The organism is Marinicella meishanensis, from assembly GCF_019931145.1.
Classification (GTDB): domain Bacteria; phylum Pseudomonadota; class Gammaproteobacteria; order Xanthomonadales; family Marinicellaceae; genus Marinicella; species Marinicella meishanensis.
The window spans coordinates 1-57,671 of sequence record NZ_JAIOUV010000007.1; the positions used below are offsets into that span (position 1 = coordinate 1).

Below are 57,671 nucleotides of genomic sequence, written 5' to 3' on the forward strand. Positions count from 1 at the left end.
CAATGTAAACCCCTTTGTGACAAATTAATGAAATTAATTCCTAACCACAGCCAAACAACTCAGCGCAAAACCAGTACTGACGCGGGGTTGTGTGCTGGATCACTTGGTGGCGGTGATGATCACCCGCTGTGGGGGTGGATGACCTTCGGTGGTTTGTTGTTGGTCTTCACTGAGGAAGTCAGGCAAGGAATGGAACTGCATCCAGTCGGTGGACCTTTGTTCAGCCGTGGTGGTTCGCGAGACATCGACCACCGTCACTTGTTTGAAACCCACTTTTCTCAGCCACAGGCACAGCATGTCAACACTGGGTAAGAACCAGACGTTGCGCATTTGGGCATAACGGCCCGGCGGCACCAGACAGGTGGTGGCATCGCCATCGACCACCAGGGTCTCCAACACCAACTGCCCCCCTTGGCTCAATAAGTTCTTGAGTTGCTCCAAATGGTCAATCGGTGATTTGCGGTGGTACAAGATGCCCATGGAAAACACCACGTCAAAACAACGCATGTCTGCGGGCATCGCCTCCACCCTCAGGGGCAACACCGCGGCCCCGGTTTGGGCGTATTTTTCAACCGCCCAAAACTGCACGTTTTGCAACAATCCAGGTTCAATGCCCAGCAACACCCGTGGCCGGTGTTCGGCCATTTTCAACAGGTAATAGCCATTGCCACAACCCACGTCCAACACCGTGCGGTGCTGTAATGGCGGCAAGGCACTGAGCACCCGTTGCCATTTGAAATCAGAACGCCATTCGGCATCAACCAAACAGTCACCCACTTGAAAGGGTCCTTTGCGCCATGGGTGCAAGCCACGCAATGATTGTTCCAACCGCTGTTCATCGACCTGCCCGGCTGGCCATCGGATGGTGACTGGGGCTTGGCCAGGGATCAGTGCAGCCTCGGGCACCTCGGGCAGCTTATCAAAAGCCGCCAACCAACGGTGTAAATCGCCTTGATTGATTTGCTCAATGGCGTGGTCGGTGATGGCTCGCAAGCGGTCTGCATGTGGTTGCAAAGCAGAGTCGGCGAGGCTTGCCCAAAAGGGTTTCAGTTGGGTTTTGAACATGGCTTATTTGATGGCCACCATGGAGACAAAGTTGAACGCTTTGAACCACACTTCGGTGTGCTGAAAACCGGCTTGTCGGAGTCGTTGCTGCCAAGTTTCCAAACTGTCGGGCTTGAGGGAGTCTTCCAGGGCCTGTCTTTTTTGGGCGATCTCCATGTCCGAATAGCCATTGACCTTTTTGTAACCATGGTAATAATCGATCATGGTTTGGCTGGATAGGATTTTTTCCGACAACACAAATACCCCACCCGGATTCAACGCTTGGTAAATGGCCTCACACACCCCTGCCCGACTGGCCACAGGCATGAACTGTAAAGTGAAATTACTCACCACCATGCTGGCATTATTCATGGAAAAGTCGGCGACGTCGGCGCAATGGGCGTCGATGCGGTTGTGCAGTTTCAAGGCAGACAACTGTTCGGTCAGCGATGCGATCATCGGTGGTGAATTGTCCACCGCGTGGATGTGGATTGATTTTGGACCAATGGCTTGATCGATGGTTAAGGACACCGCCCCCAAAGAAGCCCCCAGGTCATACACTTGGGTTTCGGCTTGCACGTGGTTCATGGCCAGCATGGCCGTACCTTTTAAAATGGTGTCATAGCCTGGCACCGAGCGTTTGATCATGTCCGGAAACACCGCCACGACTTTTTCATCAAAGGCAAAGGCTTTGATGTGGCTGTAAGGTTGAGAAAATAACTGGTCTTTGTCGCCCATGATGGTTGCTTGGATTGGCCGCAGCTGGGTCAGCCTGGCGGCCATAGCATTTGGCGACCGGCCAAGAAATGCAAGTGAATGTGATACACCGTTTGACCACCGTGACCATTGCAGTTCATGACCACTCGATAGCCCTCATCAGCCACCCCCACTTCCGCGGCATACTCCTTGGCTGCCAAGTGCATGCGACTGAGGTAATCGATGTTGTCGGCATCCAAGTCATTGTGGGTGGCAATCCGCACTTTGGGAATGAACAGCACATGGATCGGCGCTTGGGGGTTGACGTCTTTGAATCCCAAGACATGCGCGTCTTCATAAACGATGTCAGCGGGAATTTCTTTTTGCAGAATCAGATCAAAAATGGTCGGTTCCATAAGGACTCCTATAAATTGGTGCGACTGGCAAAGGCATGGGCCAAGGTGGAATTGTCGATGTACTCCAGATCACCCCCCAACGGCACACCGTGGGCCAAGCGCGTGGCTTTGATGCCGCCTTGTTCAGCCAGGTGGGCCAAATACTGGGCGGTGGTCTCACCTTCCAACGTGGAACCGGTGGCGATGATCATCTCATGACATTCAGGTGAAGACAGCAGGTCAACCAGTTTTTCCAGCTTCAAAGCCTCTGGCCCCACCCCATCCAGCGGCGACAATTTGCCATGCAAGACGAAATATCGGCCATTGAAATCGGTGGCACTTTCCAAATGGATGATGTCCGCTGGTGATTCCACCACACACACCTGGCGGTCGCTGCGGTGGGGGTTGGCACAGAGTTTACAAATGTTGTTCTCAGTGAGGGTGCGGCAAACGTCGCACTCCCCCACCTGGTCTATGGCCAGGGCCAGGGTTTCGGCCAATTTTTGGCCGCCTTCCGGGTCTTTTTGGAGCAGGTGAAAGGTCAATCGTTGGGCGGTCTTGGGCCCCACCCCAGGCAAGATTTGTAGCGACGCAATCAGTTCACTGATCAGTGACATCAGAAGGGCATTTTGAAGCCTGGTGGCAAATTCAAACCTTCGGCCAAACCGCCCAGGTTGTCTTTTTGCATGTCGGCAATTTTGTTCATCGCATCATTGAATGCGGCCACCAACAAATCTTCCAGCATTTCGTGGTCGCCATCCACCATGCCATGATCGATTTTGATGCCTTTGACTTGGTGTTGGCCATTCATGGTGATTTGCACGGTGTCGCCACCGGCTGAGCCCACCACTTCTTTGTTGGCCATTTCTTGTTGTGCTTGCTGCATTTGTTCTTGCATTTTTTGCACTTGCTGCATCATGTTACCTAATGTGCCTTTCATGTCAGTCACCTAATTTATTTTGAATGATGGTGGCGCCAAATTGTTGTTGCAAATCGGTCACCACGTGATCCAAGTTTTGGGGTTGTTCAGCTTGCTGCTTTTGTTGTAAAGATTCTTTGGCCAGGGAGTCGGCATGGTCTTTATAAACATACTGCAAACGGTATTTATCGGACCCCGCCAACAAGGCTTGTTCGATGGCCTGCTTGGCCCGATCGGTCATGAAGTTGTTGGCCGCTTGGTCCACAGCAAATGTAATGACTTTTTGGTCATTTTCAAGCAGCTCCATGTTCCTGGCCAATTCGCGGGCGGTGCCTTTGAGTTTCAAAGCTTGAAACACATCCGGCCAAGTGTTGCGCTGCAGCTGACTCAAATCAACCGCTTCGTTGACCGCTGGTGCCGCTTCTTTGACCGCTTGCAGTGGTGGCGGCTGAGGCGCAGCAGGGCTCGAATCGACGACCTGGGCTACTGGTTGTTCGGTGACTTGTTGGGCTGTGGGCTGCGGCTGGGTGTTGGCTGTGTTGTTGGTTGTGGCGTTGGCCTTTGGTGACTGACCCGCGTTGGTTTGGTTGGCCTGTCGTTGGCGCCCACCGGGTTGGCCGGTTTGCGGCTCAAAAGCCAGCATGCGCATCACCGCCATTTCAAAACTGATTTTCTTGTTGGGTGTGATGTTGATTTGTTGCAGGGCCAAGACCACCAACTGGTAATACCACTGCACCGTTTCGGGGTGAATTTCAGCCGCCAAACTTTTCAACACGGCCGCTTCAAAATTGGCCCCACCGGTGACCGCACCCAGGCTTTGTATTAAGGACACTTCATGCAACAACAGACACAGGTCTTCCAACAAGTGGCTGTAATCCACTGACATGTCATGCAACCAGCCCAGTTTGTCCATTACCCCAGCCTCTTCTTGCTGTTGTATCAACTGCAACAACTCGGTGACATGGGTTTGTTCAATGGTTCCCAGCATGCCGCGGATCTCATCGTAGGTGATCTGACCGGCACCAAACGCCAGTGATTGATCCAACAAACTCAAGGCATCTCGCATGCTGCCATCGGCCACCCGGGCGATCAATTCCACGGCCCGTTCATCATAATGCACCGATTCTTGCTTCAGCAAGTGTAGCAAATGATCACCGATTTGTTTTTGGGTCAGGCGTTTGAGGTTGAATTGCAAGCAACGCGACAGCACCGTCACCGGCAGCTTGTCTGGTTCGGTGGTGGCGAGCAAAAACTTGACGTGTTCTGGTGGTTCTTCGAGGGTTTTCAACAAAGCATTGAATGAGCTTTTCGAAAACATGTGAACCTCGTCAATCAGGTAAATCTTGTAGCTGCCTTTGTTGGGCGCATATTGCACATTGTCCAACAGGCTGCGGGTGTCATCGACACCGGTGCGCGAGGCAGCGTCCACTTCGATCAAATCGATGAAATCGCCTTGTTTGATTTCTTCACAATGTTGACATTCACCACATGGATGGCCAGACACCCCTTGCTGACAATTCAGCGCTTTGGCCAACACCCTGGCCAGGGTCGTTTTGCCCACTCCACGGGTGCCGGTGAATAAAAACGCGTGGTGTAAGCGGTCACTTTCTAAGCCATTAACCAGGGCCTGAACCACGTGTTCCTGGCCGACGATTTCTTGGAAATTCTGGGGTCTATATTTTCTGGCGAGTACTTGGTAGGTCATGATGAAAATCAGGTAATGGGACTCCCGTCAGCCGGTCCTCACACATAAAATCACAGCTGCGGCTGCTCCCTTCCGGGCCTGACCGGGTTCACTGCTATTTATTGCAAGGTGACAAACGGAAGTCACCGAGGCGGTATTATCTCTGAACAGCCGTCTTTTGTCTAGGGCCTGTTAACAACAATTGCATCATCACAATGCAGTCCAGCCAGGTCAGTGTCAAAGCGCAAATTGCTTGGTTTGATCATTCTTATCCAGCTTTGACAACGCCAGATTCGGCTGTTGCTGATTGAGCCATGTGGCTGGGTCAGATTACCACCCAACAGCGTGATGCAGTCAATCACTCGGTGTGACCATCAAGTTGGCGAATTTGGGGCGTTATATTCTTGCATCACCTGCTTTACCAAAGGCACCGTGACTTTGCGCTTGAGGGCCAATGAAGCGGTGGCCAAACGGCTGAACAACTGATACAACTCAGGGTATGATCTGCGGTGGTGGGCTTGTACATATTGCATCACCGCCGGATCCAACTTGATGCCGTTCAGGTGAAATTGCTGTTGCATGCACTGCAAGGCCTGTTTGCCTTGCAAAGGCGCCAAAGTGAAACCCAGTCCCGACTGCAGGCGCGAGCGCAAATCGGGCAGTTGCCACTGTGGGTCTCTGGCTTGGATGTGCGACGACAAAACCAATTTAATGTGGGCTGACCGGCAATGGTTGAAACCATTGAACAAAGCGATTTCATGGTCTAGATGGCCGGCCAATTCACCGACATCATCCAACAACAAAAAAGCCATCGACTCAGGCAACACCGCAGCCCAATCCATGGTCCCGATTTGCCTGCCATCCAACAGCAAGTGAGGACAATTGTGCGCTTCCAACAGCGCAGCCAGAGACAACAATAAATGGGTTTTGCCGGTGTGTTGAGGCCCCCAAATGTGGGTGAAGGCTGGCAACTGGCTCGGTTGACTCAAGGCATCAACCACCGTAGGGTGACCGATGAAGTCGGCCATGGTGGGCTGCACCATCGAGGTGAATGGCAAGGTGGCTTGCAGTGGCTTCATTCGAATCGCGGCAAGGTTCAGACAGAGCCCTCGTCTGGCGGTTGGGCTGATTTGGCAGAATCATCGTTGGTCAGGTTGATGTCGCTTTCTTTGCCGTAAAGCTTGCTCCCCATATAACGTTCATGCCCATGGCGCAACAACACCATGATCACCGCTGCCAAGGGCAAACCCAACAACACACCAACAAAGCCAAAGAGTTGACCGCCGGCCAACACTGCAAAAATCACCGCCACCGGGTGCAAACCGATGCGATCCCCCACCAACCAGGGCGTCAACACAAAGCCCTCCAATAATTGACCCACGCCAAACACAATCAACACATAAAATACGTGGTTCATGTCGCCAAACTGCACCACTGCGGCGATGACCCCGGCCACCAAGCCGACAAACGTGCCCAAATAAGGGACGAATGAAATCAAGCCAGCGCCCATGCCGATCAACAAAGACAACTCGATACCGATGAACCACAAACCAGTGGTGTAAATGGCACCCAGAGCCAGCATCACACTCAACTGCCCCCGCAGGAATGAACTCAAGACAGAATTGGCGTCATGGCTGATTTGACTGACGGTGCGATAATAAGGTCGGGGAATCAACTCACTGACCCGATTGGTGATGATGTCCCAATCTCTCAGCAAATAAAAAGTCACCACTGGTATCAACAAAAAGTTCATCAACCAATTGACGATCACCAAACCACTTTTGGTCACCGAGCTGATGATTGTTTGGGCAATGCCTCCGGCACTTTCCCAATGGGTCTTTAACAGCTGGGTCAGCTCGGTGACATCGAACAAATTGGTTTCGATGCCAAAGGTGCTGCGCAGCCAAGGTGTGAGGTTGTCACTGAGCCACTGGTAATAGACCGGCAAATTCCGAATCAGACTGGCGATTTGTTTTTCCAAACTTGGGATCAACACCAACAAGATGGCAAACACCAAAATGCTGATCACCAAAAACACCACAGTGACCGCCAAGGTTCGACTCAGTTTCCAGCGTTCCAGTTGATCGGCCAAAGGGTCAAACAAATAGGCCAACAAGGCCCCCACGGCAAACGGCGTCAAGATCGGTGACAATAGATATATGAGGTAACCGACAAAAACGATCAATGCCAGGCCGTACCATTGTTTGTTGATTTTATTTTCAGACATGGGGTTATGGATTCATGGATTGTTGTGCGCGGGCTTGGCGTTTCATGGCAAAACCCATCCACACATAATGAACACCGCTCATCACGGTGAATAAGCCCACCAACCAGATCAATGGCTGGTGCATCACAGACAGGTCCAACCAGCCACTCATGGACACCAGCAGCACCAAAATCAAGAGGATTTGTAATGCGGTGTTGAATTTACTGATCAGGGTGGGCGTGGCTTTGGCCAACTTGCCCACACAAAAATGGTAGTAGGTGGCGCCGGCGATGATGACCAAATCACGCCCCACAACCAACACAAACAGCCACCATGGAATCAATGACTGCAAGGCAAACACAGTGTAACAACACAGCATCATCAATTTGTCAGCCAGTGGATCCAATACCCCACCCAGCCAACCTTGCCAATTGTATTTTTTGGCCAAGAAACCATCCAGCCCATCGGAAGCCCCGGCCAACAAGGCCACCAACAATGCCCCTTTGTATTCCTTGTGCCACATCAACCACATCAGCGGCAACATCGCCGCCATGCGCAAAATGGTGATGAAATTGGGTAGGTATTTCAGATAAGCGGTCATGGCAGCCACTTGAACAATATGGTTTGGCCCAAATCCAAGGGCACATGGGCCAACAAACCTTCTTTGTTGACGTAGTCAATGAAGGTATCCGGCAGCACTTTGATGCGCATCACGGCTTGCAGCTGCTGGTCTTGAAATTGGTTGATTTGATAGGCATCCACCAACGCGTGGTTGTCCAAATAGCTGATCAAACGCAACATGTGGTCGGCATCCACCAAGTCATTGATCGACACGCCAATGGTATTGGTATTGAATTCATCGGCATACAACCGTTGTCCCTCAGCCATCACAGCTTGTACCGCTGTGACCAGGGCTTGCATGCCACCAGCCAAATCGACGAACTGGCGGTTTTTGATCAGCATGGGTTGTTCTGGCTGGGCCAAGCCAAAGCGGTATGAATACCCCGACCGGGTGTGTTGTACAAAGACCAACAGCACCGCGGCATGTATTTCATCGATGAGAATGAAGTCAACCAGGTCTGGGTTCAAGAAGCGCACGTCCTCGGGTTGAAACACCAACAAATCAGCGGCGTTGGGGTCGTAGAACTGGACCGGTATACCGGTCACATCAAACCACTTCTTCAGCCAATAAACCACCGGCGATTCAGGCACCGATGACACCAAAGTTTGGTCTGCCAACTCTTCCACCACCCAGACAAACAATTGACCCCGTCGATCGGGCCACACGGGGATGTCGTTGTCCAGCATGTACTGATGGGTTTTTTCATCATCCACTATCAAATGAAACCATTGGGCGGAGGCATCCACGGCCGGCGGCACACTCTCCACATAACTGCGCAGTACGGCCTGTTGATGCTGTTCGGTCAAGGGGAATTGGGCTTGCAGAGCCTGGCCACCCAAGCCACTTTTCTTGCTCAACACCGAATAAAATGCCGCCTCATTTTGCGTCAGGTTGCTGGTCGTATCGGCACGCACCAAAGTGGCAGACTGGTTGGTGTCTACCGTGGCAGCAAACAACTCAAATGTGAGCAACAATAAGGTCAGGGTGCAGATTTTCATGGCGACAATTATAAAGGAATAAAGTCAAGGCCAAGCAACTAAATTAGTGCTAATTTTCCACCCTTTGCGATGGCCAATCGCATAAAATTTGGATCTCTTAAAATATTTCACTTGGTTCACCCCATGGCAAACAACAAATCATTCACTTACAAGGACGCTGGCGTTGACATTGATGCTGGCAATCAACTGGTTGAGCAGATCAAACCATGGGTCAAAGCCACCCATCGACCTGGGGTCATGGGCTCACTTGGCGGCTTTGGCGGTTTGTTCGATCTGACCCAAACCGGGGTGGAAAATCCGGTGTTGGTCTCAGGCACAGATGGCGTGGGCACCAAGCTCAAACTGGCCCACATGTTGAATGATCACAGCACCATTGGCATCGATTTGGTGGCCATGTGCGTGAATGACATCATCGTGCTGGGTGCCGAGCCGTTGTTTTTTCTCGATTATTACGCTTGCGGTAAGTTGGACACCCACCAAGCCAGCCAAGTGATCGCTGGCATTGCCAATGGTTGCCAACAGTCTGGCTGCGCTCTGATTGGTGGCGAAACGGCAGAAATGCCCGGCATGTACGAAGGAGACGATTATGATTTGGCTGGATTTGTGGTGGGGGTGGTCGACAAGCACCAGGTCATTGATGGCAGTGGCGTACAAGCGGGTCAAACCTTGATTGGGGTGGCCTCAAGCGGCCCGCATTCCAACGGCTATTCCCTGATCAGGAAAATCATTGAAGCCACCCAGACAGATTTGAACCAACCTTTTGATGGCGCCACTTTGGGTCAAAAGTTGCTGGCGCCCACACAGTTGTATGCCAAACCGGTGTTGGATTTGTTGCGAGCCAACTTACCGATTCATGCCATTGCCCACATCACCGGCGGGGGCATCATGGAAAACATCAGTCGGGTGATGCCGGCCGGCGTGGCCATCGAAGTGGACCCCAACAGTTGGCAGAGACCAGCGGTGTTTGATTGGCTGCAACAGCAAGGCAACATCGAAGCAGTGGAAATGCTGCGCACCTTCAACTGTGGCATTGGTTTGTGTCTGGTGACCGACACCGAACACAGCGAAGCGGTCATTGCCCAATTGAAAAAACATGACCTGGCCGCTTGGAACGTGGGACAGACCATTGCACATGCGGGCCAAGATGTCGTGATTCTTTGATGAGAGTTGCAGTCCTCATTTCTGGTCGTGGCAGCAACTTGGCGGCCCTGATCAATCACCAACACGGCTATGCCATTGAACATGTGATCAGCAACAACCCCTACGCCGCTGGTTTGCAATTGGCACGGGATCACGGCATCACCAACACCTACCTCAATTGGTCCAATCGCGAACGGGCAGAACACATGTTGGGTGAATTGTTGCAACAACTGGCGGTGGATTTGGTGGTGTTGGCGGGCTTCATGCGGATCCTGTCGGCTGAATTGGTGCACCGGTTCGCCGGAAAAATCATCAACATCCACCCTTCCTTGCTGCCCAAATACCCTGGGCTGAACACCCATCAAAAGGTTTTGGATCACCAGGATCCCTGGCATGGGGCCACTGTGCACCTGGTGGATGAGCACCTTGACCAAGGTCCCAGCCTGGCCCAAACCACCATCGCGGTCCAAGCCGGAGATGACGCCAATGCCTTGGCTGACCGATTAATTTTGCAAGAACATAAACTTTTGACCACTGTGGTGGGTCTGATAGCCCAAGGCGACCTGATTTGGACCGACGATGAGGTTCGCTATCATGGCCAAACGATGACCCAACCGCTGATGATTGAATGATGCATGCCCGACCAAAGAAACCAAACCGCCATTGGCTGCTGGTCACTGCCCTGCTCCTGCTGGCCGGACCCTTGTGGGCCCAGCACAACAAACCAGCAGGCTATCAGGCCAAATACCAAATCCTGCGTGGCGGCAAACCCACCGCACAACAAGTCACCGAACTGACAATCAGCAACAATCGATACACCCTCAAAGACCACACCGAAGGCACCCACGGGCTGGCTTCAATGACTGGATTTGAGCGCACCGAATCAACCCAGTTCACCTTGCAAGGCTTGGCCATTTTGACCATTGAGCACCGCATGAAACAAACCGTGGCCTTCAGCAAAAAAGCCTACCAATTCAGGGCCGAACCTGGCAGCACCACGATCCGCGGCCAACACAAAAAGAAGCCATTTCAAGTGACCGCGGAAGTACGCCCTGTCAGCGCTCACATGATGCCTTGGTGGTTGGGCCACCAGGTGTGTAATGGCTTGCTACCGAAAGCCGTGACCGTGTTGAAATCCAAACAGCTGCGGACGTATCACTTCCAAATCGTGGAAGAAGCCGATGGCTTGGTCAGAATGGATCGCATCTACCCGGCTGGGACCGATAAAAGCACCAGCACCTGGCTGGACACCAAACAACATTGTTTGCCGGTGAAAACCCGCCATCGTGAAGGCGATGATCCGGTGATCGAAACGGTGTTGCAATCTCACCAGTTTCACTGACGGATAATTATTGGTCCTGAGGCGGACAGAACACTTGTATCCCCAAGGGCGATTCAGGTATGATATACGAGGAACTTCGTTAAACCAAATCACTATACCATGACAAATTTACCAAAACCAACCAAAACAGAGCTGGCCATACTGAATATCATGTGGGTCATATCACCGGCAACGGTGCGACAAATCCACGAAGAAATCATCAAAACCGGTAAAACCAGTTACACCACCACCTTGAAAATGTTGCAGGTCATGCATCAAAAAGGTCTGGTGACCAGAAACAGCGAGCACAAGGCACATATATATGAACCCACGCTCAGTAAAAAAGAAACCCAAAAGCAAATGCTGGAAGACTTGAAGAACCGATTGTTTGGAGGATCGATCAGTTCTTTGGTGATGCAAGCTTTGGGTACTTCTGACGAAACCAAACAGTCAGAACTTGACGAAATCAGGGCATTGATTGAGAAAGTAGAAAACAGTTAAACTGAAAAACATATGCTGGCAGCTGACACACAATGGCTCATTTCTTCCATTGGATGGGCACTCATACACTTTTTGTGGCAAGGCACACTGATCACGGGTGCCTATTGGCTCATCACGAGAAACCTGCAATCCATCCACGCCAAGTATTGGACCGGCATGGCCTTGGTGGTGGTCAGTTTGGTGGTTCCCATCATCCACATCACGTCCGGCGTTCCTGCAGCAGAACAAGCCACCCAAGTCATAACCCTGACGGCCACTGTGGTGTCTTATCAACAACTGAGTTACGACGGGTTGTTGCAGTATATGATCAATGCCAGCCTGCCCTATTTGGTGCTGGTATGGGCGGCCACCGTGATGTTTTTAAGCTTTCGCCTGGTCAGGTCCTGGATTCAGCTGGCTGCCATTGAACACGAATGCGAACCGTCGATTTCCAGAAAATTCAAGCAATACATCAAAGACACCGCCATCCGCTTGGATTTGCCCACCATTCCGGTGTTGAAAATTTCCAGAAAAGTCATGGTGCCAGCGGCCTATGGTTTTTTCAAACCCACCGTATTGTTGCCCCTGAGTCTCATCAACCACATCCCACAAGACCAATTGGATGCCATCATCAAGCATGAGTTGTGCCACCTGAAACGCAATGATTTCATTCACAACATCGTGCAATTGTTTGCCGACATTCTGTTGTTCTTCCATCCCGGCATCCGCTGGATGAACAACGACATCCGTCACATCCGTGAACAATGTTGTGACCAACTGGTGCTGTCACATGACACCGAAACTTTGACCTATGCCAAAGCCTTGACCAACATCGCGGAATTTTCCAATGGCATCAAGCTGAGCCCCAGTGTGCATTTGGGCATCAATGATGGCATGTTGCTTAACCGGGTTAAGTTTTTGTTGCAAAACAAGTCCAGCCAATCATCTTTGATGGTGTTTGTTCCCTTCTTGTTGCTGTTCTTGTTGATGCTGGTCATGTTGCAACCCGCCAATCAAGGCGACAATGGCTTTTCACTGTCTGCAGCGGAAACCCAAATCACCTTGGCCGATGAGGCGACAATCACCGCGCCTTTCGGCAGAAAAAATTTCGGTCAGCAAGACTTTTATCCCAAGTTTGCCAGCACTGAGTACAACAGCGAGGCTGAGCCAACAGCCACACAAGCACCGGTCCGCACGGAACCGGCAATGGCTGTCAACAGCTCGTCAAACGCCAACACCCCTGCACCGGCAGTGGTCAATAACCTGTTGACTGAATCGCTCATTGACCGGCAAGCCATGATGGCCTCAATGAAACAAGACATCGAACTGCCAGTGACTGATGATCTGGTCACGACCTATGACCTGTTTGACCCCAAAGAACAAGCCTTGTCAGGACAGCCGCCGATGGCCGAATTGGCCACCAGCACGACAGAGGTGGTGGCAGACAGCCTGAATGAAACCGTCCCCAGAACGTCAGATCACAGCAACAACCTGGCCTCCTTCACGGCGGACAACAGCATCAAGCCGCTGTATAAAAAGTATGTGGCACCCAATTACCCGCAACATTTTTGGTACAACCAAATTGAACAAGAAGTGATTGCCACGTTCAAAATCAATCCCAATGGCAAAGTCTATGACATCAAGCTGAATTCCCAGATCAATAATTTTGTGGCGTTTGAACAAGAGGTGGAAAAAGCCATGAAACGTTGGAAGTTTGATCCCAAGTCCTTGAACAGCAGCACATTACAACGGACTTATCAGCAGATATTCAGTTTTGCCATCAGTGACGATATAGAAAGAAACTGCGAACTGAAAACCACCGGAACCCGGCTCAGTAAGCCCATGCCATGTAACAAATAACCATGTCAGAAATCAACATTTCCTATCCCCTGGATTGTCACATTGATCATTCCAAAGAAACCCTGCTGTCACTGTTACAGGCATTGGAGGACAAATACGCCATCCAACATGAGTTCATCAGTGAGCATGAATGTAATTTATCGGGTTCTGGCGTATCCGGTTTGTTGACTTTGGCCGATGATGGCATTGAAATCCATGCCAGGCTGGGGTTTTTCATGATACCTTTTAAAACCGTGATTGAGACCGAAATCAAAAACAAACTCGACGAATCATTTGGCGGCAGTTAGCCGGCAGCAAATCAAGCACAAAAAAAACCGGCTCATTGGCCGGTTTTTTCATGCGATTGATTCAATCGTCACAGCTTGCGCTTGATGATGTCGGTCAATTCATCCACCGAACGTCGGTAAATGGACACCGACTCCACATGCTTGTACTTGATCTCAAAGTTTTTATCCACCAAGAAGACCGATCGTTTGACCCCAAACCAACCAAAAGAATCATACAACTTGGACACCTCACCTTCGGCATCACTCAGTAAAGTGAATGGCAGTCCATGCTCTTTCTTGAATGATTTGATGAACCCAGATTCATCACCACTGATGGCAATCACATCCACATTCAGCGCACTGAATTTATCGTAATGATCTCGGTAATCCCGCATCTGTTGCTGACAAACCGGCAAGTTGTCGCCTGGATAAAACACCAGCAATGCATTGCCCTTCAGCTTAGATGATAGTTTGAACGGTTTGCCATTGTCTGCGATCAATGAAAAATCAGGTGCTTTATCACCAGTCTCTAGTGCCATATTTCTCTCAAAACCAACTAAAACGGCGTATTTTATCTGTTTTACCCAGAAATAAAAAGGTGTGACATTCACCACAGGCCAAAAAATGAATTTTTGCTGAAAAAAAATCTGGATTTGACCCGACATTTGAGCTAAAGTACGCAACCTCATTGAGCGATGAGCCAATGGTGCGGAGAGATGGCAGAGCGGTTGAATGCACCGGTCTTGAAAACCGGCATACGTTAATAGCGTATCCAGGGTTCGAATCCCTGTCTCTCCGCCATTTTTATCAGCATCCTTGCTGAAAAAAATGGCGCATAGTCAGTATGAAGAATCCTCTTCTGGGTTCGAAAAATTTTTCCGGAAAAAATTTTGACGCCGCAGGCGCCCGAAGGGGCAAATACAGGATGTATTTGATCAATCCCTGTCTCGCCATCCACTACCAACAACCCACCATCTGAAGTACCTCTTTGGTCGAAAATCCCACATAAGAACCTCTCTTTTGGGTTCGAAAAAATTGTCAGGAACAATTTTTGACGCCGCAAGCGCCCGCAGGGTGAAATGCAGGACGCAATTCATCAAAAATTCGTATGGAGCGAATTTTCACACCAGCCCGAAGGGGCAAATACAGGATGTATTTGATCAATCCCTGTCTCGCTATCCACTACCAACAACACCATCTGAAGCACCACCTTGGTCGAAGAGCCAACATACAAACCACTCTTCTGGATTCGAAAAAATTGTCAGGAACAATTTTTCACGCCAGCCCCGAAGGGGTGAATCGCTGGGATGCGATGAATAAATATTCATCTGGAATGAATTTTACCATTCACATCCCTGTGAATGACCCTACGGGTTACATGAAAAAGTTTTCCAGAAACTTTTTTGACGCCGCAGGCGCCTGCTGAAGCAGTGGCCATGGCTTTCAAGGGGTAAATAGGCGTCACTTATATGGGCAGTCAATCCTCCGGTTACACCACTGGCATCAGTCGGGTTGAATTGCCTGACGGTTCTTTGGTGCGTTTGTCGGTTGCACACTTTGCTGATCGCAACCAACAGCTGCACCAGCAAGGCCTGGCTCCCGATGTGGTCGCAGATGCCAAACAGCCACTGCCGGATCAAGCCCGTCAATTCCTGGCGTCGCAGGAATTTTGCAAACTCTCGGACGTTGTAATCAAGACAATGCTGTTTTTGAGGGTCGTTTTTTAAGCCATGCTCAAGTTCAAGGTACTGGCACACAGTCCAGTGCAACATTGAAGACAACGACGATTTCAAACCTGTGTATATTCTGCTCAGTTCCATAAAAATGCACAACCCATGGTCTTGTCCTGCCCAATCACCGGGCGCTCAGACTTGACAGTTGATATCATGCAATGTCAAACGACATCACTTAAAATGACACTTTATGAAAATGACCCACAACCTTCAGTTCTTTCTGGCTTTGCTTACCATTTCAGTCACTTGGTCATTGGCTATTTTTCTCAAAGAAACAACTGTCCAAGCACAAGTTAATTTCTTTCACGTGCTGGTTTGGCAAGCCCTGATATGGTTTTTCTGGGTTTTGCTGTATCTTATACACCGCAAAATATCACGCTTGCTCAATAAACAAAAGTCTTCTAAAAAATGGCTTTTATTATGGGCAATCTTGGCCGTATCGATTCACTACATTTGGTTTTTTACTGTCTGCCAACTGATCAGCCCATACCTGGGATTTCCGCACACGAAATATGGCGTATATCCTTACTTTTTTATCTTTTGGACCTTGTTGGACATTGCCTTGATGGCTGCCCTGATAATGAAACCCAAAGATGATGAGGTAAAGAGTCCAACAACAGAACCACAGTGGCTTAGCTTAAAACGCGGCAAGCAAAATTACGTATTAAAACCTGATGAAATAAATTGGCTTTCTGCAGAAAATTACTACACCAAACTATACACAACAAAAGGGGAGTTTTTGGAGCGCAAACCAATGAAGTATTTTCAAAAGTTATTACCACCAGATATGTTCGTCAGAATTCATCGCTCAACGATGGTAAACATTGATCAAATATGCAGCTTGGAAAAAGACCGTTCAGGTGGAAAAACAATCAAACTCGCAGATGGCAACGTCAGAAAAATCAGTCGAACTCAGCTCAAACGTGTTCAAAAAGCCATTGCAGAGCGATGCATCGACACCATTGACTGACCATTTAGCAACCAATGACTGCATAACAAGCAACAACCTACCAAACACCCGCTATACTCCGTCATTTCTGAGGAGTCACCATGAAATTGTATAAATTCGCTGAAATTGCAGCATTTTTATGTGGTTTTGCAACGGTTTCAGTTGCAGAAATTTCCATTAAAAAATTAACCAATATTGAAACATCCTACCCCCATTGGTCGCCTGATGATCAAAAAATTGTGTTTCAATCCAATCGAATGGATGACGACTCAGAAATTTATGTCATGAACAGTGACGGTACTGGCATTCAAAGACTGACAAATTCGCCTGGACATGATGGCTCGCCCATTTGGTCACCAGATGGCCAGAAAATCTTGTTCAGCTCCACTAGAGATGGAAATTACGAAGTTTACATCATGAATGCAGATGGGACAGATCCAGTGAATCTGACCAATCACCCAGCCAATGATGGCCATCCAAACTTTTCTCCCGATGGCAAGAACATCATTTTTAACAGCAACAGAAGCATGGATCTGGAGGATTACCCAACAACTGCGTACACCGCTGATGCCAACATTGATCTTTATGAAATGGACATAGATGGCAACGACGTTCGCAGGGTCACTGATTATGAAAGCTGGGACTCATACCCTGACATTTCTCCTGATGGTCAAAAAATTGCTTTCCGGAGGCGTCTGTTGACTGATATGGGATCAACCACAGGTAACTCAGAAGTATTCATTGCAAACAGAGATGGCTCCCAAGCTTTCAACTTATCCAATTATCCGGAACACGATGGTTGGCCAGCTTGGTCACCAGATGGTCACCTCGTCGCTTATGCGTCAGAACGCGAGCGGGAAGGCAACTGGCAAATATACACCATAAAACCAGATGGTTCAGACAGGCGAAGAATCACTGAATTTGACTCACAAGGGGCTTCTTTTACCAAGCCTCAATGGTCTTCAGATGGCAATCGGATCATTTGCACCAGAACCAAAGATGGCAATGTGGAAATTTTCATCATCGCGCTTGAACAGTGAAGAAAATTTTTTTATCCGTTTCGGACAAGGGCTCCTGGTTTAAGACAATGCCTTAAATGCGCCCATTAATCGACATAAGCCAAATCACAGTAAAATTCATGGTTCGATAATTTATTGTCTACAAACCAGCGGTTGCTTGATGCTAAAATAGCTGCTTTTTGCGGCCGGAACACTGCTTTGACCCCACCAGAAATTTTGACTGACCAACCTCACCAGTTCATTGAGCACGACGGTGTGCGTTTGTTGTTGTTGGGCACCGCACATGTTTCGCAAAAAAGCGCTGACGTGGTGCGCTCGCTGATTGAGACCGGTGACTATGACACCATTGCCATCGAACTGGATGAAATCAGGTATCAGGCAATCACCGATGAAAATCGCTACAAAAACATGGACCTGGTCAGCATCATTAAAAACAAACAAACTGGACTGATCGCCACCAATTTGGCCATGAGTGCTTACCAAAATCGCTTGGCCGAACAACTGGGCGTTGAACCCGGTGCGGAAATGCGACAAGCCATACAGTCCGCCAAAGAGCGCAACCTGGCTTTGTGGAAAATAGACCGCAGTGTGGGCATCACCATGAAACGGACTTGGCGATCTCTCAGGTTCATGGAAAAAATCAATTTGATTTTTGGTTTTGGCGGATTCTTTGAAAAAGAAGAAATCAGCGAAAAAGAAATTGAGAAACTGAAATCTGGTGACATGCTGGAAAGCACCTTCAATGAATTTTCAGAAAATTCCGAGTCACTGTACAAATCACTGATTGATGAACGCGATCAATTCATGGCTGCGCGGTTACAACAGTCCATTAGCAAACCACCCATTTCCAGCGCTCAACCGGTGAAAAACGTGTTGGTCATCATTGGTGCCGGGCACCTCAAAGGCCTGGCCAACTACATGCAAGCCCCGATGGACTGCAACCAAACCATCAACCAATTGAACACCCTGCCACCGAAAAAGACTTGGGTGAAATTGTTACCGTGGTTAATAACCCTGGTGATCCTGGCTGGCTTTGCTTGGGGATTTGCCAAAAACAGCGATTTGGGTTTTGACCTGGTCAAGACTTGGTTTTTATACAATGGCGTGCTCTCAGGCATCGGTGCCGCCATCGCCGGCGCCCACCCGGTAACCATTTTTGCCGCAGTGGTGGCTGCTCCATTCACCTCTTTGAATCCGACCATAGCTGCTGGCATGGTGGCGGCCCTGGTTGAAACCATGATCCGCAAACCCAAAGTGCACCATTTCGAGTCCTTGCAGCAAGACGCCATGCACCTCAAAGGCTGGTGGAAAAACCCCGTGACCCGTGTGTTGTTGGTGTTCGTGTTGACCAACATCGGCTCGGCGGTGGCCACTTGGGTCTCTGGCTTCAAAATATTCAATCAGTTGATTTGACATGAGCGCATTTGCCATTGGCCCCCACTTGATTGAACATCCCGTCATGCTGGCGCCCATGGCCGGTGTCACCGACCGTCCTTTTCGACAATTGTGCCGACGCTTGGGGGCTTCATATGCGGTGTCAGAAATGCTCAGTTGTGACCTGTCACTGTTGCGCACCGCCAAAACCCAATTTCGCATGAATCATGACGGCGAACCTGGGCCCATTGCCGTGCAAATTGCCGGTTCGGATCCCAAGGCATTGGCGGCAGCGGCACAGCACAATGTTGCCAATGGTGCCCAAATCATCGACATCAACATGGGCTGCCCCCAGAAAAAAGTGGCCAAGAAGATGTGTGGCTCAGCCCTGATGGCCAACCCAGACCTGGTGCAAGCCATCTGCCGGGAAGTGGTCGAGTCGGTGGCCGTGCCGGTCACACTGAAAACCCGCTTAGGCACCGATGAGCAGCACCAAAATGTGACCTTGATCGCCCAGCTGGCTGAAGCAGCTGGCATTGCCGCTTTGTTCATTCATGGCCGCACCAAAGCACAAAAATACCAAGGACACAGTGACTATGACTTGATCGCAGCGGTGAAACAAGCCGCGAACATTCCGGTGATCGCCAATGGCGACATTGACAGCCCAGCCAAAGCCGCAGCAGTTTTGCAACAGACCCAATGTGATGGCATCATGATTGGCCGGGCTGCCCAAGGCAACCCGTGGATCTTTCAACAAATCAAAAGCCACTTGGCAACCGGCCAAGCCGCACCCAAACCCCAGCCTACTGAAGTCATTCAAGTGATGTATGAACACGTCAAAAACCTGCATGACTTTTATGGTCCAGCGACCGGTTGTCGCATTGCCAGGAAACACATCAAATGGTTCCTCAAAGGCATGAACCTGGACCCCATCGCCCGCCAACTGATGACCATCGGTGATGCGGAGGAGCAATTGTTGTTCATCAACCAAAACCTGTTAGAAAAGGCAGCATAATGAGTATTTTACAGTGGTTTAACAAACCAAAATGGCAAAGCCCCAACGAACAAGTCAGAATCACCGCCATCAAATCAACCCAAGATCCGGTGCTGATTGATGCCTTGCTCGACATCGTCAACAACGACCCCAGTGACAAAGTGCAAAAAACGGCCTTGTCGCGCATCAAAGACCTCTCAGACTTGCTGTCAATCCTCAACAACCATCCCAACAAAGCCGTGCGCCAGCAAGCCGGCAAAAAGATCAACCACATTTTCAGCCACAACGACAGCCATGAGTTGGTCGAATGGTTGGAGCAGGTGAAAGAACCTGAAGTGATCCGCACTTTGGCCAAAACCGCCGCCAACACCCAAGTCAGAAAATCCGCCATCAGCCAAATCAGTCAACAAGGACTGCTCAGTGAATTGCTGTTGACAGAGCCAGACACCGACCTGCAGGACCTGATCCTGGAGCAAATTGAACAACCCACCACCCTCAAGCGTTTGGCCAACAATATGGCCAAAAGCCATACCGAATTGCATGCCAAGATTCAAGACAAGCTGGCGACCAAGCAGCGCTTGAAACCCGCTGATGAAGCCATTCAACTGTGTCAGCTGTTGGAGCATGTGGTACTGGACAAAACCCACCAGCCTGACTTGGAACACATTCAGCAGCAATGGCAAGGCCTTCAAGATCAGGTGGACAAAACCATCCAAACCCGGTTCAATGGGGCTTTTTCAGCGGCCAAGATGACCTTGGATCCCGAGCATCGCCGGGAGTTTTTGCGCAAACAGAAGGTCCAACGAGGCCGCACCATGATGGCAGAAATCACCAGCAAACTGAAACAGACTGAAAACTGGGGATTGCCAGACATCCAAGCGCTGATTGGTAAGCATCAATCGATTGAACAGGAAGCCTTGCCTGCCGATGAACAAGCCGAATCACAAGCCTTGAAAGTCCGCCTGGAAGAAATCCGTGCGGCGGTTCAGAAAAGCCAACAGATTCCCAAGCAAGTGACACAAATTCTGGATCAATTGCAACAGGCATTGTCGCAGCCGGTGGCCCGGCCCGATCAACTGAAGCAGTTCAAAAAACGCTGGTCCCAAGCCACCCAGTCGATCCCCACCAGTGAGGTTTTCAGCACGGTTACACAAGATTTCAATGACGCCTGCCTGAAACTGGCTGAGAAAATTGAGCATTCGGCGCAAAAACGTGACCAAGCCGCCAAAGACGCGGTGGCCATGATTGAGCCCACCCTACAGGAAATCAAAGATGGTCACCTCACCCAGGCCAAAGCCATGGCCAATGAGTTGGCTGAGCTGAAAAAATTGGCTGGTTTCAACCATCCCATCATCAAACAAAACAAATACCCACTGGACAGCGTCTGGCAACAACTGAAAGACTTGAGAAAGTGGCAAAAATGGAGCAACGACAAAGCCCGACAAGACATCATCGATGAATTGCAGACCATGGTGGGGCAAGGACAACACCCCGATGCCGTCATGAAAAAACTGAAAGAAGCGAATGAGCGTTGGTACGCCTTGGAGGACATGGAAAAATTACCCGGTGACCGATTTCCCAGTCGCAACCAAAAAATGTGGCAAGCCTTCCGCGCCGTTTCGAAATCCTTGTTCGAGCCCACGCAGCCCTTTTTTGAGAAAAGGAATGAACAACAAAACGCCCACTTGGGCGACATCCAAACCCACATCGAAGCCATGCAGACCATCGATTTGGCGGAAGCCAGCGAGCGTGATCTGTCCCGCATGAGCCGACAAGCGATCAATTACCTCAAGTCTTTGGATGAGTTGCCCCCCAAACAACGGGGAAAAGCTGCCAAGAATTTGCGGAAAGCCATCAACCGCATCGACCAAAAACTGTCGGAATTTTATGCCATTGCAGAGCGCAAAAAATTAAAGTTGATTGAACAAGCCCAAGCCTTGAGCGAAGTGGAAGACATGGCTGAGGCGACCCATGCAGCCAAGCAATTGCAGCAACAATGGAAATCAGCCGGCATGGTGAAACAGCACCAGGAACGCAAGCTGTGGAAAAAGTTTCGCCAGGCCAATGATGCGGTGTTCAATCGCCTAGACCAGGCCAAACAAGCACAAAATGAAGCGCACCAAGCCCAAAGAAAGGCCGCCAATGCCTTCATCAAAACCCAGCAAAGTGCCTTGAAAAAAGCCCCAAACAGTGAAGCCTTGTTGCAGCTGCGAGCAACCGCCTTGCAAGGCTGGGATGCTCTGGATAAACCGGCCAAAATGCTGGATCATGAATACAATCACCTGTTACACAACATCGACCAAGCCATCAAACAAGCGCAATTCAAAGCCACCCTGCAATGTTATGAAAACAAGCAGCGACTGGATGGTCTTTACACCCAGTTGGAACAAGGTCAAATCGATGCCGCCGAATTTGAGCAGAAATCCAGCAAGTTGCTGGATGCTGACATGCAGTCCTTGTTTCAGCAGCGCAAGGCCAGCGAAGGATCCAATGAACAGCTGGCAGCGTTGTTGATTCAAGGTGAATTCATCACTGGGCTGGAAACGCCTGAGGATGAGCTGGAAGCGCGCATGGCTTATCAAGTCAAAGTGTTGTCACAGCGCATGGCCGGCGACAAAACACCTGACAACCACAACCAGGCAATGGCCTGGTTGGATCACTGGTATACCGAACCCAAAGCCGATGCCAGCTACCTCAAACAAAACCAAAAACGCATCAAGGCACTGATCAAAGCCATGACCCAATTGATGATGGAATGACCCACCAACAGCCACCAATTTCCATTGGACTTGGTGGCTGTTTCACAGACTGCTGCATGCCTGTCACCCGTGACCACAGCGGCACTTCATGACCATCTGCACATCTTTTAAAGCCCAGAACTCTCTACAATGGATCGGTTTTATGATCATACGCGAGGACACATGAAAAAGACCCTGTTAATCACTGGCTTGTCGCTGGGATTGGTGGCTTGCCAACCCAATGCCGTCAAGCAAACATCGACGGCCGATACCAACAACACCGTGGCATCCGGTATTTCTCTGGAGAACATGGACAAAAGCGTCCGGCCACAAGACGATTTTTACCGCCACATCAACGGCAAATGGTTAAAGGAGTTTGAATTACCGGCCGATAAATCCAACTACGGTGCGTTCACCAAATTGGCCGAAGAGTCCCGCGAACGGGTCAAAGCCATCATCAATGATGTCTCGGCCATGGACAACGCCCAAGGCAGTGCCGAGCAAAAGATTGCCGACATCTACCGTGGTTACATGGATACCGATCAAATCAATGCCCTGGGCATGAAACCCATCGCCGCAGAAATGGCCAAAATTGACGCCATTTCCAACCGCGATGAGCTGAGTGAGTACATGGGGTATGCCGATGTATATAGCGCCGCCCCTCTGGGCATGTTTGTGTACATCGATCAGAAACAATCGGACCAACACATCGTTTACATGGGTCAAGGCGGTTTGGGTTTACCCAATCGGGATTACTATTTCAAAGACGATGAGAAATCCGAAAACATCCGCAACAAATACCAACAACACATTCAAAACATGTTCGACTTGGCGGGTGTGGTCAATCCAGCAGCGGCCAAAGATGTGGTGTATGCGATTGAAAAGGACCTGGCTGAAGGTCAATGGAACCCCATCCAAAACCGCGATCGGGACAAGACCTACAACAAGATGAGTTTTGCTGAGTTTTCTGCGCAACTGCCCAATGTCAACTGGGATGCGTGGTTAACCCACTCCATGATTGAACAACCCGAGCATTTGGTGGTCATGCAACCCCCTTATTTGAACACCGTCAATGAGGTGTTGGCCAAATACAGCATTGATGATTGGAAGAATTATTTCCGTTGGCACATGCTGAGCAACGCGGCTGATTACCTCAGTGAGCCGTTTGAAAAAGAAGATTTCGCTTTTTATGGCACGGTATTGACCGGTACCACCGAGCAAGAACCCCGATGGAAACGTGGGGTCGACTTGGTCAACGGCTTGACCGGCGAATTGGTCGGCAAAGTTTATGTCAAGAAACACTTTCCACCTGAAGCCAAAGAGCGCATGGTGGATTTGATTGAAAACTTGCGTGATGCCTATGGCCAAAGCATCAAAGATCTGGATTGGATGGGCGATGAAACCAAAGTGAAAGCCTTGGACAAACTGGCCAAGTTCGATCCCAAAATCGGCTACCCCGATGTGTGGCGTGATTACAGCAACTTGAACATTGCCGGTGATGACCTGGTGGCCAACTTGAAAGAAGCCACCCGCTTTTTCACCCACCGCAATCGCAGCAAATTGGGCCAACCCATTGACCGCAATGAGTGGGGCATGAACCCACAAACGGTGAACGCCTATTACAACCCCACCAAAAACGAAATCGTCTTCCCAGCGGCCATTTTGCAACCACCGTTCTTTAATTTGGTGGCCGATGAGGCCGTCAACTACGGCGGCATCGGCGCGGTGATCGGACATGAAATGGGCCACGGTTTTGATGACCAAGGTTCTAAATATGACGGTGACGGCAATTTGAAAAACTGGTGGACCGATGAAGACCGGGCCAATTTTGAACAGTTGACCAACAAACTGGTTAAACAATACGACGCCTTCACGGTGGTTGATGGCACCCACGTCAAAGGTGAATTCACCCAAGGTGAAAACATCGGCGACTTGAGTGGTCTGTCCATTGCTTACAAAGCCTTCAAGGCCAATTACAAAGATGACCGCGTGATCGATGGTTACACCCCAGAACAACGATTCTTCATGGGTTGGGCCCAAGTCTGGATGCGTAAATACCGCGACGAAGAATTGTTGCGACGCATCGATGTCGATCCCCATTCACCTTCTGAGTTCAGGGCCAATGGCATTTTGCGTAACCTGCCTGAATTCTATGAGGCTTTCAATGTACAACCGGGTGATGGCATGTACTTACCACCGGAAGAACGGGTGAAAATCTGGTAAGCAGACCCGCTTCAGCAACACCCAAAAGGTGGACTTCGGTCCACCTTTTTCTTGCCATGGAGATTTTTTTGCAACCTTTTGCTGTCTCCTCCGTATAGCCAAGTATCATCCACTCAGAGGTCCCCAAATGAAACGATATACTTTGCTCATCTTCACCGCCCTGCTCTCAGCCTGTGTCGCCCACAACCCTGACCAGCAAGAAGTCAAACCCAAGCCGCGGACAGTCGCTGAAGCAGAAGCCGACCAGTCATCAGGTGTGATCGCGGTCACCGGCAACCGCATCAAGCATGAAGAGTCCTTAGGTGCTGCCAAAGCCGAACCGCATCGCCGCCAAGCCCCCATGGCCGTCAGTGCGGACTTATTTCACCAACCGATCCAGCCGTTGGACCGCGAAAATTACCACCATTTTGATGACCAAGTGGTGCAATCGGTGTTCAAGCAGCCCATTTCCACCTTCAGTATTGATGTCGACACCGGTTCATACGCCAATGTCCGCAGGATGCTGAACCAAGGGCAAATACCCCGCAAAGATGCGGTGCGGGTGGAAGAATTGATCAATTATTTCGATTATGCCTATGCGACCCCAGAACGCCAGGATCAGCCGTTTTTGGCCACCACCGAGTTGGCCCCATCACCCTGGAATGAACAGGCCCACCTGTTGCACATTGGCATCAAGGGCTACCAACCACAGAGGGCACAAAGACCGGCGGCCAATTTGGTGTTCCTGATCGATGTTTCCGGGTCCATGAACAGTCCCGATAAAATTGGCTTGCTCAAATCATCACTGAAATTATTGACCCGCCAAATGACCGCTGAAGACACCGTCAGCATCGTGGTTTATGCCGGTGCGGCTGGGGTTGTGTTGGAACCCACACCCGGCAACAACCAAGCCAAAATTGCCATGGCCTTGGATCAATTGACCGCCGGAGGTTCGACCAACGGTGCCGCCGGCATCCACTTGGCCTACCAACTGGCAGAGCAGCACAAGAAAGACCACGGCATCAATCGCATCCTGATCGCCACTGATGGCGACTTCAATGTGGGCACCACCCACTTTGAAGCATTGAAAGAATTGGTCGAGCACAAGCGGCAACAAGGGGTGTCGCTGACCACCTTGGGCTTTGGCACCGGAAACTACAACGACCATCTGATGGAACAACTGGCCGATGTTGGCAACGGCAATTACGCCTACATCGACACCATCAAAGAAGCCAACAAGGTGTTGGTCAACCAAATCAATTCGACCCTGTTCACCATCGCCAAAGACGTCAAAATTCAAATTGAATTCAATCCCAATGCGGTCAGCGAGTACCGCTTGATTGGCTATGAAAACCGCCAGTTGAATGAAGAAGATTTTGCCAATGACAAGGTCGATGCCGGAGAAATCGGTGCGGGGCACACCGTCACCGCCATCTATGAAATTGTGTTGGCCGGGCAAACCGGTTGGCTCAGCGAATCGCGTTATCAGCAACAACCCGTGGTTGATGCCCACAGCGATGAATTGGCGTTCTTGAAAATTCGGTACAAAGCCCCCGATGCCGAACGCAGTCAATTGTTGCAATGGCCCATCATGCAGCAAAACATCCGCTCATTGGAGGACGCCTCGAATGAATTCAAATTCGCTGCCTCAGTGGCCGCCTTTGGTCAATTGTTGCGCGACGGCACCTACTTGAACGCCTTCACCTATGACGATGTGTTGGACCTGGCCCGCGGTGCCAAAGGACCCGACGCCTATGGTTATCGGGGAGAGTTCATCCAGTTGGTTTCCCTGGCCAAAGGCTTGGTCAACTGATCCCCAAGCAGTACAATGGACCCAGGTAAGTCCAGGGTCCGGGCCTACCAGGCCATGGGAATTGAACTTCTCATGGCCTTTTGGGTCTCAATGCCACATTGGGCCAATGACCTTGAACACCTTCACTGAATGGAGCTTGATCGATGAAAGACGCCCCCAAAAAAACCAATCAATGGCTGATCTGGCTGCCTTTGCTCAGCTTGTTCGCCGCCACGGCTTGGTGGCTGTGGCCAAAGCCATCGATCACCACACCCAGTGACACCCATAAAGCGGAGCAGCGTGTGGAGCCCACTGTCACCCCCACCGATCAAGCCCACACCCTCGATGCCCCTGCAGCCACCACCGCCCCTCCCGTGCCATTGGATCAATTGGAACAAGTGATCGAACAACAAGGACACATATCCATCACCGGCCGCCCCATTGATGAAGCGTCATTGCGGGCCAATCAGCAGCGCTTGTTGGATGAGTTAAAAGGTCAGAAAAGGCCCATCAACCCCAGCACCATGAGTCCCCTGATGGCCCTGGAATATGAACAGTTTGGGCGTTATTTGGAACGCGGTGATTTCGCCCTGGCCGACCAGTTACTGACTGATATGCAAGAAAATTGGCCGGAGTACGATTACGAAGAAATGATTTATCAACTGGCCCTGGCAGAGGTCAATGCCGACCAGTGAACCAGGCAAGCCCTCAGCCACTGAAGGCTTGCGCCACTTGGCTGTTGGTCGATCGACCCAAAACGCTGGAAATCTGTTGCCCCACCTGAATCAACTGAGCTAAATCAATCCCGGTTTCGATGCCCATGCCATGCAGCATATAGACCACGTTTTCGGTGCTGACGTTGCCACTGGCACCGCGGGCATAGGGACAGCCACCCAAACCCGCCACAGAAGCATCGATCACCGCAGCACCCAAGGGCAGACAGGCGTGGATGTTGGCCAAAGCCTGGCCATAGGTGTCATGGAAGTGTAAGGCCAATTGTGCGGTGGGTATCTGTTCGGCACAAAGGCTGAACATGTGGGCGGCTTTTTGCGGCGTACCGGTACCGATGGTGTCACCCAAAGACACCTCATAACAGCCCATTTGGTGTAAGCGATGGGCCACTTGTGCCACCACTTTGGGATCGATTTCACCTTCATAAGGGCAACCCAACACACAAGACACATAACCCCGCACCTGCATGTCATGGGCTTGCGCTTTTTCCAGCACCGGTGCAAATCGAGCAAAGGATTCATCAATCGAACAATTGATGTTTTTTTGGTTGAAGCTTTCTGATGCCGCGGTGAACACCGCCACTTCTTTGATTCCCGCCGCGATGGCTGCATCCAAGCCCTTCAGGTTTGGGGTCAAGGCCGAATAATGCACCCCAGCAGCTGGCTGGATACCGGCACAGACTGCACTGGCATCGGCCAATTGAGGCACCCATTTGGGCGACACAAAACCGGTGACTTCGATGTGCTTGACCCCAGCGGCTTGTAAACCATGGATCAAAGCCAATTTGTCTTTCACGGCAATGGTTTGCGCTTCGTTTTGCAAGCCGTCTCGAGGTGACACTTCCACCAGTTTTATCCTTTCAGGCAACATCACACCGGCTCCATATCAACCAACACCGTCTCCGCCTGAACCTGATCATTGGCCTGGTGATGCACGGCCTTGACGGTGGCATCGGCCTCGGCTTTGAGTTCCAGCTCCATCTTCATCGCTTCCATCACCACCAAGGTGGTACCGGCACGCACCTGATCACCGTCTTTGACTTTCAATTCAATGATTTTGCCCGGCATCGGCGCGATGATGGCGTTGGCATCAGCCACCGAAGCCTTGGCCTCGTAATCAGGCAAAGAGAATTCATGGCGCAAATGGTTGTGCACCACTTGCACTTGATGGCGGTGGACATGACAGCGGTCTTGGGGACCCGGTAAATAATGGTCTTGTCCATTGATCAAATAGGCGTCGTCTTCCCAAGTGACCGTGAAATGATGCTCAGTGCCTTGGTGGAACAGCTGCAGCTGCAAGGGCTGATTGCCCTGTAAGCGCCAGCCGTTGGCTCGGTCCCAGACCCGTGCGCTGCCTGGTGTCGACAACAGATGATCGGCATAAATGGCGACCACTTCAGGGCTCAAGCTTGGCAGGTAGGCCAACTCACCCTGATCCAATGAATTGGTGTAAATTTGGTGTTTGAGGAAGGCTTTGGTCGACAACAAATGCGACAAAAAGCCGATGTTGGTTTTCACCCCAAACACCGCACTTTCATCCAACACTTGTTGCATTCTTTTGATGCAGGTTTTGCGATTTTTGGCCCACACCACCAGTTTGGCGATCATCGGGTCATAATGGATGGTCACCGAATCGGCGGTACCGACGCCCGAATCAACCAGCACGTGATCAGCCACCGCCAATTGAACCCGTTCCAACAGACCCGTTGAAGGCAGGTAGTTGTTGGTCGGATCCTCGGCATACAAGCGCACTTGGATGGCATGGCCTGACTCGTGAATTTCTGTTTGTTTTTTCGGCAGCGGTTCGCCTTGGGCCACTTTGATTTGCCAGGCGACCAGATCCACCCCAGTGATCAACTCACTGACCCGGTGTTCCACTTGCAAACGGGTGTTCATCTCCATGAAATAAAACGAGTCATCACCATCCATGATGAACTCGATGGTGCCTGCCCCCACATAATCAATGGCCTGGGTGGCCTTGACCGCTGCATTCAACATGTCGGTGCGGGTGGCATCACTCAAACCCGCTGCCGGGGCTTCCTCAATGACTTTTTGATAACGCCGTTGGGTCGAACAATCCCGTTCGAACAAATGCACCACGTGGCCATGTTGATCGGCAAACACCTGCACCTCAATGTGCTTGGGTTGGGTGATGTATTTTTCCAAAATAACCTGATCGTCGCCAAAAGCGTTTTTGGCTTCGCGTTGGGCGGATTTCAACTGGTCATCAAAGTCACTGGCCTGGTGCACGATTTTCATGCCTTTACCACCACCACCGGCCACCGCTTTGATCAACACCGGATAACCGATTTCAGCAGCCGCCTGGCGCAAAGTGTCGGTGCTTTGATCGGCCTCTTGATAACCCGGCACACAGGGCACATCGGCCTGCAGCATGGTTTGTTTGGCGGCGGATTTCGAACCCATCAAGCGCAAGGCTTCTGCCGGCGCACCAATAAAGATGATGTTGTGTTTGGCCAAGGCTTCCGCAAATTCAGCCCGTTCCGACAAGAACCCATAACCGGGGTGCACCGCATCGACTTGATGGATTTTGGCGGCGGCAATCAACTTGTCAATGTTCAAATAGGAGTCGGCCAAATTTGCGCTGCCCAAATGGCACGCTTCATCGGCCATTTGCACGTGCTTGGCATGGCGGTCAGGGTCGGCAAAAACCGCCACGGTTTTGATGTTGAGTTGGCGGCATGTGGCGATGATTCTGACGGCGATCTCACCGCGATTGGCGATCAATATTTTTCCAATGGACATGGTTTGCAAGTGCTGAACAAAGGCAGCCATTATACATCAAGCAGGCCGGCCTGGCGGCCTGCCTTGCGCCGAATATTCACCCCCAATGACGGTCTTTGCTCAAACCCAATCGTGATCCATGACAAGCGAAAATAATGCGGGTTTTGGCTGCTCACCCGCGACAGATTTGGTATGATGAATTGACAATCTGTTCTGGAGGTCATCATGAAATTGCGTCTTTTGATTTCAATCCACTGCCTGCTGTGGTCACTGCAGGTCTCGGCCAACACGGCTCCCAAGACCGACCCGGTACAGCCTCTTCATTTGAACACCCATCAAATCAGTGTCCAAGCCAAGCAACGGAGTGTCGCTGTGGCCCAACGTTGGCAGCCCAGCAAACACACGGTCTCACAGTTGTTAACCACCCCCATGGATGCCACGGTCAACATCCAGTCATTTCCCGATGTGATACGGGATGTGGCCGATGCCGTGCACCTCAAGAGCCATCAGGCCGTTGGCTTGACGCGTTATGAGATCATGGCCCCCGGAGCAAAAATCACGGCCCTGACAGACCAGGGAACGGTGACCTTACCACCACCCAATTTATTGGTCTATGGCGACACCGCCCAGGGTGTCAGCCTGGTGGTGAACCCAAACAATGGGGATGTGTCGGGCTTGATCAATCAAGCCGGCGTGACCATGGCCATCACAGGTAATTTACATCAAGGCATCGATTTCCAGCCAACCGACAGCGGCGTACCCACCGATCAGGCCAGCCAACAATGCCAGACCGCCCTGGCAGATCAACCGGGTGATCCTTTGGCCGACTTGCAAGTTGACCTGATGTCACAAACCTTGTCACCCAGTCCTCGCGGGGCGCTTGATTATCAGGCAGTGGTGGCGGTGGACACCGACAACGAATGGATGGCTGGCAAAGGCAACAACACCACCACAGCCACCAATTACATTGTTGGTTTGTTCAGTGACATGAACGTGTTTTATGAACGTGATTTGTCCTTGCGCCTGTTGATTGGCAACGTCAATTTGCGCATCGCCGCCGACCCTTTCCCCACCCGCTCAGACATCTTTGACTCACTGAATGATTTTGGTGAATACTGGCGGGTCAACAACGACGCCATCAGTCGCGATTTTGTGGTTTTACTCAGTGGTCAAAATATTGCTAACTTCTCTTTCTCTGGCATCGCCTGGATCAATCAATACTGCGAAAACGGCTTCCTGCAAGCCGGTGGCACCGAGACGGTGGGTAGTTACAGCGTCAACCGCATCGGCTCCAGCTTATCAACCGGCTTCACCGCTCAGTTTGTGGGTCATGAATTGGGCCATAACATGGGTTCACCACACACCCATTGTTATGTGCCTGCTGTGGACCAATGCTTCAACGGCGAAGGCGGTTGTTACGGCGGCGCTGTGTCTTGCCCTGGTGGCAGTGCTGGCACCATCATGAGCTATTGTCACTTTGGCGCGCCCAATGGCGCGGATTGTGGTTTGAATGACGATGAGTTCCATCCGACGGTAATCACCCTGTTGGATACCCGCATCGTCAGTAATTTCCCTTCGTGCATTGAGCCGTTGAGCGCGGATTTGATTTTTGCCAACTCATTTGACTGAGGGCCGTTCAGCTGGCCGGGCTTTGAGCAATGCCCGGCTTTGAATGGTTTTGCCATGAACCAAGTGATTGATCACCCCCCGCATCAGGCGATTCAAGGGCTTGAGTTGCTCTGCGGACAAGTCAGCCCCTTGGGTAAACAGCCGGAACACCGCCACCGTGCATTGGTCTGACTGCGGTTTGATGCCCAAGCCGTTGATGGAATCAAAAGCCAAGTGATCCTGGTCTTTTGCACCTTGAGGCAGGGTCAGCTCGTAACCCATGGCACAGTACAATTGCCACTCAAAACGACGCAGCAGCAAGGCCACGCTGGTGGCACTTTTCAAACCATCAATGGTCTGAGCATAACAGTGATAAATGGCTTGATTGGCCTCGTCGTGGTAATTGGACAACAACAGCAGTTCGTTGCAATACAACATGGCCACGTGGTTGGTATAGCCGGTTTTGAACGGCGCCCCCGGCTGTTCAGCCGAGACCAAGGTCTGCAATGCGGATCGACCGGTGAAACTGACCTCACATTCGATGAATGGCTGCAATTGGCCTTTGAATTTGGATTTGGGGCCGCGGCTGCCTTTGCCCAACACATCAACCACACCGTGGTGTTGGCTGAAAATTTTGATCAATTCGCTGCTGTCCTTATAGGGTTTCTTGTGCAGCACGTAGGCCCGGTCATGCAGCATAATCCCGGGGCGATTCAGTCTTTGAACTCATCGGTGTAACCCAAGGCTTCAATGGCCTTGATGTCGTCGGTCCAAGATGATTTGACCTTGACCCACAATTTGAGATTGACCTTGGCTTCGATGAACTGTTCGATGGCTTGTCTGGCTTTGATGCCAATTTGCTTGATGGCATCACCTTGGGTGCCGATGATGATGCGTTTTTGGTTGTTGCGCTCGACCCAGATGTTGGCATGGATGTGATGCATCCGTCCTTTGATTTCATACGCTTCGATGTTGACCGTCACGCTGTATGGCAACTCTTGATGGAACCGCTCCATCAGTTGTTCACGGATCAACTCCGTGATGAAAAATCGGGTCGATCGATCAGAAATCTGGTCTTCATCAAAAATCGGTTCGCCAACCGGCAGGTAATCATATATCACCTTGAGCAAGGGCTCCAAGTGTTTGTTTTTTAAGGCGCTGATGTAATGAATTTGATCAAAATGGTGTTCCCCAACCAGGCGTTCAACAAATGGCATCAGCTGTTCTTTGTGTTTTACTTTATCGATCTTGTTGATCACCAGAATTTTTTTGGCCGACGACTGCTGCATGACTTTGGCGGCCCGGCGGTCTTCATCGGTCCACTTCAAAGCTTCCACCAAAAACAACACCACGTCCACCCCATGCGATGAAGACTGGGCGGTTTGGTTCAAGTGTTTGTTCAGGGCGGTGCCTTTTTGGTTGTGAATGCCTGGCGTGTCAATGAACACCATTTGCGCGGCTGCGGTGCTGTGTATGGCCAAGATTTGATGGCGGGTGGTTTGTGGCTTGTGCGAGACAATGGACAGTTTTTGTTGCAGCACTTGATTGATGAAGGTGGACTTGCCCACATTGGGGCGGCCAATCACCGCCACATAGCCGGATTTATAAGACTGCTTGGAGTCTGGGTGATCCATGGTATCGGCGTCGCTCATTGGGCTTCGAGCCATTCAATGGCTTTGTTGGCTGCCGACTGTTCGGCTTTTTTGATGGAACTGCCGGTCGACTCAATTTTTAAATCCAATTCGGCCACCTGACAACTGACTTTGAAGCGAATTTCCTGTTCGGTCTCAGCGGCTTCCAGCAATCGATAACTGGGCAGTTGCAGGCCCCGCTGTTGCAGCCTTTCCTGCAGTTCAGATTTGGGGTCTTTTTTGATGATTTGGGGATCGATGTCTTGCAACCACGGCTGCATCACCGCTTCAATGAATTGTTTGGCTTGGGCAAAGCCTTGGTCCATCAACACCGCACCGAACACCGCTTCAACGGCATCGGCCAGCACCGAGGATTTGTTCACCCCGCCCGATTTGATTTCACCGGCCCCCAGTTTGATTTGTGGCCCCAATTGGTAATGGCGTGCAATCGCCGCCAAGGTTTTGCCTTTGACCAATTGCGAACGCAAACGAGACAGTTCACCTTCGGAAAGTTGTTCGAAGGTTTGGAATAAGAAGTCTGAGATCACCAATGACAACACCGAATCACCCAAAAACTCCAGGCGTTCGTTGTTGTTCTTTCCCGCACTGCGGTGGGTCAGGGCCTGATTGATCCAACGGGTGTCATGCCAAGTGACTTTTTGGCCCAATATGTTCAAAACGAATCGTCAGCTTAAAGAGTCACGCTTTCTTCGAACTTGATTTTGAAGGACAAATTACCGAGAAATTCTTTTTCCACCTCGTATTTGACCCGCAATTCACGGCCATTGCCACGGACCACCTTGAAGTCTTCGGCTTTGACCTGATCCACATAACTCACGTACAGCAATTTGCTGATGCGGTTTTTGATTTCACCGGGTGACAGGTTGGCGGCGCCTTCATTGGCCACGGTTTTCATGGCTTTGACCACCGACATGTGATCCATATAAACCGGCCCAATTTGCATCCCTGCGTACAGGAAAAAGCCCAGTACGCCCAACACAAACACAAATCCAATCAATGTGATCCCTTTGGCTTTTTTCAATGATTTCATGGTTTTACCTCGGTTATTTCGCTGAATTTGATATCTAATCATTCAATTATTATCAGGACACGGCCATTCATTGTCAAATGATCTTGGTACCGATGCGCTTCAAGCCTTCAAAAAAGTGAGGGATGCGCCAGTGCATCCAGATGAATTGCGCCTTTCCGACCAAATTCCGTTCTGGCACAAAGCCCCACTCGCGGCTGTCTTTGGAATTATCTCGATTATCACCCATCACAAAGTAATGCCCTTGAGGCACCACCACATTGGTGTGAATGAATGGGTTGTAGCGACCATTGATGGTCAGCATTTGATGGCCTTCTTCAGTCAGAAATTCGGTTTTTTCAATGTTGCTTCTGCGTTCACCATTGCGGTCCAAAAACCCTTCATACTGTCCATTAACCTCTTGTTTCACTGCCTCACCGTTGATGTACAGCATCTTTTTCTTGGTGTCATAAAACAATTCATCACCTGGCAGTCCCACCACCCGCTTGATGTAATCATCGCTTTGATCCGGAGGATATCTGAACACCACCACGTCTCCCCGCTCTGGGTGACCCACTTCAATGATGGTGTCATGGGTGACGGGCATTTTTAAGCCGTACGAAAATTTGTTGACGTAAATGAAGTCACCGGTCAATAAGGTCGGCATCATGGATCCCGAAGGGATTCTGAATGGCTCAAACACGAAAGTGCGAACCAGCAACACGAAGAAGAACACCGGAAAAAAAGAATAACCAAATGACAGGATGTGGGACATGATGGTTTTGTGTTCCGGCTCTTGGCCTTTGTATTTGAATTTTCCGATCAGCCACATCACAAAAGTGATCAGGCTGGCCAGGGTCAAAAATGCTTCAAAATCAAAGTGTATTTCATTCACAGGGTCTGGTCCTCTAATTGTCTACCTTCAACACCGCCAAGAAAGCTTCTTGCGGCACTTCCACCCGGCCGATTTGTTTCATGCGTTTTTTACCGGCTTTTTGTTTTTCCAATAGTTTCTTTTTACGGGTGGCATCGCCGCCGTAACATTTGGCGGTGACGTTTTTGCGCAACGCTTTGACTGTGGTGCGCGCAATGATTTGTGAGCCGATGGCAGCCTGAATGGCCACATCGAACATTTGTCGTGGGATCAGCTCTTTGAGTCGCTCGGTCAAGTCCCGGCCACGGCGTTGGGCATTTTCCCGGTGGGTCAGGATCGACAAAGCATCAACCCGGTCGCCGTTGATCAACACATCCAGGCGGATGAAGGGACCGGCTTGGTAATGGCTGAACTCATATTCAAATGAGGCATAGCCCCGGCTGACTGACTTGAGTCGATCAAAAAAGTCCAACACCACTTCACTCAATGGCAAATCAAAGCTCAACTGCACTTGATTGCCGAGGTATTGCATGTTTTTTTGTACCCCGCGCTTTTCGATGCACAAACTGATCACCGGTCCCACATAATCTTGTGGCAACAGGATGTTGGCGGTGATGATGGGCTCACGGATTTCATCGAACATGGCTGGCAGGTCAGCGGGGTTGTCCAACATCACCGTTGCGCCGGTCTTATCAACCATTTCGTAAACCACCGTGGGTGCGGTGGTCACCAAATCGATGTCAAACTCCCGTTCGATGCGCTCCTGAATGACTTCCATGTGCAACATGCCCAAAAAGCCACACCGAAAACCAAAGCCCAGGGCCGAAGAGGTTTCGGGCTCAAAGGTCAGCGAGGCATCATTCAAACGCAATTTTTCCAATGATTCACGCAAGTCTTGATAGTCATCGGCAGCGGTAGGAAACAAACCAGCAAAGACCCGCGGCTGCGACTCCATGAAGCCCGCCAGAGGCTCACTGGCAGGATTTTGGGTCAAGGTGATCGTGTCGCCCACTGGCGCCCCGTGCACGTCTTTGATGGATGCCGTTAAATAGCCGACTTCTCCACATTTGAGACCCGTTCCAGGGGTGCGCTTGGGGGTGAACTTACCCAGACCATCGACCTGCTGTTCACTTTTCAGCGACATGATCTGAACTTTGTCTTTGACTTTCAGTTCACCATTGAACACCCGGATCAAGGACACCACACCCAAGTAATTATCAAACCAAGAGTCAATGATGGAGGCTTGCAATGGGGCTTCAGACGAGCCTTTAGGTGCCGGAATCAAGTCCGCTATGGCTTCCAGCACCGACTCGATGCCTTGTCCGGTCTTGGCCGAGACCAACAAGGCGTCACTGGCGTCGATGCCTATGATTTCTTCAATTTCTTGTTTCACCCGCTCGACATCGGCAGAAGGCAGGTCGATTTTGTTGATCACTGGAATCACTTCCAAGCCCATTTCGATGGCGGTATAACAGTTGGCCACCGATTGGGCCTCCACGCCCTGTGCCGCATCCACCACCAACAGAGCCCCTTCACAGGCCGCCAGTGATCGCGACACTTCGTAGGAGAAGTCGACATGGCCTGGGGTGTCAATCAGATTGTATTGGTAGGTTTCACCCGATTGTGAGACATACTGCAGACTCACGGCTTGGGATTTGATGGTGATGCCCCGCTCCCGTTCAATGTCCATGCTGTCCAAGACTTGTTGGTTCATCTCTCGCTCGGACAAACCACCACAGATCTGGATGAAGCGATCTGCCAGGGTTGATTTACCGTGGTCGATGTGAGCAATGATCGAAAAATTTCGAATGTTCTTCATGGATGACAATGATACCAACTTCAATGTGAACGGGATTGGCTGTTCTCAGACCCCTGAAAACAACAAATCCCATGAGATTCATGGGATTTGTCGCTATTTTATACCAAAGCAGGCTCAGCGTTCAATCACTATAAAAGTATTACCGGGTCCGCGTTTGATCAACAGCACCAAGGGTTCATCGTCGTCCAGCTCATCGATGGCGTCACTGAAATCTGACAAGTTCTCCACAGCGGTCTTGCCGATGCGTTGGATCACATCGCCCACCCGCAAGTTGGCCCGCTCCACATCGCGATCGGTGATGTCGGTGACGATCACCCCGGTTTCGACCCCAGCCCGTTCCTTGTCTTGCTCAGACAATTTACTGACCGAAAAGCCGATGCCCGCTTCCACTTCGGGGTTCTCATCATTGCTGCCATTGGCTTGTTGGTTGTTATTGAACACGCCCAAGACAGCGGTTAAGTCTTTCACTTTGCCATCCCTGAACACCTGTAATGACACTTCGGTGTCAGGCATCACCGTACCCACCACCGGTGGCAATGACTGGCGGGTGGGAATGGATTTGCCATTGAAGCGAACAATCACATCACCCACTTCAACCCCGGCTTTGGCCGCGGCACTGCCTGGAGAAACTTGGTTGACCAAGGCACCCATGGGTTTGTCCATACCCAAATAATCGGCCATGGCTTGGTTCACATTGTCGATGCCAACACCCAACAAGCCGCGCTTGACCACGCCGTTTTTTTGCAGCTGATTGGCCACGTTCATGGCCACATCTATGGGCACCGAAAAGGACAAGCCCATATAACCACCGGTGTTGGAAAAGATCAAGGTGTTGATGCCAACCACTTCGCCATCCAGGTTGATCAAGGGACCACCTGAATTTCCGCGATTGATGGGCACATCAGATTGGATGTATGGCACATATTGTTGGGCACCGATTTGTCGGCCTTTGGCACTGATGATGCCTTTGGTGATGGAGTTTTCAAAGCTCAACGGAGAGCCGATGGCCATCACCCATTCGCCGATTTCCACTTCCTCATTCATCGCCAATTTGAGCGTGGGTAAGCCTTGGCCTTCTATTTTCAACACCGCGATGTCACTGGCTTCGTCCTCACCGACCAATTCCGCTTCAAATTCACGCCGATCCATCAAGGTCACAATGATTTTATCGGCCCCTTCCACCACATGGCGGTTGGTCAAGATGGTGCCATCGGCATCGATGATGAAGCCAGAACCACCAGAAACCCGGTCACGGTTTTGGGGTTGGTTGGGAAAACCAAAAAATCGATACAGGTCATTATTCGGATCACCTTCATCGTTGGCGATCTCCTCGGCATTGTCACGGGCCACAATATTGACCACCGCCGGGCCTGTGCGTTTGGCCAAATCGGTGAAATTCGGCAACGTCATCTCTGCCGCCAACGCCGTGAAACTGAATGACCACAAGATCAACAATGGAATCATTTTTTTCATGTTCAACTCCTTCATTTGGGTAATTGTTTGGTTGATTTTGCTTGCTATAGACTGCTGATCACAGACTAAGTGCTGATGAAAGGTAAAATCGTGACTTTTGGCCTAAATTTCAAGGCTTTAATGGAATTTTTTCTGCGCACCACCAGCGCCCAAGCCGCCACCCCGACCAACAAGCCACCCAAGGCCATGTGGTCCACCGGCCAAGCCATGATTTGGCCAGCCCAATGACCGGCACTGGCAGCCAACAACATCACCAGCAAGGGCAGCAAGTACAGCCAAGCACTGGAGGTCAGCAAATCATGTTGATCAATGACGAGGCGCACTTCTTGTTCGCTTGGAGTCGCGTGTTGTAACAGACCTTCGGGGTCATGTAATTGGTACTGGGGGTGCTTGAGTGACAGCTCAAAGGTGTGTTTTCGCATGGCGAACAAATCCACCAGGGGTTGGTTGCAATTCAGCGGACAGCCTTGACAGTTTTCGGTTTTGATGAGTTTCAAGGTGATGGTCCCTGCTTCACAGGCCATCACCTTGGCGACTCGATTCATGCTGGGAGTTTCATGCAGGTTGGCTTCAATCTTCCGCGGTGTTTTGCCGGTTTTGTTGTTGCGACTGGATGATCAAGCGGTTGGCATATTCGGCATTGTAATACACCGGAATTTGTGGTCGCTCATTGCTTTCCTGCAAATACTGTTGGATCTGCGGTGTCAATGACGGGTAGCGGGTATAGCCCATCGGCTGTTCCACCCGCACCACCTGGGCATTGGGTGGGTTGATGAATTGTTCAGCCGTTTTGGCATAGACCGGGCTGGCTTGTTCGGCGTTGGGGATGGCATTGCTGTTGTAGGTCAGCACCGCGACCCAAGCCACCGAAGCGGCAATGGCGGAGCCGGCGACGGCTTTGAGCCAACCATTGAATCGATTCGGTTTATGTTCCACCATCACAGGCTCTGCTTGTTGCAGTTGTTTGACCACCTGGGCACCCAAATTGTGCATCAACGGTGCGTCGTTGTTTTGTTGCAAGCTTGACCGCAGCATGTGGTAACTGTTCCAGCTGGCTTGCAAGGTGGTATCTGATTGCATGCGCTTCAGCAGGAAACGGCTGCAGTCATTGGGCAGTTCACCATCCATCAATTCAGAAATGTTTTGTTTTGACTTATCTGACATTTTGCTTTCTTACACTCTCTTCTTCTAACAACGGTCGCAAAGCCATGTCAATGGCATCACGGGCCCGGAATATTCTGGATCTGACTGTGCCTATCGGACAGTCCATTTCAGCCGCAATTTCCTCATAACTGAGGCCGTCCACCTCGCGCAGTACAATCGCAGTTTTCAAATCTTCAGGCAATTGAGCGATGGCCTTGGCCATGGTGTGCTCCAATTCGCCCCGGGAATAAACGGCATCGGGCGTGTCCAAACTGCGCTGGTCCTCATTTGAGCCGAAAGATTCGGCCTCTTCAAATTCCACCTGGGTGTTTTGAATGCGCCTTGATCTGGCCACCAGGTGGTTCTTTGAGGTGTTCACCGCGATGCGGTAAATCCAGGTATAGAATGAACTGTCACCCCGAAAATTGGGCAACGCCCGAAACACTTTGATGAAAACTTCTTGGGCCACATCTTGTATTTCATGGCGGTCTTTGATGAATTTGGCAATCACATTGGCCACTTTTTGCTGGTAGCGATTGACCAACAATTCAAACGCGGCCATTTTTCCTTGTTTGGCTTGCTCGACCAGCTCTGCATCCAATGTTTTTTCTGACATCTTATCCTGATTGTTCGAATTCATTTAATTGCCTGCTTGGACTGTCATGAACTGAAAATAGTTCATTGCGTTTTAATTATTTTTTAATATTTCGGCCCGTTGGGTCAGGATCCGATCAATTTCACTGGCTGGCACCGGTCGGCAATACAAATATCCCTGAAAATAATCGCATCCTTTTTGTGACAAATACAGTCTTTGTTCCTCGGTTTCAACCCCTTCTGCCACAATGTAATGCCCCACCCTTTTGGCCATGTCAATGGTGGCATCCAAAATGGCCTCGTCGTCGGGGCTCAAACCAATGTTTTTCACAAACACCTGATCGATTTTGAGGGTTTTGGCGGGAATTTTGCGCAAGTAATCCAGGGTTGAATGGCCGGTACCAAAATCATCAATGGATAAGGTACAGCCCAGATTCACCAGCTTCTTGAACATCAACAAGGCGTCTTTAACGCTCTTGAATTTTTCACTCTCGGTGATTTCGAAGTCCAGGTGTTTGGGATAAATGCCTGACTCATTGATCACTTCACTGATTTTCTCCGTCAGGTTTTTATCCGACAATTGCAATGGGGACAGGTTGACTGACATGGTCAACGGCAAATTGAATTTTCGTTGCCAGGTTTTCAATGTCTCACAGGATTTCTTGATCACCAACATGCCAATCTGGTGAATCAAATCCGATTGTTCGGCCAAGGGAATGAACAAGCCCGGACTGATGATGCCCAAGTCGGGGTGTTCCCATCGCACCAAGGCTTCAAAGCCCATGATGTCTTCGGTGGTGGCATCGATCTTGGGTTGGTAGTAGACATCAATTTGCCCTTCCTCAATGGCCAGCTGCAAATTCTTCACCATTTCTTCGTTCTGCTTGGCATGATCACCGTCCAGTGAATCCTGATACAAGGTGAAGCGGTTTTTACCGTTGAGCTTGGCATCATACAAGGCAATGTCGGCATGTTTGATCAGCTTATTCACCGTCTGCCCATGTTCAGGGAATTGGGCAATCCCCAAGGAAATGGTCAAATTGATCTCACTGCCATTTTTTAATTTGATGGGATTGGCCACGGCTTTCAAAATGTTGCTGGCGATTTGTTTGGTTTTTTCTGCGTCCACATCTTTGTACAGCAAAATCAAAAACTCATCACCGGCATAACGGGCGGCCACACCATGGGCATTGACGTGTTTTTTCAGTAAATTGGCGATGTTGATCAGCACATCATCACCCACATCATGACCCAAAGAATCGTTGATGACTTTGAAGCGGTCCAAATCCAGGAACATCACCGCCACATAAGCCGGATTGGTTTCAATGGTTTGTTCGATGGCTTTGACGATGTAGCGGCGATTGAGCAGATTGGTCAACACGTCATACTGACTCTCGGATTCGTGTGATTTTTGCAAGGCTTTGAAAGCCATGGATTGCTTATAATGCAACGACAGTTGTTGGAACAACAGTTTCAAGGTGGCCCATTGTTTCGGTTTTTTGACACAACCACTAACCATCAGTGCGTCACTTTTGTCATCCACCGCGCAATTGAAGACCACAAAAGTGTTGATCGAATAAAACTTCAAAAAGTCATCACCTGGAATTTTTTTGTGGGCTTCGTCTTCCACTGAGTAGGCCCGGGCATTCTGTAGCTTGCGGGTGACAAACTCATGTTGAGAACTGATGAACTTTTGCGCAAAATTACTCAATGAACAGTCCCACACCAAATCGGTGTATTGACCAGACCGTTTTTTCGCCACGATGAAGCAGAAATCAAAACTTGCCCATTTGAGCAATGTTTTCATGTCTTCAAGTTGCGCCTTGTTGTCGAAATCCAAGGTGGTAACCAAAGACAAAAAGTGCAGGAATTTTTGCTGATAGACCTGCTCAGTCCGGTCATGAAGTTCTGCCAAATAGTATGGATCATCACCGATGCTCACATAATTGATGCGCAATATCACGGCTTTGTAACCACTGCCAAGGTCAATCAACAGCCGTTCTTTGATTTGTCCTTGTTCGGTTAACGTGGCTTTGAGGTGTTCAATGGCACTGATTTCCTTGGCTTCAACCAATTCATACCAAATCTTGTCTTGCAACGCCTCCTGGTCCACAGCAAACACCGACTTAACCGAATCATTGACGTGCGTAATCCGATGGCTGTTGACATCAATCAACACCTGAGGCAAACCCGAAGGTTGAAAATACTGGGTCAGAAAAACTTCCAGCTCGTTGTGTTGGTGCACAACCGACTTGGTCGTGGACTCTGATGACTGTTCCAAGGCCACTTGTCTGGCCACCAGTTCCGATTGCAATATGGGGGAAAACAACAAGTCATCAACGTGGGATTGGATCTCCACAAACTGCTTGTGATTCAAATTGACTTGCTTTGAGACCAAACCCACCATATGCAAGGCTGGGAATTTGACTTTCAAATCCAATATCTGCTTATTGCTTTGCACCCATTGTTTGGAAATTTCAAACACCAAAACCGCAATGTCATCGTCTTCATTGGCCAACATGTCATGCATTTGAGCGAGATCGGTGGCGGTGTAAATTTTGTCAGCCTCCAAGCCATCAAAGTAATCAAAGAAAGCCAAGCGGTCTTTCTTCTCGCCACAAGCAATCAGGATGTTTTGATTACGGAAGCTCATTGGCACTGATCCACTTGCCATCCCGCAACACGTAGTTTCCATCCAGCCCCATGTTGAAATCTATGATCTTGCCATGGATGGCAAAAAACTGGTGGGAAGAGCCTTTGGGCAAGATGAACAAGAATTTAACGGCACCACTGAAATCGGGTGTGTTGCGAGAAAAAAACAATTTGGCTTCCAACCAAGTGTCTTTGTCATTGATCGGAAAAATGAATACCGAGAAGTGTTTCCTGTCACTGGCAAATTTAACAGCCGCGCTGAAATCTCTGGTTTTGGGGGGTGGCGGTTCGGAGCTTTTCAGGTTCATCAGGCCTTGTTCTTTGACCCACAAATAGGTCGCCCAACCGGTCCTCAATGACAAGGACTTCAAGCTTTTTGGTAAGCCCTCGACTGAATTTTTATGTACATACAGCGCTTGAGAGGCAGTCCTCAGCTCATCTTCTAAATTGAGTAATTCATGGCTGCTGAGAAACTCACTCATGTCACATGGTTAAGGATGGGATATCCTCTCCGCTGTATGGGGCCAGGATGGTGTTGATTTTGGTTTTGACCACTTCCATGTCGGCATCGTCATTGAATTGCACCCCAATGCCTTGAGATCGACCGCCTTGTGACCCTTTCGGGGTAATCCACACCACTTTCCCGGTGATGGGCATGCGCTCATCTTGATCCAAAGTGAGGATCATGAACACGTCGTCACCGATCTTGTATTCTTTGGTGGTTTTGACAAACAAGCCACCATTGTTGATGAATGGCATATAACATTGGTGCAACTCTGCAGCACCCTGGATGTTTAAAGACAATATGCCTTTTTTGGCCATACCCCCTGCAAATGCCATGGTTACCTCCCGTGATTCAGTTCGTTCTTTATTTCGATCAACAGCGACTCCAGCAACAACTGGGGTTTGATCTGGGTATTAAAGTTTAGCATAAACTGTTGAATCAATTCATTCAATTTAATAATAATATGAGTCACTTTCGGACTGTTCTTAATTATTTGATTTAAAGAATGATTGGCAAAAACTTCGTGAGACATGGCTTGCCACTGAGATTTCATCAGATGCAAACCATGGCGTTGCAACATGGACCAATCATTGAGGGTGAACCCCTCGTTTAATGATTTCGCCCCTTGCGCTGTGGAGATGTGCTCATTGAGCACCTGCACCAACACATCCAGTTGCTGCTGAAACTGTTGCAAATGTCCGGTTTCCAACAAGCTTTGACAAGTCATCGGCTGCCAGTCGGTTAAGATCAGGGCATCATTCACTGCCGCTTGATCTTGCCCTGTCTGGGCCGTCAACCAATCTGCCAATTGTTGCTTTTCGGCCGCATTCAACACCACATCCAAAGTGATGCATCGGCTTTTGATGGTCGGCATCAATTGGTGCCTGGATTCGGTGACCAAAAACAACAAACCACGACTGGGTGGCTCTTCCAAGACTTTCAACAAGGCGTTGGCGGCGGCGGTGTTCATGGACTCCGCCTGGTCGATGATCGCCACTTTGTAATCAGAACAATGCGGGGTCGAAGTGAAGAATTCAGTCAGTTCTCTGATGGCTTTGACTTTGATCAGGTTTTTCTCAGGCCTGACCCAGTCGACATCGGGATGGTGTCCAGCCGCCAGCAAACGGCAGTTTTGACAAGTGCCACAATGTCCATTTTGGTCAACACGACACAATAAGTCGGCCAAGATCTGCTGTAACAAATTATGTTTGCCCATACCGGGTGGCGCATTGACGATCACCGCTTGCGGTTTGTGGTCATTGGCCAGGGCCGCATGCCATTGGGCCAGGTGTTTTTCCAACCAAAATAATTTCATGGCTCAAGCCCTGTTTTAAATGCCTTCATGTGGTCGACAATTTGGGCTTGGACCTGGGCAATCGATTGATTGGCATCGACCAACTTAATGCGGCCGGGGTCTTGTTCAGCCCGTTGCAGATAGCCCTGCCTGATCTGCTCAAAAAAGGTCAGGTCTTCTTGTTCTATGCGGTCTTTGTCCGATCGCTGGGCGGCCCGCTGCAAACCAGTGGCTGGATCGACATCCAACAACAAGGTCAAATCTGGTTGGGTGTCTGCCACCACCCACCGTTCCAAAAACTCAATGGTGGACCAGGCGATGCCCCGGCCTTGCCCTTGATACGCAAAACTGGCATCCACAAAGCGGTCCGAAACCACCCATTGACCAGCCGCCAAGGCGGGTCTGATGACTTTGGCGAGGTGCTCATTGCGCGCAGCAAACATCAACAACAATTCAGTTTCATCGGCCAGGTGATCACTGTGCAACAACAACTCACGTATGCGCTCAGCATTGGCCTCGCCGCCGGGCTCACGGGTGGTGATGTAAGGTACTTGCCACGCATCCAATTGCGCGGTGATGCAGGCCATGGCGGTCGATTTGCCGGCCCCTTCAGAACCTTCTAAGGTGATGAATTGGGCGCCCATCACTCGCCCCGCAAATAGGCAGCCACGGCTTTTTGATGTTGCTCGTAAGTCTCGCTGAAGGTGTGCCCGCCTTTGTTGTTGGCCACGAAATACAGTTCCTTGCCCTGGTTGGGGTGGGCAGCAGCCACGATCGATGCGCCACTGGCCATGGCAATTGGGGTGGGCGGTAAGCCAGTGCGGGTGTAGGTGTTGTAAGGCGTGTCGGTTTTCAAATGGGCGGAGGTGATGTCACCCGCATAGGCCGAGCCGACACCATAAATCACTGTGGGATCAGTTTGCAATTTCATGCCTTTTTGTAGGCGTCGGTGGAACACCCCTGAGATGATGTTGCGTTCACTGGGCTCTGCCGTTTCTTTCTCAATGATCGAGGCCAAAATCAACAATTCATAAGGGGATTTGAGGGTGAGTGATGGGTCGCGGTTTTCCCAGGCTGTTAACAATGCCTCATTGAGGTCCTGGTGGGCCCGCTGCAACACATCAAAATCAACATCGTCTTTGGTGTACTGATAAGTTTCTGGTAAAAACTGACCTTCCAAATTGCCCGTTTGAATGCCCAATCTGTTTTTCAATTCACTGTCCTTGATGTCCACCAAAACCTGTTTCAGTGGACTGTTGAGAAACTGTTTTTTGATTTGTTCCCAGGTATGCCCTTCAACGATGGTGATGCTGTAGGTTTTGACCCGGTAATCATCGATGTAGGTGATCAATTCGCGTGGCGTCATGGCTTCAGCGATTTCAAACTCACCAGATTTGATGGCACCACCCAGGTCATTGAAACGGGCCATGATTTTCCAGTTCATTTCGGAACCATAGCCGCCTTGGTCATGCACCATGGCAACAAAGTCACTGTAATGACTGCCTTTTTCGATGTCCAACACCACCGGTAAATTCTTAAATACCGGGGTCAGCAAGAACTGCTGGTACTGCTGATACAGGAAAAATCCGACACCAGCCACCAACAAAATCACCACACCTGCAATGGACAACAATACTTTTTTCATGCATTCAATAACGCTTCCCAATACCTGTTTATTGTAGCGTGAACCGATGAGGAAGTGCCAAAGGAAATGCAATCTTTTGCGCCTGGGCCAATGACTTGGGACACCGCTGTGAAGCCACGCACCGCATTGCCCACCAACAGGCCATCAAAATCTGGCACTTGCTGCCAAGCAATCGCTTGTTGTTGTACCGCACACACACTTTTGAGCCAGCTCAAGGCCACGCCCTGGACGCCACATTGACTCAATTCTGGAGTCCATATCTGCTCCCCTTTGAGCAACAACACGTTTTGCTGGGTGGTTTCAATCACCTGGTCTGCCACATCCAGCAGCAACAAATCGTCGGCGGTGGGGTGTTGCTGCAATTCGGCCGACAACAACACCTGCTCCAGCCGACTGAGGTGTTTGAGTCCAGCCAGGTTGGGTTGGTGTGACAAACGGCCATTGGCGACCGCCAAGGTGATGGGATCCGCGGTGGCGGCGTTGAGCAGGTCATGGGCAGTCAACAGCCACTCAAAACGGCCCGTTTGTGGGCGATACCCGCGTTCCTCCCCTGCCCTGAAAACCAACAATTTCAACACCCCATCTGGCTCGGCACATTGGCTGGCGTGTTGTTTCAGCAACCGTTGCATGTGGCTGACATCCAGCGCGTCAAACAGCAAGGCTTCAAGCCCCTTTTGCAAGCGCTGCAAGTGCCATGACAGCAGGGGAATGCGGCCGCGATGCCAGCGCATGGTTTCGAACAAGCCATCGCCATACTGCATGGCCCGATTCAACAGCATATCAGGTCGACTGTGGTCAAATGAACTGGCAATGATCATGGCTTCCCGGATGGATTGTGTGGTTCGGTCATGACGGGTTGCAAGGCATTGATCATGCCCTGGGCTTTGTGCCGTGTTTCGGCCAATTCAGCGTCGGGGTCTGAATCAAATACGATGCCAGCGCCGGCATTGAAGTGGGCCTTTGAATCCAGCATGCCCACGGTCCTGATCAATATATTCAGGTCCACTTGACCGTTGTGGTTGATGTAGCCCAAACTGCCGGTGTAACAACCGCGGTCACGTTGTTCGATGGCATGAATGATTTCCATACAGCGTATTTTAGGACAACCGGTGATGGTGCCACCAGGAAACAAGGCTTTGATGGCATCGACCACCGTGGCGTCCGGTTTCAAAGTGCCTTTGATGTTGGACACAATGTGATGCACATGTTGGTAACTTTCCACCACCATCAACTCATTGACTGCCACGGTACCGGTGCGGCAAACCTTACCGATGTCATTGCGTTCCAAGTCGATCAACATGATGTGCTCAGCTTGTTCTTTGGGCGTCTCCAACAACTCCTTGATCATCGCCGCATCGGCTTGCGGGTCATCACCCCGAGGCCGCGTCCCGGCAATGGGTCGCGTTTCAATGACTCCATTTTTGATGCAAAACAAACGCTCAGGTGAAGAACTGACCACCGCAAAATTTTGCACTTGTAACAAGGCTGAAAACGGTGCTGGGTTGGCTTGGCGCAGGCGTGCAAACAAGGCCGCCGGGGTCACTTCCGGGGCCAGGTTAACCCGATATTGACGGGATAAATTGGCTTGATATATGTCCCCTGCCCGGATCAAGGCCTTGGCCTCATTCACCGCCTGAATGAAGTGATCGGCCGCATCCTCCTTCGGCTGCTCAATGGCCGCTCTGCAGTGTGCACTGGCCGCCGGGGATGACAGTTGTGCTTGAATCATTGCGGCGGCCGCAGACGACTCCGCCCACAAAGTGGTCTTGCCGGCAATTTGATCATGCACCAACGCCCCTTGACAATACACGGCCAAGGCCAAAGGCTCGGCACAGTTGTGCTTGATCAAATGCGCCAACTTCGGCTCCATAAAATAAGCCGACTCATAAGCAAAGTAAACCAACCACCCCCATTGAAATGGGGCGGAACCGGCCGTGTCATTGGGCGGGCCATCAATGCAAAGCAACAATTGCTCCAGCTGCTCACGATCATAGGCCAGCATTTCCATGCTGGGAGCCGCCATCAAGATGTCATAGCGGCCCAAGTGTTCATTGACCGATTGGCTTTCGAGTAAGGCAGGAAAAAAGCCTGATTGGGTAGCCGCCAAGGCCAACAAATCAGGCTTTGAATCAAGTTGAATCTCAATCAAGGTCGATCAAGCAAGGTCAACGGGCCGACAAGGCATTGAACACCAAAGAGCCGTTGGTGCCCCCAAACCCGAAGGAATTGGTGATCACCACACCCACCGGTGCATCACGGGCGGTGTTGGGCACATAATCCAAGTCACACTCAGGATCCGGATTGGTCAAGTTGATGGTGGGTGGCAGAATTTGGTCTTTGATGGCCATCACACTGAACACCGCTTCAATGCCACCAGCGGCACCCAACAAATGCCCAGTCATGGATTTGGTGGATGACACCGCCATGTCATGGGCATGGTCACCGAAAGCCACTTTGATGGCATCACTTTCGCCTTTGTCCCCTTGCGGAGTTGACGTGCCATGGGCATTGACATAGTTGAACTGATCGGCATTGAAACCGGAATCATTGATGGCATTGACCATGCAACGGGCCGCCCCTTCACCACCGGGTGATGGCGCAGTCATGTGGTGGGCGTCAGAACTCATGCCAAATCCAGACAGCTCGGCATAGATGTGGGCCCCACGCTGTTTTGCGTGTTCATACGCTTCAATCACCATCACACCGGCACCGTCACCCAACACAAAACCGTCGCGCTCCAGGTCCCAAGGCCGAGACGCTGCAGTTGGGTCATCATTGCGGGTTGACAAGGCTTTGGATTGTGAAAAGCCGCCAATGGCAATCGGAGTTGAGGCATATTCGGCACCGCCACAAATCATCACATCGGCATCACCGTAAACGATGGATCGGTAGGCCATGCCGATGCTGTGGGTGGCCGAAGAACAGGCCGAAACCATGGCCAAGTTGGGCCCTTTCAAGCCGTATTTGATGCTCAAATGACCAGAAGCCATGTTGATGATGGTGCTGGGAATGAAAAATGGTGAAATCCTTCTGGGGCCTTTTTCCAACCAGGTTTCGGTGGTGTTTTGGATGCCCAAAATACCACCAATACCCGCGCCCACATAGACGCCAATGCGTTCGGCATTGGCCTCGGTAACCTCCAAGCCCGAATCGACCATGGCATCATGACCAGCGGCCATGGCATAGTGGATGAATGGGTCCATTTTTTTGGCATCTTTGGCAGAGATGTATTCAGTGACATCAAAGTCTTTGATTTCTCCAGCAATTTTGGCAGCAAAATCGGTGGTGTCAAAATGGGTGATTGGTGCAATGCCACTGACCCCGTTGCTGATGTTATGCCAGGCTTGTTTCAGTGAATTCCCCACAGGCGATACGATGCCCATGCCCGTGACCACTACCCTGCGTTTAGTCATAGTTTGTCCCCGTCATTAAGTGGTTGCCCTGCAGTTGCATGGCATGATGTTGGTGTGGATTGAATGATTCCAGACCATAAAAACTGGAAAAGCCACGATCAGATCGCAGCTTTTCATTCAAATCATTCGGCAAAAAGTATCAGGCGTTTTCAGTTACGTAATCGATCGCTTGTTGCACAGTGGTGATTTTTTCGGCATCCTCTTCAGGAATTTCACATTCGAATTCCTCTTCCAAAGCCATGACCAGCTCAACGGTATCCAAAGAATCGGCGCCCAAGTCATCGACAAAAGAAGATGAATTGCTCAGCTCAGAAACTTCAACATCCAGATCCAACTGTTCAACTACGATTTCTTTTACTTTATTTTCTACGTCACTCATTGTGGTGTTTACCTATGTAAAAAAGCATATTGTATGCAAGGTTTATAAAATATTCCACCCTTATATTATGGCGGCCAAGGGATTATCAAGTATCCACCTGATATTTGTTTCAAACGTCTGTAACAGACAGCAGCCACTGCCCGTCAGACCTGCCTTCATGACATGTACATGCCGCCATTGACATGGATGGTTTCGCCGGTGATGTAAGCGCCGGCTCCTGAAGCCAAGAACAACACTGCCTGTGCAATGTCCTGGGTTGTGCCCAGGCGTTGCAGCGGCACTTGCTGCAACAAGCTGTCCCGTTGGGCCGCGTCCAACTCATCGGTCATGTCGGTTTGGATGTAACCGGGTGCCACCACATTGACGGTGATGCCACGTGAGCCGACTTCTCGAGCCAAGGACTTGGAAAAACCGATCAGTCCGGCTTTGGCTGCGGCATAATTGCATTGACCCGGGTTACCCATGTCGCCAATCACTGAACCGATGTTGATGATGCGCCCGGTTTTGGCTTTCATCATGCCACGGATGCAGGCTTTGCTCATCAAGTAAATGGATGACAAATTGGTGTTGATGACCTGCTGCCAATCGTCCAGGTTCATGCGCATCAACAGTTTGTCATTGGTGATGCCGGCGTTGTTGACCAACACCGTGGGCAGACCCACCGAGCCTTTCAGTTCAGCCATCAGTTGGTCGACACTGTCTGCATTGGACACATCCAACACCGCCCCACGACCACCGTGGGCCGACAAGTAGTCGGTGATCGACTCTGCACCGCTGGCCGAAGTGGCGGTCCCAACCACCACCGCACCTTGTTTGGCCAAAGTCTCTGCGATGTCGCGACCAATGCCACGACTGGCACCCGTCACCAACACCACGGTGCCAGTTAAATCAAATAAATCACTCATGTTCACTCCCCGATTAATGATTGAAACCCTTTGGCATTGAGCAAAGGGATGACTTGTAAATTGCGATCAAAACGTTTGAACAGGCCTGACAGCACCTTACCGGGACCGCATTCTGCGACGGTGTCCACGCCTTGGTTTTGCAGGGCTTGCATGGTCTCTGTCCAACGCACTGGGGCAAACAGTTGTTGGGTCAAGGCCGCTTTGATGGCCGCCTCACTCTCGTGGCTTTGCACATCGACGTTGTGCAACACCGGAACTTGTGGCGTTTGCCATTCGGTGGCATCCAAGTCCGCTTTCAACTGCTCAGCAGCCGGTCGCATCAAAGCGCAATGAGAAGGCACACTGACGGCCAAAGGCATGACTTTTTTGGCCCCGGCATCGCTGCACAATTGGCTGGCTTCAGTCACAGCCTCAGTTTCACCAGCGATCACGATTTGTCCGGGAGAGTTGTAATTGGCGGGGCTGACCTGGCCATTGGCTTGGGCACAAGCGGCTTCAACCGAGGCCTCATCCAAACCCAACACCGCGGCCATAGATCCCGTGCCGGCAGGCACCGCCTGCTGCATGTATGTGCCCCGTTTGTGGACCAACTGGATGGCATCGGCAAAGTCCACCGCACCGGCACAAACCAAAGCCGAATATTCGCCCAAAGAGTGCCCCGCCATGACGGTCACCTGAATTTCTTTTCGCGCCATGATGGCTCGATAAATACCCACCGAGGTGGCCAACAAGGCCGGTTGGGTCCATTGGGTTTGATTGAGTTCTTCGGCTGGACCTTGGTTGACCATGTTGAGCAAGTCAATACCGAGGACTTCGTTGGCTGTTTTCAAACAAGCGGTCACTTCTGGATGGTCCATCAAACCATCCAACATGCCAACCGATTGCGATCCCTGACCAGGGAATACAAAAGCGAGTTTATTCATTAGTTCTGTCGATAAATCAGTATTTAATCAGAGCAGAGCCCCAGGTGAAACCACCACCAAAGGCCTCCAATAACAACACGTCCCCACGTGCGATTTGACCACTTCTGATGGCTTCATCCAAAGCCAGACCGACCGAAGCGGCCGAGGTGTTTCCATGTTTGTCGACCGTGACCACCACCTGGTCCATGCTCATGCTGAGTTTTTTGGCGGTGGCGGTGATGATGCGCAAATTGGCTTGGTGCGGGATCAACCAATCGATGTCGGTCTTTTTCAAGCCATTGGCTTTCAGGGTTTCTTTGACAATGCGACCCAAGGTCATGACCGCGGTTTTGAACACTTCATTGCCTTTCATGCGGATTTTCAAACCGCCATTGGGCTCATTTTTCAAACCGGTTGAAACCCCCACGGTGGCATTAAGCAAATGATCGTGACCGCCATCGGCATGTAAATGGGTGGACAAAATGCCGGGTTCTTCACTGGCCTCCAAGACGATGGCACTGGCGCCATCACCGAACAACACACAGGTGGTGCGGTCATTCCAATCGACCATGCGGGTCAAGGTTTCGGTACCTATCACCAACGCCCGTTTGTGTTGTCCCGATTGGATGAACTTATCGGCCACACCCAGGGCATATATGGAGCCACTGCAAGCGGCGTTGACGTCCATGGCGGCAATGCCATTGCAACCCAAGCCTTTTTGAATCAAACAGGCGGTGCTGGGAAACACCAGATCTGGGGTGGTGGTGCCGACCACAATCAAATCGATGTCATCGGCGGTCATACCAGCAGCGGCCAAGGCTTTTTCTGCCGCAGCCAAGCCCAACGTTGAAGACGTTTCGCCTTCACCAGCCACATGCCTTTGTTGAATGCCGGTGCGATCTCTGATCCACTGATCATCGGTATCCACCATTTTTTCCAAATCGGCATTGGTCAGGATTTTTTTCGGCAAATGACTGCCGGTGCCACGAATTTTAGAATATATTCTCATTGAAGATTGTCCCACACTTATTTTTTCTTATGTTTGGTCTGATGTCCCTTGCTGGTGCTTGATGTATTTGGCGGTTCTCACCAAGGCATGGTAAAACCCATGTTGATTGCTGTTGCCATGTGCCTTAACCACCAGTCCGTCCAAGCCCAATAACAACGCCCCATTATATTGGGCCGGGTTGAAATTATCATCCTTATTTTGCCCCAACCACAGTGCTTTGAATCGTTGCCACCAACCCCGTTTGGGCGCTGGCTTGAACTGTTGCAACACCCCTTCACAGGCTTTCAATGTGATGTTGCCCACAAAGCCATCACAACAAACCACATCGGCATATCCCGCAAACAAGTGGGTGCCTTCACAGAAGCCCACGTAATTGAGGTCAGATGCCTGCAGCAGGCGATCAGCCTGTTGCACCGTGTCATGGCCTTTGATGTGCTCGGTGCCCACATTCAACAGCGCCACTTCGGGCTGGCGACCACATTCAAGCAGGCCCGGGGCCATGGCCGCTCCCAGTTCGGCCAAGGCATACAAGTCATCGGCCCGGTACTCCAAAGTGGCGCCAATGTCCAAAAACAATGTGGGTTTGGGCACCCCCGGCAACACCGTGGCCAAGGCCGGTCGTTCGATGGGGAAATCCGCCTTGAGCCAATATTTGGCAAATCCCACCAAGGCACCGCTGTTGCCGGCGGTCAGGATGGCGTCGGCTTGTTTGTCAGCCACGGCTTTGATGGCCATGGACAAACTGCTGTCTTGCTTTTTGCGCAAGGCCAGCAAAGGTGATTCATCCATAGTCACCTGCCCTTCGACCACTTGGGGCTGTAAGCGAGGGCCCAGAGATGGCAATGTGTCTTGCAAGCTGTCCAGGGTGGTTTGATTGAGGAACAGTTTGATTTCAAAATCAGCCTGTTCCGCCATGAATTGTTGGATGGCCAGAACGCGACTGAGTGGGGTGTCATCGCCACCCAATAAATCAATGGCGATCACCGGCATGAGATGGCCCCATTGGGTTGGTGCTGGACCATAACCCACAAACAAAAATGGGTAAAGAAATCTTTACCCATTGATGTATTGCAGTTCATGCGAGATTGGCTAGGTTGTGCCATCAGAGTTCAACTCACTCTTCGGTATCAACCTCTTTCTCGTCAAACTGAACGACTTCTTTGCCACGGTAAAAGCCTTCTGGGCTGACGTGATGACGCAGATGAGTTTCACCGGTTTCACTTTCGATCGATAAAGTGCGTGATTTCAACTTATCATGCCCACGTCGCATGCCTCGTTTAGAAGGTGTGACACGGCTTTTTTGTACTGCCATTTTGATTCTCCAAAATTACTTAATCTTTTGTTTTTAATTCTTTCAATGCAGCAAAAGGATTCTCAGTTTCCTCTGCCACTGGCTCACTGTCCTGATCTGCCAAGTATTGACTGTTCAATCGGGCCCCGGGTTTCAATGGAATGTCGGGGATTAACAACAACACCTCATCTTCCAACAAAGCCTTGGGATCAACCAGCATGTCCACCACCCATGAGGGTGACACATGGGCTTCCAGTTTAGCCTCGTCCTCCAACTCACTGATGAAACCAATGGTGTTGTTGGACTTGAGCTCAAACTCAAAAGTGTCCAGGCTGCGTTGACAGATCAACTCCAGCATCGCTTGAATTTGAATGGTTGCTTCTCCCAATACCGTTTTGGAATGTTTGAACTGGATGTCATAGTTGATTTCAGCCTCTTGAGAACTGATCAATTCTGACGGCATCCGGTCCAATTCTGACAGCAACAACACCCCATGCAATCGATATTCTTTCCTTACCGCTGCATTCAATTCAATTGAATCTGGTAGTGATTTAGCCATAGCCGGCGAATTCTACTGGTTTTGCCCGGTGATTGCAAACCAATTAACGAGTTTTTCTGAGACAATGATTATAACCAAAACCCTTGATAATTGGGGACTTTTACGCATTTTAGTCGGATTGATGACAAGCGCACATGGATTCAAAAGTGGCCCACAGTTTGATATCATAGAAATCCTTCTGCAATCGACGCCAAAGTGCCCATCCAAATACAACCAGTCAGCTACGAAAAACGCCTGCAATCCCGCGAATTGAGCGCGGTTGAATTGGTGGTGATTCATTGCACCGAATTGCCCGATTTGGCCATGGCCAGAGAATATGCCGAAAAGGTGTTGTACGACAGTGGGACCGGTAACTGCGGACACTATTATGTGGATCGCAACGGCGATGTTTTGCAGTGGGTGGACCCAGCCTTTGTGGCCCACCATGTCAAAGGCCACAACCTACAATCCATTGGCATCGAACTGGTCAATTCGGGTCGTTATCCTGATTGGCATGTGTCCACAGCACAAACCCCATCGGAACCATACCCGAAACAACAAATCGACGGCTTGGTGGGTCTTTTGCAACACCTGCAGTTGACTTTACCCAACCTCAAACACGTGGCTGGCCATGAAGACCTGGATCAAACACGCATTCCGGCCAGCGACAATCCGCAGGTCCAAATTGCCCGCAAAATTGACCCGGGCCCGCTGTTTCCCTGGCACCAAGTGATGCCACAAATCAACCTCATCAATATAGGCTCTCATGCAAAACAATATGAATGAATTGGATAAATTATTGGGTTATTTTGAACTGGAACACCTGGAAGTTAATTTGTTCCGAGGCCAGTCACTGGACATCGGCACGGGTCGCATTTTTGGCGGCCAAGCCTTGTCACAAGCCCTGAAAGCAGCTTACCTGACCACTGAAAACCAAGAGGTGCACTCATTACATGCTTACTTCTTGCGCGAGGGTGACTGCAATAAACCGGTGATTTACCAAGTTGAACGGGCCCGTGATGGTCGCACCTTCAGCAACCGCCGGGTATCGGCCATCCAAAATGGCAAACCAATTTTAATCTTGGCTTGTTCATTTCAAAGATTAGAAGCCGGGATGGAACACCAAAAGCCCATGCCTGCGGTGCCACTGCCAGATGAGTTGACCGAAAAAACCCTGATTCCAGGGGATAAAATCAAACACCTCTCGCCGCGGATGCGCCGCACGCTGACCACCCAGGGTCCCTTTGAATTTCGCTTTGTTGATGACGTCGATCCTTTTGACAGCGAACCCAAAGAAGCCATCAAGCGTTTGTGGTTCAAGGCCCGCTATCCGCTGGATGAGCCACAACTCATGCACCGCACCTTGCTCACTTTTGTGTCAGATTACCACCTGGTTTCAACCGCCACCTTGCCCCATGGGGTGTCGTATTTGGACCCCAAATTGCAATTTGCCAGTTTGGATCACGCCATGTGGTTCCACCGCCCCTTTGCCATTGACGACTGGTTGCTGTATGACTGTGACAGTCCCAGCGCATCGGAAGCCAGGGGCTTTGCCACCGGTCATGTGTTTGACATCCAGGGCAATTTGGTGGCATCCACCGCTCAACAAGGCCTGATGCGCATGTGGGAAGAAGCCAAGTCTTCTTGATCAAGGCTGCTTGGGGTCGCGGATGATGGCCCACCCCAAGTAGGCAAACACAATGGCCACCACAGGATTCAGTAAATTCAACAAGGCATAGGGTGCAAAATCAAGCACCGAAATGCCCAAAGTGGCCGCGTAAAAAGCCCCAGCTGTGGTCCAAGGAATCAGGCCTGCCAGCAAGGTGATGCCCTCTTCCACGGAACGCGACAACACCGAGGCATCAATGCCTTTCTTGGCATAGGCTTTGCGAAACACTTGGCTGTTGAGAATGATGGCAATGTAACCTTCGCCCAAGGCCGCCACCGTCATGAAGCCGGAGCCTATGGTGGCCGCCACCAAGGAGCCGGTGCGACGGGTGCGATCCACCAACCCGCCCAACAAGGCCATCACAAATCCAGCACCTTGCAAAATGCCACCCAAGGCAATGGCGATCAAGGCCAACAACAAGGTCCAAGCCATGCTGTACAAACCGCCCCGCCCCAGCAATTGATCGATGTTGTCGACACCGGTGTTGGTGGGACTGTTCTGCCACAAGGCATGGGCCAACTGTGGCACCGTTGCCTCTTGAAACAACCAGGCAATGACCACCGCCACCGCCACACAAGCCGTCATGCTCACCTCAGCAGCAACTTTGCGGTAACTGAGGAACACCATCACCACCACCGGCCAAATGGTGACCAGTGGGTTCAAATTGAATTCGCCAGCCAAGGCGGTTCTGATGGTTTCGATTTGTGCCGTTTGCGCCGCAGTGGTTGACAAGTTCATTCCCACCACCGCAAAAATCAAGGTGACCAACAAGAACGTCGGGATGGTGGTCATCATCATCGAACGGATGTGGGCATACAAATCGGTGTCCGCACTCATGGCCGCCAAATTGGTGGTGTCTGAAACCGGCGACATTTTGTCGCCAAACGTGGCCCCCGATACCACCATGCCTGCGACCCAGTACAGTGGCATGTCTTGCGCCAAACCAATGCCCATGAACACCACACCCAAGGTACCCACGGTCCCCCAAGAGGTGCCGGTCAACAACGACATCAAGGCACACAACACAAAGCCAACCGGTAAAAACACCGCCGGCGAGATCCAATCCAAACCGTAATAAATCAAGGTGGCCACCGTACCACTTTTCATCAAAGCCGCAATCACCAGCCCAATCAACAGAAAAATATATATGGCCGGTAAAGCCCGATGGATGGCACTGCTCATCATCTCCCGAATGGTGCGGTATTGATACCCCAGCACAGCGGCATGGATGGCGGCCCAAACCACCCCCACAAACAACACCACATGCAACAAGTGATCCAACACAAACATGCCAGCCGCGATCAAACCAAACAAGCCAGCAAACACCAACAAAGCGTGCCAAAAATGAACGTTCTTTTCAGACATGGAAATCCACCACATTAAGACCGATGATCA

Annotated in this window: 59 protein-coding genes, 1 tRNA gene and 1 other RNA gene; 20 read left to right on the forward strand and 41 right to left on the reverse strand. The window is 50.6% G+C overall.

All coding sequences use genetic code 11. The annotated features are described in order from the left end of the window. Positions 1–99: 99 nt before the first annotated feature. From cmoB to K7G70_RS12370, 11 genes are all read right to left on the reverse strand, one after another. A complete protein-coding gene (cmoB, locus tag K7G70_RS12320) occupies positions 100–1,065 on the reverse strand; it encodes a tRNA 5-methoxyuridine(34)/uridine 5-oxyacetic acid(34) synthase CmoB (RefSeq protein WP_223788958.1) in 966 nt (321 codons plus the stop codon). Between the two features lie 3 nt (positions 1,066–1,068). Continuing rightward, a complete protein-coding gene (gene cmoA, locus K7G70_RS12325) occupies positions 1,069–1,782 on the reverse strand; it encodes a carboxy-S-adenosyl-L-methionine synthase CmoA (protein ID WP_223788959.1) in 714 nt (237 codons plus the stop codon). Between the two features lie 29 nt (positions 1,783–1,811). Further along, positions 1,812–2,156, reverse strand: coding sequence for a histidine triad nucleotide-binding protein (locus tag K7G70_RS12330; protein WP_223788960.1), 345 nt, complete (start codon positions 2,154–2,156; stop codon positions 1,812–1,814). 8 nt (positions 2,157–2,164) lie between these two features. Next, positions 2,165–2,752 carry a recombination mediator RecR gene (gene recR, locus K7G70_RS12335; protein ID WP_223788961.1) on the reverse strand — a complete coding sequence of 196 codons (588 nt, stop codon included), beginning with the start codon at positions 2,750–2,752 and terminating at the stop codon, positions 2,165–2,167. Continuing rightward, positions 2,752–3,075 (reverse strand): YbaB/EbfC family nucleoid-associated protein, encoded by a 324-nt coding sequence (locus K7G70_RS12340; protein ID WP_223788962.1) that lies wholly within the window; start codon positions 3,073–3,075, stop codon positions 2,752–2,754. Before K7G70_RS12340 ends, recR begins: the two co-directional genes overlap by 1 nt. Position 3,076: 1 nt before the next feature. Continuing rightward, positions 3,077–4,759: a DNA polymerase III subunit gamma/tau gene (dnaX, locus tag K7G70_RS12345; protein WP_223788963.1), complete on the reverse strand. Its 1,683-nt coding sequence runs from the start codon at positions 4,757–4,759 to the stop codon at positions 3,077–3,079. 22 nt (positions 4,760–4,781) lie between these two features. Next, an RNA gene (gene ffs / locus K7G70_RS12350) (signal recognition particle sRNA small type) lies at positions 4,782–4,877 on the reverse strand. Between the two features lie 235 nt (positions 4,878–5,112). Then, positions 5,113–5,817 (reverse strand): HdaA/DnaA family protein, encoded by a 705-nt coding sequence (locus K7G70_RS12355; RefSeq protein ID WP_223788964.1) that lies wholly within the window; start codon positions 5,815–5,817, stop codon positions 5,113–5,115. A gap of 17 nt (positions 5,818–5,834) precedes the next feature. Continuing rightward, complete coding sequence (locus tag K7G70_RS12360) at positions 5,835–6,965, reverse strand: AI-2E family transporter (protein ID WP_223788965.1); 1,131 nt, start codon at positions 6,963–6,965, stop codon at positions 5,835–5,837. Positions 6,966–6,969: 4 nt separating this feature from the next. Beyond that, positions 6,970–7,545 (reverse strand): CDP-alcohol phosphatidyltransferase family protein, encoded by a 576-nt coding sequence (locus K7G70_RS12365; protein ID WP_223788966.1) that lies wholly within the window; start codon positions 7,543–7,545, stop codon positions 6,970–6,972. Next, positions 7,542–8,564, reverse strand: coding sequence for a DUF2066 domain-containing protein (locus tag K7G70_RS12370; RefSeq protein WP_223788967.1), 1,023 nt, complete (start codon positions 8,562–8,564; stop codon positions 7,542–7,544). Before K7G70_RS12370 ends, K7G70_RS12365 begins: the two co-directional genes overlap by 4 nt. 123 nt (positions 8,565–8,687) lie before the next feature. Between K7G70_RS12370 and purM the strand changes: the two genes are divergently transcribed. From purM to K7G70_RS12400, 6 genes are all read left to right on the forward strand, one after another. Then, positions 8,688–9,725 carry a phosphoribosylformylglycinamidine cyclo-ligase gene (gene purM, locus K7G70_RS12375; protein WP_223788968.1) on the forward strand — a complete coding sequence of 346 codons (1,038 nt, stop codon included), beginning with the start codon at positions 8,688–8,690 and terminating at the stop codon, positions 9,723–9,725. Then, positions 9,725–10,336, forward strand: a complete 612-nt coding sequence (purN, locus tag K7G70_RS12380; RefSeq protein ID WP_223788969.1) for a phosphoribosylglycinamide formyltransferase — start codon at positions 9,725–9,727, stop codon at positions 10,334–10,336. The genes purM and purN overlap by 1 nt, the downstream gene beginning before the upstream one ends. Further along, the gene (locus K7G70_RS12385; RefSeq protein WP_223788970.1) at positions 10,333–11,046 is read left to right on the forward strand and encodes a hypothetical protein; all 714 of its coding nucleotides are present in this window, start codon (positions 10,333–10,335) and stop codon (positions 11,044–11,046) included. Before purN ends, K7G70_RS12385 begins: the two co-directional genes overlap by 4 nt. Positions 11,047–11,145: 99 nt before the next feature. Beyond that, positions 11,146–11,526, forward strand: a complete 381-nt coding sequence (locus K7G70_RS12390; RefSeq protein ID WP_223788971.1) for a BlaI/MecI/CopY family transcriptional regulator — start codon at positions 11,146–11,148, stop codon at positions 11,524–11,526. 72 nt (positions 11,527–11,598) lie between these two features. Then, positions 11,599–13,365, forward strand: a complete 1,767-nt coding sequence (locus K7G70_RS12395; RefSeq protein ID WP_223788972.1) for a M56 family metallopeptidase — start codon at positions 11,599–11,601, stop codon at positions 13,363–13,365. 2 nt (positions 13,366–13,367) lie between these two features. Next, positions 13,368–13,652, forward strand: a complete 285-nt coding sequence (locus tag K7G70_RS12400) for a polyhydroxyalkanoic acid system family protein (protein WP_223788973.1) — start codon at positions 13,368–13,370, stop codon at positions 13,650–13,652. A gap of 68 nt (positions 13,653–13,720) precedes the next feature. On the opposite strand, the gene K7G70_RS12405 is transcribed toward K7G70_RS12400, so the two are convergent. Next, the gene (locus tag K7G70_RS12405) at positions 13,721–14,170 is read right to left on the reverse strand and encodes a peroxiredoxin (protein ID WP_223788974.1); all 450 of its coding nucleotides are present in this window, start codon (positions 14,168–14,170) and stop codon (positions 13,721–13,723) included. A gap of 171 nt (positions 14,171–14,341) precedes the next feature. Between K7G70_RS12405 and K7G70_RS12410 the strand changes: the two genes are divergently transcribed. The 11 genes from K7G70_RS12410 to K7G70_RS12460 all read left to right on the forward strand — a co-directional run bounded on the left by K7G70_RS12410 (position 14,342) and on the right by K7G70_RS12460 (position 27,127). Beyond that, positions 14,342–14,432 (forward strand) — tRNA-Ser (locus K7G70_RS12410). A 307-nt stretch (positions 14,433–14,739) separates the two neighbouring features. Next, entirely contained in the window at positions 14,740–15,057 is a 318-nt protein-coding gene (locus K7G70_RS12415; RefSeq protein WP_223788975.1) for a hypothetical protein, read from the forward strand. Positions 15,058–15,100: 43 nt separating this feature from the next. Beyond that, positions 15,101–15,358 carry a hypothetical protein gene (locus K7G70_RS12420; RefSeq protein WP_223788976.1) on the forward strand — a complete coding sequence of 86 codons (258 nt, stop codon included), beginning with the start codon at positions 15,101–15,103 and terminating at the stop codon, positions 15,356–15,358. Between the two features lie 196 nt (positions 15,359–15,554). Further along, positions 15,555–16,334, forward strand: coding sequence for a LytR/AlgR family response regulator transcription factor (locus tag K7G70_RS12425; protein WP_223788977.1), 780 nt, complete (start codon positions 15,555–15,557; stop codon positions 16,332–16,334). 80 nt (positions 16,335–16,414) lie between these two features. Then, positions 16,415–17,353: a TolB family protein gene (locus K7G70_RS12430; RefSeq protein WP_223788978.1), complete on the forward strand. Its 939-nt coding sequence runs from the start codon at positions 16,415–16,417 to the stop codon at positions 17,351–17,353. A 177-nt stretch (positions 17,354–17,530) separates the two neighbouring features. Next, on the forward strand, positions 17,531–18,745 hold the full coding sequence (locus K7G70_RS12435; protein WP_223788979.1) for a TraB/GumN family protein: 1,215 nt from the start codon (positions 17,531–17,533) through the stop codon (positions 18,743–18,745). Between the two features lies 1 nt (position 18,746). After that, a complete protein-coding gene (gene dusB / locus K7G70_RS12440) occupies positions 18,747–19,721 on the forward strand; it encodes a tRNA dihydrouridine synthase DusB (RefSeq protein ID WP_223788980.1) in 975 nt (324 codons plus the stop codon). After that, the gene (locus K7G70_RS12445) at positions 19,721–22,459 is read left to right on the forward strand and encodes a DUF349 domain-containing protein (protein WP_223788981.1); all 2,739 of its coding nucleotides are present in this window, start codon (positions 19,721–19,723) and stop codon (positions 22,457–22,459) included. Before dusB ends, K7G70_RS12445 begins: the two co-directional genes overlap by 1 nt. A gap of 162 nt (positions 22,460–22,621) precedes the next feature. After that, positions 22,622–24,661, forward strand: a complete 2,040-nt coding sequence (locus K7G70_RS12450; RefSeq protein ID WP_223788982.1) for a M13 family metallopeptidase — start codon at positions 22,622–22,624, stop codon at positions 24,659–24,661. 127 nt (positions 24,662–24,788) lie between these two features. Then, positions 24,789–26,453, forward strand: coding sequence for a vWA domain-containing protein (locus tag K7G70_RS12455; RefSeq protein ID WP_223788983.1), 1,665 nt, complete (start codon positions 24,789–24,791; stop codon positions 26,451–26,453). A gap of 143 nt (positions 26,454–26,596) precedes the next feature. Next, entirely contained in the window at positions 26,597–27,127 is a 531-nt protein-coding gene (locus K7G70_RS12460) for a hypothetical protein (RefSeq protein ID WP_223788984.1), read from the forward strand. A gap of 13 nt (positions 27,128–27,140) precedes the next feature. On the opposite strand, the gene K7G70_RS12465 is transcribed toward K7G70_RS12460, so the two are convergent. Further along, entirely contained in the window at positions 27,141–28,031 is an 891-nt protein-coding gene (locus K7G70_RS12465; RefSeq protein ID WP_488801383.1) for a hydroxymethylglutaryl-CoA lyase, read from the reverse strand. Positions 28,032–28,033: 2 nt separating this feature from the next. Beyond that, positions 28,034–29,926, reverse strand: a complete 1,893-nt coding sequence (locus K7G70_RS12470) for an acetyl/propionyl/methylcrotonyl-CoA carboxylase subunit alpha (RefSeq protein WP_223788986.1) — start codon at positions 29,924–29,926, stop codon at positions 28,034–28,036. Between the two features lie 204 nt (positions 29,927–30,130). Here K7G70_RS12470 and K7G70_RS12475 point away from each other — a divergent pair, with 204 nt between their 5' ends. Then, complete coding sequence (locus K7G70_RS12475) at positions 30,131–31,534, forward strand: M12 family metallo-peptidase (RefSeq protein WP_223788987.1); 1,404 nt, start codon at positions 30,131–30,133, stop codon at positions 31,532–31,534. On the opposite strand, the gene recO is transcribed toward K7G70_RS12475, so the two are convergent. The 26 genes from recO to K7G70_RS12605 all read right to left on the reverse strand — a co-directional run bounded on the left by recO (position 31,523) and on the right by K7G70_RS12605 (position 54,628). Continuing rightward, positions 31,523–32,212: a DNA repair protein RecO gene (gene recO / locus K7G70_RS12480; RefSeq protein ID WP_223788988.1), complete on the reverse strand. Its 690-nt coding sequence runs from the start codon at positions 32,210–32,212 to the stop codon at positions 31,523–31,525. The two genes, K7G70_RS12475 and recO, sit on opposite strands and share 12 nt — an antisense overlap. 14 nt (positions 32,213–32,226) lie before the next feature. Then, positions 32,227–33,147 carry a GTPase Era gene (gene era, locus K7G70_RS12485; protein ID WP_223788989.1) on the reverse strand — a complete coding sequence of 307 codons (921 nt, stop codon included), beginning with the start codon at positions 33,145–33,147 and terminating at the stop codon, positions 32,227–32,229. A gap of 14 nt (positions 33,148–33,161) precedes the next feature. Further along, positions 33,162–33,821 carry a ribonuclease III gene (gene rnc, locus K7G70_RS12490; RefSeq protein ID WP_223788990.1) on the reverse strand — a complete coding sequence of 220 codons (660 nt, stop codon included), beginning with the start codon at positions 33,819–33,821 and terminating at the stop codon, positions 33,162–33,164. A gap of 14 nt (positions 33,822–33,835) precedes the next feature. Next, positions 33,836–34,195 carry a DUF4845 domain-containing protein gene (locus K7G70_RS12495; RefSeq protein WP_223788991.1) on the reverse strand — a complete coding sequence of 120 codons (360 nt, stop codon included), beginning with the start codon at positions 34,193–34,195 and terminating at the stop codon, positions 33,836–33,838. 73 nt (positions 34,196–34,268) lie between these two features. Beyond that, positions 34,269–35,066: a signal peptidase I gene (gene lepB / locus K7G70_RS12500; RefSeq protein ID WP_223788992.1), complete on the reverse strand. Its 798-nt coding sequence runs from the start codon at positions 35,064–35,066 to the stop codon at positions 34,269–34,271. Positions 35,067–35,079: 13 nt separating this feature from the next. Further along, a complete protein-coding gene (gene lepA, locus K7G70_RS12505; protein ID WP_223788993.1) occupies positions 35,080–36,864 on the reverse strand; it encodes a translation elongation factor 4 in 1,785 nt (594 codons plus the stop codon). Positions 36,865–36,978: 114 nt separating this feature from the next. Continuing rightward, positions 36,979–38,337 (reverse strand): Do family serine endopeptidase, encoded by a 1,359-nt coding sequence (locus K7G70_RS12510; RefSeq protein WP_223788994.1) that lies wholly within the window; start codon positions 38,335–38,337, stop codon positions 36,979–36,981. Positions 38,338–38,402: 65 nt separating this feature from the next. Next, complete coding sequence (locus tag K7G70_RS12515; protein ID WP_223788995.1) at positions 38,403–38,882, reverse strand: SoxR reducing system RseC family protein; 480 nt, start codon at positions 38,880–38,882, stop codon at positions 38,403–38,405. 25 nt (positions 38,883–38,907) lie between these two features. After that, positions 38,908–39,501: a sigma-E factor negative regulatory protein gene (locus tag K7G70_RS12520; protein ID WP_223788996.1), complete on the reverse strand. Its 594-nt coding sequence runs from the start codon at positions 39,499–39,501 to the stop codon at positions 38,908–38,910. Beyond that, positions 39,491–40,096, reverse strand: a complete 606-nt coding sequence (rpoE, locus tag K7G70_RS12525; RefSeq protein WP_223788997.1) for an RNA polymerase sigma factor RpoE — start codon at positions 40,094–40,096, stop codon at positions 39,491–39,493. The genes K7G70_RS12520 and rpoE overlap by 11 nt, the downstream gene beginning before the upstream one ends. Positions 40,097–40,168: 72 nt before the next feature. Beyond that, entirely contained in the window at positions 40,169–42,727 is a 2,559-nt protein-coding gene (locus K7G70_RS12530) for a sensor domain-containing protein (RefSeq protein WP_223788998.1), read from the reverse strand. Then, a complete protein-coding gene (locus K7G70_RS12535; protein ID WP_223788999.1) occupies positions 42,714–43,208 on the reverse strand; it encodes a hypothetical protein in 495 nt (164 codons plus the stop codon). Before K7G70_RS12535 ends, K7G70_RS12530 begins: the two co-directional genes overlap by 14 nt. A gap of 1 nt (position 43,209) precedes the next feature. Next, positions 43,210–43,566: a PilZ domain-containing protein gene (locus tag K7G70_RS12540; protein ID WP_223789000.1), complete on the reverse strand. Its 357-nt coding sequence runs from the start codon at positions 43,564–43,566 to the stop codon at positions 43,210–43,212. A gap of 2 nt (positions 43,567–43,568) precedes the next feature. After that, on the reverse strand, positions 43,569–44,546 hold the full coding sequence (gene holB, locus K7G70_RS12545; protein ID WP_223789001.1) for a DNA polymerase III subunit delta': 978 nt from the start codon (positions 44,544–44,546) through the stop codon (positions 43,569–43,571). Beyond that, on the reverse strand, positions 44,543–45,169 hold the full coding sequence (gene tmk / locus K7G70_RS12550; RefSeq protein WP_223789002.1) for a dTMP kinase: 627 nt from the start codon (positions 45,167–45,169) through the stop codon (positions 44,543–44,545). Before tmk ends, holB begins: the two co-directional genes overlap by 4 nt. After that, the gene (mltG, locus tag K7G70_RS12555) at positions 45,169–46,170 is read right to left on the reverse strand and encodes an endolytic transglycosylase MltG (protein ID WP_223789003.1); all 1,002 of its coding nucleotides are present in this window, start codon (positions 46,168–46,170) and stop codon (positions 45,169–45,171) included. The genes tmk and mltG overlap by 1 nt, the downstream gene beginning before the upstream one ends. Continuing rightward, complete coding sequence (locus tag K7G70_RS12560; RefSeq protein WP_223789004.1) at positions 46,167–46,988, reverse strand: aminotransferase class IV; 822 nt, start codon at positions 46,986–46,988, stop codon at positions 46,167–46,169. The genes mltG and K7G70_RS12560 overlap by 4 nt, the downstream gene beginning before the upstream one ends. Further along, on the reverse strand, positions 46,985–48,319 hold the full coding sequence (locus tag K7G70_RS12565; protein ID WP_223789005.1) for an aminodeoxychorismate synthase component I: 1,335 nt from the start codon (positions 48,317–48,319) through the stop codon (positions 46,985–46,987). The genes K7G70_RS12560 and K7G70_RS12565 overlap by 4 nt, the downstream gene beginning before the upstream one ends. A gap of 16 nt (positions 48,320–48,335) precedes the next feature. Continuing rightward, complete coding sequence (gene fabF, locus K7G70_RS12570) at positions 48,336–49,583, reverse strand: beta-ketoacyl-ACP synthase II (protein WP_223789006.1); 1,248 nt, start codon at positions 49,581–49,583, stop codon at positions 48,336–48,338. A gap of 139 nt (positions 49,584–49,722) precedes the next feature. Beyond that, on the reverse strand, positions 49,723–49,962 hold the full coding sequence (gene acpP / locus K7G70_RS12575) for an acyl carrier protein (RefSeq protein ID WP_223789007.1): 240 nt from the start codon (positions 49,960–49,962) through the stop codon (positions 49,723–49,725). Between the two features lie 155 nt (positions 49,963–50,117). Continuing rightward, positions 50,118–50,867, reverse strand: coding sequence for a 3-oxoacyl-ACP reductase FabG (gene fabG, locus K7G70_RS12580; protein WP_223789008.1), 750 nt, complete (start codon positions 50,865–50,867; stop codon positions 50,118–50,120). Positions 50,868–50,869: 2 nt separating this feature from the next. Beyond that, a complete protein-coding gene (fabD, locus tag K7G70_RS12585; protein WP_223789009.1) occupies positions 50,870–51,790 on the reverse strand; it encodes an ACP S-malonyltransferase in 921 nt (306 codons plus the stop codon). A gap of 16 nt (positions 51,791–51,806) precedes the next feature. Continuing rightward, positions 51,807–52,778, reverse strand: a complete 972-nt coding sequence (locus tag K7G70_RS12590) for a beta-ketoacyl-ACP synthase III (RefSeq protein ID WP_255590038.1) — start codon at positions 52,776–52,778, stop codon at positions 51,807–51,809. A gap of 27 nt (positions 52,779–52,805) precedes the next feature. Then, on the reverse strand, positions 52,806–53,768 hold the full coding sequence (locus K7G70_RS12595) for a phosphate acyltransferase (RefSeq protein WP_223789010.1): 963 nt from the start codon (positions 53,766–53,768) through the stop codon (positions 52,806–52,808). A 124-nt stretch (positions 53,769–53,892) separates the two neighbouring features. Further along, entirely contained in the window at positions 53,893–54,090 is a 198-nt protein-coding gene (gene rpmF / locus K7G70_RS12600; protein WP_223789011.1) for a 50S ribosomal protein L32, read from the reverse strand. Positions 54,091–54,109: 19 nt separating this feature from the next. Then, positions 54,110–54,628 carry a YceD family protein gene (locus tag K7G70_RS12605; protein WP_223789012.1) on the reverse strand — a complete coding sequence of 173 codons (519 nt, stop codon included), beginning with the start codon at positions 54,626–54,628 and terminating at the stop codon, positions 54,110–54,112. Between the two features lie 195 nt (positions 54,629–54,823). Between K7G70_RS12605 and K7G70_RS12610 the strand changes: the two genes are divergently transcribed. Next, the gene (locus K7G70_RS12610) at positions 54,824–55,393 is read left to right on the forward strand and encodes an N-acetylmuramoyl-L-alanine amidase (RefSeq protein ID WP_223789013.1); all 570 of its coding nucleotides are present in this window, start codon (positions 54,824–54,826) and stop codon (positions 55,391–55,393) included. Beyond that, positions 55,374–56,255: an acyl-CoA thioesterase gene (locus K7G70_RS12615; RefSeq protein ID WP_223789014.1), complete on the forward strand. Its 882-nt coding sequence runs from the start codon at positions 55,374–55,376 to the stop codon at positions 56,253–56,255. The genes K7G70_RS12610 and K7G70_RS12615 overlap by 20 nt, the downstream gene beginning before the upstream one ends. Here K7G70_RS12615 and nhaC read toward each other — a convergent pair whose 3' ends face one another. Then, on the reverse strand, positions 56,256–57,641 hold the full coding sequence (gene nhaC / locus K7G70_RS12620) for a Na+/H+ antiporter NhaC (RefSeq protein WP_223789015.1): 1,386 nt from the start codon (positions 57,639–57,641) through the stop codon (positions 56,256–56,258). Positions 57,642–57,671: the final 30 nt, after the last annotated feature.

What these genes read in the sequence shown, in the direction of transcription:
- cmoB (WP_223788958.1), bottom strand. Translation starts at nt 1,065, where the DNA reads ATGTTCAAAACCCAACTGAAACCCTTTTGGGCAAGCCTCGCCGACTCT.
- cmoA (WP_223788959.1), bottom strand. Translation starts at nt 1,782, where the DNA reads ATGGGCGACAAAGACCAGTTATTTTCTCAACCTTACAGCCACATCAAA.
- K7G70_RS12330 (WP_223788960.1), bottom strand. Translation starts at nt 2,156, where the DNA reads ATGGAACCGACCATTTTTGATCTGATTCTGCAAAAAGAAATTCCCGCT.
- recR (WP_223788961.1), bottom strand. Translation starts at nt 2,752, where the DNA reads ATGTCACTGATCAGTGAACTGATTGCGTCGCTACAAATCTTGCCTGGG.
- K7G70_RS12340 (WP_223788962.1), bottom strand. Translation starts at nt 3,075, where the DNA reads ATGAAAGGCACATTAGGTAACATGATGCAGCAAGTGCAAAAAATGCAA.
- dnaX (WP_223788963.1), bottom strand. Translation starts at nt 4,759, where the DNA reads ATGACCTACCAAGTACTCGCCAGAAAATATAGACCCCAGAATTTCCAA.
- K7G70_RS12355 (WP_223788964.1), bottom strand. Translation starts at nt 5,817, where the DNA reads ATGAAGCCACTGCAAGCCACCTTGCCATTCACCTCGATGGTGCAGCCC.
- K7G70_RS12360 (WP_223788965.1), bottom strand. Translation starts at nt 6,965, where the DNA reads ATGTCTGAAAATAAAATCAACAAACAATGGTACGGCCTGGCATTGATC.
- K7G70_RS12365 (WP_223788966.1), bottom strand. Translation starts at nt 7,545, where the DNA reads ATGACCGCTTATCTGAAATACCTACCCAATTTCATCACCATTTTGCGC.
- K7G70_RS12370 (WP_223788967.1), bottom strand. Translation starts at nt 8,564, where the DNA reads ATGAAAATCTGCACCCTGACCTTATTGTTGCTCACATTTGAGTTGTTT.
- purM (WP_223788968.1), top strand. Translation starts at nt 8,688, where the DNA reads ATGGCAAACAACAAATCATTCACTTACAAGGACGCTGGCGTTGACATT.
- purN (WP_223788969.1), top strand. Translation starts at nt 9,725, where the DNA reads ATGAGAGTTGCAGTCCTCATTTCTGGTCGTGGCAGCAACTTGGCGGCC.
- K7G70_RS12385 (WP_223788970.1), top strand. Translation starts at nt 10,333, where the DNA reads ATGATGCATGCCCGACCAAAGAAACCAAACCGCCATTGGCTGCTGGTC.
- K7G70_RS12390 (WP_223788971.1), top strand. Translation starts at nt 11,146, where the DNA reads ATGACAAATTTACCAAAACCAACCAAAACAGAGCTGGCCATACTGAAT.
- K7G70_RS12400 (WP_223788973.1), top strand. Translation starts at nt 13,368, where the DNA reads ATGTCAGAAATCAACATTTCCTATCCCCTGGATTGTCACATTGATCAT.
- K7G70_RS12405 (WP_223788974.1), bottom strand. Translation starts at nt 14,170, where the DNA reads ATGGCACTAGAGACTGGTGATAAAGCACCTGATTTTTCATTGATCGCA.
- K7G70_RS12415 (WP_223788975.1), top strand. Translation starts at nt 14,740, where the DNA reads ATGGAGCGAATTTTCACACCAGCCCGAAGGGGCAAATACAGGATGTAT.
- K7G70_RS12420 (WP_223788976.1), top strand. Translation starts at nt 15,101, where the DNA reads ATGGGCAGTCAATCCTCCGGTTACACCACTGGCATCAGTCGGGTTGAA.
- K7G70_RS12425 (WP_223788977.1), top strand. Translation starts at nt 15,555, where the DNA reads ATGAAAATGACCCACAACCTTCAGTTCTTTCTGGCTTTGCTTACCATT.
- K7G70_RS12430 (WP_223788978.1), top strand. Translation starts at nt 16,415, where the DNA reads ATGAAATTGTATAAATTCGCTGAAATTGCAGCATTTTTATGTGGTTTT.
- dusB (WP_223788980.1), top strand. Translation starts at nt 18,747, where the DNA reads ATGAGCGCATTTGCCATTGGCCCCCACTTGATTGAACATCCCGTCATG.
- K7G70_RS12445 (WP_223788981.1), top strand. Translation starts at nt 19,721, where the DNA reads ATGAGTATTTTACAGTGGTTTAACAAACCAAAATGGCAAAGCCCCAAC.
- K7G70_RS12450 (WP_223788982.1), top strand. Translation starts at nt 22,622, where the DNA reads ATGAAAAAGACCCTGTTAATCACTGGCTTGTCGCTGGGATTGGTGGCT.
- K7G70_RS12455 (WP_223788983.1), top strand. Translation starts at nt 24,789, where the DNA reads ATGAAACGATATACTTTGCTCATCTTCACCGCCCTGCTCTCAGCCTGT.
- K7G70_RS12460 (WP_223788984.1), top strand. Translation starts at nt 26,597, where the DNA reads ATGAAAGACGCCCCCAAAAAAACCAATCAATGGCTGATCTGGCTGCCT.
- K7G70_RS12470 (WP_223788986.1), bottom strand. Translation starts at nt 29,926, where the DNA reads ATGTCCATTGGAAAAATATTGATCGCCAATCGCGGTGAGATCGCCGTC.
- K7G70_RS12475 (WP_223788987.1), top strand. Translation starts at nt 30,131, where the DNA reads ATGAAATTGCGTCTTTTGATTTCAATCCACTGCCTGCTGTGGTCACTG.
- recO (WP_223788988.1), bottom strand. Translation starts at nt 32,212, where the DNA reads ATGCTGCATGACCGGGCCTACGTGCTGCACAAGAAACCCTATAAGGAC.
- era (WP_223788989.1), bottom strand. Translation starts at nt 33,147, where the DNA reads ATGGATCACCCAGACTCCAAGCAGTCTTATAAATCCGGCTATGTGGCG.
- K7G70_RS12495 (WP_223788991.1), bottom strand. Translation starts at nt 34,195, where the DNA reads ATGAAATCATTGAAAAAAGCCAAAGGGATCACATTGATTGGATTTGTG.
- lepA (WP_223788993.1), bottom strand. Translation starts at nt 36,864, where the DNA reads ATGAAGAACATTCGAAATTTTTCGATCATTGCTCACATCGACCACGGT.
- K7G70_RS12510 (WP_223788994.1), bottom strand. Translation starts at nt 38,337, where the DNA reads ATGAAAAAAATGATTCCATTGTTGATCTTGTGGTCATTCAGTTTCACG.
- K7G70_RS12515 (WP_223788995.1), bottom strand. Translation starts at nt 38,882, where the DNA reads ATGAATCGAGTCGCCAAGGTGATGGCCTGTGAAGCAGGGACCATCACC.
- K7G70_RS12520 (WP_223788996.1), bottom strand. Translation starts at nt 39,501, where the DNA reads ATGTCAGATAAGTCAAAACAAAACATTTCTGAATTGATGGATGGTGAA.
- rpoE (WP_223788997.1), bottom strand. Translation starts at nt 40,096, where the DNA reads ATGTCAGAAAAAACATTGGATGCAGAGCTGGTCGAGCAAGCCAAACAA.
- K7G70_RS12530 (WP_223788998.1), bottom strand. Translation starts at nt 42,727, where the DNA reads ATGAGCTTCCGTAATCAAAACATCCTGATTGCTTGTGGCGAGAAGAAA.
- K7G70_RS12535 (WP_223788999.1), bottom strand. Translation starts at nt 43,208, where the DNA reads ATGAGTGAGTTTCTCAGCAGCCATGAATTACTCAATTTAGAAGATGAG.
- K7G70_RS12540 (WP_223789000.1), bottom strand. Translation starts at nt 43,566, where the DNA reads ATGGCATTTGCAGGGGGTATGGCCAAAAAAGGCATATTGTCTTTAAAC.
- holB (WP_223789001.1), bottom strand. Translation starts at nt 44,546, where the DNA reads ATGAAATTATTTTGGTTGGAAAAACACCTGGCCCAATGGCATGCGGCC.
- tmk (WP_223789002.1), bottom strand. Translation starts at nt 45,169, where the DNA reads ATGGGCGCCCAATTCATCACCTTAGAAGGTTCTGAAGGGGCCGGCAAA.
- mltG (WP_223789003.1), bottom strand. Translation starts at nt 46,170, where the DNA reads ATGAAAAAAGTATTGTTGTCCATTGCAGGTGTGGTGATTTTGTTGGTG.
- K7G70_RS12560 (WP_223789004.1), bottom strand. Translation starts at nt 46,988, where the DNA reads ATGATCATTGCCAGTTCATTTGACCACAGTCGACCTGATATGCTGTTG.
- fabF (WP_223789006.1), bottom strand. Translation starts at nt 49,583, where the DNA reads ATGACTAAACGCAGGGTAGTGGTCACGGGCATGGGCATCGTATCGCCT.
- acpP (WP_223789007.1), bottom strand. Translation starts at nt 49,962, where the DNA reads ATGAGTGACGTAGAAAATAAAGTAAAAGAAATCGTAGTTGAACAGTTG.
- fabG (WP_223789008.1), bottom strand. Translation starts at nt 50,867, where the DNA reads ATGAGTGATTTATTTGATTTAACTGGCACCGTGGTGTTGGTGACGGGT.
- fabD (WP_223789009.1), bottom strand. Translation starts at nt 51,790, where the DNA reads ATGAATAAACTCGCTTTTGTATTCCCTGGTCAGGGATCGCAATCGGTT.
- K7G70_RS12590 (WP_255590038.1), bottom strand. Translation starts at nt 52,778, where the DNA reads ATGAGAATATATTCTAAAATTCGTGGCACCGGCAGTCATTTGCCGAAA.
- K7G70_RS12595 (WP_223789010.1), bottom strand. Translation starts at nt 53,768, where the DNA reads ATGCCGGTGATCGCCATTGATTTATTGGGTGGCGATGACACCCCACTC.
- rpmF (WP_223789011.1), bottom strand. Translation starts at nt 54,090, where the DNA reads ATGGCAGTACAAAAAAGCCGTGTCACACCTTCTAAACGAGGCATGCGA.
- K7G70_RS12605 (WP_223789012.1), bottom strand. Translation starts at nt 54,628, where the DNA reads ATGGCTAAATCACTACCAGATTCAATTGAATTGAATGCAGCGGTAAGG.
- K7G70_RS12615 (WP_223789014.1), top strand. Translation starts at nt 55,374, where the DNA reads ATGCAAAACAATATGAATGAATTGGATAAATTATTGGGTTATTTTGAA.
- nhaC (WP_223789015.1), bottom strand. Translation starts at nt 57,641, where the DNA reads ATGTCTGAAAAGAACGTTCATTTTTGGCACGCTTTGTTGGTGTTTGCT.